Raw genomic sequence first — 57,003 nt, 5'->3', positions numbered from 1 at the left:
GGTGCGGATCTGGGACGGCGAGGACTGGGTGGCCGTTCGGGCGGCCCAGCCGCGTTCCGTGCTGGCGCTCCTGCTCGTCGAGGCGGGCCGCGTGGTCGCCACCGACCGGCTCGTCGACGAACTGTGGGGCGCCTGCCCGCCGAGGACCGCGTTGAACACGGTCCAGGTCTACGTGAACCGCCTGCGGCGGCTGCTCGGCGAGGACGGGCACGAGCTGCTGGCCACCACCGGCCGCGGGTACCGGCTCACGGTCGCCGACGGCGAACTGGACGCGGGAGTGTTCCAGCGCCTCGTCGAATCCGGGCAGCGTGAACTCGCCGAGGGACGTGCCGAGGCCGCGGCGGCGACGCTGGCCGCGGCGCTGGCACTGTGGCGTGGCCCGGCGTTTTCCGAGGTGCCTGCCGAAACCGCGGTGGCCGAAGCCACGCGGCTCGACCAGCTCAGGCTGACCGCGCTGGAGGCACGGCTCGACGCGGATCTGCGGCTGGGCAGGCATCTCGAGGTCGTGGACGAGGTGCAGGACTGGGTTGTCCGGCATCCGTTGCGGGAGCGGCTGCTCCAGCACCTCATGCTGGCGTTGTACCGGTGCGGCCGGCGGGCCGAAGCCCTGCAGGCCTACCGTCGCGGCCGCGCGCGGTTGGTCGCCGAGCTGGGGCTGGAGCCGGGGCCCGCCCTGCGCGAGCTGGAACGCGCCGTGCTGTCCGACGACCCGCGGCTCGCGCCCGAGCCGGCGCGGGTCCCGCTCGTCCGTCCGGTCCAGCTACCCGCCGACGTCGCGGGTTTCACCGGGCGCGAGCCCGCATTGGCCGAACTCGACCGGCTGCTGGCCGACACCGGTGAAGCGCCGACCGCGCTGCTCGTCTCGGTGATCACGGGCACGGCCGGCGTCGGCAAGACCGCGTTGGCGTTGCACTGGGCACACCGGGTACGTAAGCGGTTCGACGACGGACAACTCTTCGCGGATCTCCGCGGCTACTCCGCCGGAGTTCCGGCGCGGCCGATCACGGTGCTGACGCGCTTTCTGCGGGCGCTCGGCGTGCCCGTCGACGAGATCCCGACGAGCGTCGACGAGGCGGCCGCCCTCTACCGCAGCATTCTTGCCGACCGGCGCATGCTCGTCGTGCTGGACAACGCACGCGACGCGGAGCAGGCCCGCCCGTTGCTCCCCGGCTCGAACACGTGCGTCGTGCTGATCACCAGCCGTACACCGCTGTCCGGGCTGGTCGCCCGCGACGGCGCGCGAAGCCTGCCACTGGGCCTGCTCACCGCGTCCGAGGCCGAAGCCCTGCTGCGCCGGGTGCTCGGCCCTGCGCGTGCCGGGCCGGTCGGCGAACTGGCCGGTCTGTGCGCGGGGCTGCCGCTCGCACTGCGGATCGCCGCCGCGCATCTGCACACCCGGCCCGGTCTCTCGATCGGCCACTACGCGGAACAACTGCGCGATGACAGGCTCACGGCGCTGAGCGTTCCGGACGAGAAACAACTGGCCGTACGCACGGCGTTCGACCTGTCGTACCGGCGTCTCGGTGACGACGCGCAGCGGCTTTTCCGGCTTCTCGGCGCGGCGCCCGTCGCCGACTTCACCGTGGGCACGGCCGCCGCGCTCGCCGCGGTCAGCGAGGCCGACGCGGGCCGGTTCCTCGCCGAACTCACCATGACACGCCTGCTCGACGAACACCGGCCCGGCCGGTACCACAGCCACGACCTGCTGCGCCTGTACGCCCGTGAGCGGGCGGTTCGCGAGGACGACACGGACACCGCGACGGATCGGCTTCTCGCCTGGTACCTCGCCACCACCGATCAGGCGGCGAACGCGCTGTACCCGCAGATGCGGCGGCTCACCCTGCCCGCGGCCGACGCCGTCCGGTCGGCCTTCGCCGAGCACACCGAAGCGGCCGCGTGGCTGGACGCCGAGCGTCCCAACCTTCTCGCGGTGGTGACCGACGCCGCCCGGCACCGGCCCGTCGCCTCGGCCGGATTGCTCGCCGACGCGCTGCGTGGCTACTTCTGGCTTCGCATGCATACCGTGGACTGGCTGACCGCCGCCGAGGCCGCGCTGGACATCGCCAAGGCCGTCGACGACCCGCGGGGAACGGTCACGGCGCTGCTGAGCCTGGCGGACGTCCACTATCGCCAGGGCCACAGCGAACGCGCCGAGCAGTACTCCATCGAGGCGCTGACGATGGCCACGGACACCGGCTGGCCCGACGGGCAGGCCGCCGCGCACGGGAACCTCGGCAACCTCGCCGCCGAAGCGGGGCACCTGGCCGACGCCGCCGATCACCACCAGGCTTCGCTCACCCTCAACCGGCGGACCGGGCGGCGCACCAAGCAGGCCAACAACCTCTGCAGCCTCGGCAACGTGCACCTGTACCGAGGCGACCTCCGGGAGGCTTTCGGCTGGTACACCGACGCGCTGGCGCTCTACCGGGAGCTGCGATCCGCGTCGGGGCAGGCTCTCGCCATGACCGAACTCGGCGTCGTCCAGCACGATCTGGGCAACCTCGACGAGGCGGCCCGGTGCCTCACCGCCGCGCTGGCGGGGCACCAGGAGACCGGTGACCGCGGTACGGAAGCCGCTACGCGGGCCGAGATCGCCGCTGTGCGCGCCGACGCCGGTCACTACGACGAAGCATTCGACCAGGCCCACGCCGCCAGAGTCCTCGCCCGCGCCGCGCGCGACCGCGCCGCGGAGGCCGAAGCCCTCATCGCGGTCGGCGTCGCGCATCACCTCCTCGGGCACCGCGCCGAGGCGGCGTCCCATTACCGGGAAGCCCGGGAACTCGGTCGCGCCATCACTCATCGCTTCGCGGAGGCCAAGGCGCTCATCGGGCTCGCCGCGGTACGCAACGATCCCGGCGATGCGCGGGCCGCGCTCGCGCTCGCCCGGCGGCACGGTTACCGCCTGCTGGAGGGACAAGCGCTCCTCGTGCTGACGAGCGTCGATTCGGAACGTGCCCAGGCGATCGAAGAGGTCACCCGCGTGCATGCCCGGTTCGCCGAGATCGGCCATCGCCTCGGTGAGGCGAGGGCCCGGCTCGTCCTCGCCCGGTTGCACGGCCGCGACGGGCACCACAGCCAGTCCCGGGTCCAGCGCAGGAACGCCGTCGCGCTGTTCCATGGCATCGGCGCACCCTGGACCGACCACGCCAACGCCCTCCCCGCCGCTCCGTGATGCCTGGTCCACTGTGGACGGACAAGCGGTCAGGCGGTGGGCTGGTGGTTGGCGGCGACGAGGTCGGCGTAGCGGCCGTCGCGGGTGAGGAGTTCCTCATGGGTGCCTTGTTCCGCGATTTCCCCTCGGTCGAGCACGATGATCCGGTCGGCGTGGCGGACGGTCGAGAGGCGGTGGGCGATCGTGATGATCGTGCGGTCGGCCATCCGGGCGTCGAGCGCCGCGGTGATGGCGCGTTCGGTGCGCGTGTCGAGCGCGCTCGTGGCCTCGTCCAGCAGCAGGATCGGCGGGTCGGCGAGGAGGGTGCGGGCCAGTGCCAGCCGTTGTTTCTCACCGCCGGAGAACCGGTGGCCCCGTTCGCCGACCAGGGTGTCGTAACCCTCCGGCAGGGCGGCTATGACGTCGTGGATCTGCGCGACCTTCGCTGCCGCGACGAGTTCGGCGTCGGTCGCGTTCTCCTTGGTGAACCGGAGGTTGTCGGCGATGGAGGCGTGCAGCAGGTACGGCTCCTGCGTGACGACACCGAGCATTCCGGCCAGTGAGGTGAAGCCGAGGTCACGGACGTCGACGCCGTCGATGGTGACCGAGCCGGAGTCCACATCGTACAGTCGTGCGAGCAGGTAACCCAGCGTGCTCTTCCCGGAGCCGGTCGTACCGACGATGCCCACCCGCGAGCCGCCGGGGATGTCCAGATCGATCCGCCGCAGCACCGGCGGCAGATCCTCGGCATAGCGGAAGGTCACGTCCTTCAGCCGGATGTGCCCGCGGACGTCCGGCGGCGCCACGACGACCGGTTCCGCCGCCTCCACGATGTCGGGCTCCCGGTCCAGGTAGTCGAAGATCCGCGCGAACAACGCGGTCGCGGCCCGGTACTGGACGCCCAGCTGGAGCAGTTCCTCCAGCGGCCAGATCAGCGCCTCCTGCAACGCGATCATCGCCACCAGCGTGCCGATCGTGACCGGTGCGCCGGTGCCCATCAGGATCCCGCCCAGCAGGTAGGTCAGCGCGGGCATCGCCGAGACGAGCAGGATCACCAGTGAGTACTCCCACTGTCCTGCGGTGTGCGACCGGACCTCCAGCCGCGCGACGTCCCGCGACGTCCGGGTGAACCGCTCGACCAGCCGCGCCGACCGCGCCGTCGTCCGGCTCAGCACGACACCCTGGACCGACAACGACTCCTGGACGAGGGAGGACATGTCGGCGAGCCGTTCCTGCTGCCGCGTGGTGATCCGCTGGCGGGCGATCCCGATGCGCCGGTTGACCCAGATCGAGAACGGCAGGGCCAGAAAGGAGAACAACGCGAGTTTCCAGTCCAGCACGAGCATCGCGACCAGCGAGACGCAGACGGCGCCGGCGCTTCTGGTCAGCTCCACCGCGGAGTTCGTCACCAGCGACTGCATGCCGCCGATGTCGTTGGAGATCCGCGACTGCACCTCCCCGGTCCGCGACGAGGTGAAGAACCGCAGGGAAAGCCGGTGCAGATGGCGATAGACGCGCACGCGCAGGTCGTGCATCACCGCCTGGCCGACCCGCGACGCGATCAGGATCTCCCCGACCTGCACGACCGCCGCCACCGCCGCGAACCCGATCAGCGCGCCGACGAGGGCGAGCAGCAGGACGAGGTCCCGGTTCACCAGCGCGTCGTCCACGATGGCTCGCACGATGAACGGGGTGAAGATGCCGAGGATGGACGTGAACGCGATGAGTGCCAGCAGACCGCCGAGCCGCCACCGGTACGGCGCGAAGATCCGCCACACCCGCGCACGGTCGATCTTCACCCGCTCACCGGCTGGCTCGTCACCGCTCGCGTCCGCGAGGTCCTCCCACGAAGAACCCGCGCCCATCACGACCTTCCTTCCCCTACGAAGTCCTTTTCGGACAGTGTGAAATCTAGTTCCGGTAAGGTCTTCAGGCGTTCACGTTGATGTTGACGCCCGCACGGGACTCGTCCTCGTCCTTCCAGTGCACCTGGTCGCCGAGGCCTTCGATCCGGATGCCGTACCTGCCTTGGCCTGCCGGGACATCGGGCACCGAGAAGCGCGTCGAACACGCCTGCCGCTGGGCGGTGCCGACGCTCAGCAGCGTGCCGTCCGGGCCGACGACCTCCACCGGCACCTCGGGGGCCGGGCCGGCGGCGCACTGGGCGGCCTTGACCGTGCCCGCGATGGTGAACAGGGCGGGCGCACTCGTCCACAGCACGAGCCTGGCCACGATCGCGGCCGCGACGACCAGCACGGCGACCAGGCCGAGCACGGTCTGCCGGGAGATCACCACGGCAGCCTCCGGAAGCGGGCCGCTGCCCGGTCCGTCACGACGATCGTCCGCTTCACCACTACTCCGCTCGAGCCGAATTTCCCCACCGGAGGCCGACTCTAATGCCCGGCTACGATCACCTGCCCGTGATTTCCGCCGGTGCACGACGGATGCCGGGCCGGTTCCAGCCGGGTGGCGGGGCCGCGCCAGCCGGTCGGCTGGTGGTGTCGTACTTCCGGACACGCGATGAAGAGGAGGCGTGGTGCACACTCAGGAGAAGGCACCGGACCCGGTGCCCGGCGACGCCGGGTTCGACGACGTACTCGCCGAACTGGCCGAGCGGCGGCGCGAGTTCCACGAGCTGAGGTATGTCCCGAAGGACTTCGTCGCGCGGCTCGAACAGGTCGGCGTCTACCGCGCGGCCGCGCCCGCCAGGTTCGGCGGCAGCCCGCTCCCACCCGCCGAGTTCCTGGACCTGATCGAGCGGATCTCCGTCGTGGACGGCTCGACGGGCTGGGTCGCCAGCTTCGGCTCCGCGCTGATCTATCTGGCCGCGCTGCCGTTGGACACCCAGGCCGAGCTCTACCGCGACGGGCCGGACGTCGTATTCGCCGGTGCGCTCTTTCCGACGCAGCACGCCGAACCCACCGAGCGCGGGTTCCTGGTCGACGGGCACTGGAAGCTCGCCAGCGGCTGCATGGGCGCGGACCGGATCGGGGTCGGGCTGCCCGGCGACGCGGAGTCCGACGGCAAACCCCGCACTGCCGTGCTGCGGCCCGAACAGGTCGAGATCCTCCAGGACTGGGACGTGGTGGGCATGCGCGCCACCGGCTCGTTCGACATCGTGGTCCGCGGGGTGGAGGTGCCGCGCGAGTGGACGTTCATCCGCGGCGGGGAGCCCGCTGTCGACGAGCCGCTCTACCACTATCCGGCGATCGCCTACGCCTCGCAGGTGCTCGCCGTGGTCGGCGCCGGGGTCGCGCGGGCCGCACTGGACCACGCCGAACGGGTCGGCGGCGGGTACACCGGGATCACCGGCGCGCCGAAGCTCGCCGACCGGCCCTACTACCGCACCGGCGTCGCCCGCGCCGAGGCGGAGCTGCGTTCGGCTCGCGCCTGGTTCTACGATCTCAGCGAGGAGGTGTGGCAGCACGTGCTGGCAGGCAACACCGCGACCGACGAGCAGAACGCGTTGCTGCGGCTCGCTTCCGCGCATCTGGCCAAGGTCTCCTCCGACGTGGTGGGCGGCCTGGTCGAGATCTCCGGGACCGCGCCCATCCACACCGGGCACCCGCTGCAGGAGCTGGCAGGCGACGCACTGGTCCCCAAGCAGCACGCGTTCCTCGGCCCGGCCGTCTTCGACGCGGCGGGTGCCGTCCTCATGGGACTTCCGCCCACTTCGCGCGGTTTCCGCTGAGCCCCGACCGACCACCACGAGGAGAATCACCGTGAGCACACCGCCCCTGCGCGTGCTGTTCTGCATCGGCATCAACCAGAACTTCTTCGACCTGCCCGCCGACGGCATCACGGCGGGCCATGTCTGGCAGGCCTTCGTGTCCATGATGGACGGAATCAAGGCGTTGCCGGGCGTGGACTTCATCGGCGACATGGACGACGACGCGCACATGGTCGGCCCTTCCGAAGGCTGGCCGTGGACCTGCTACCTGCTGGCCGATGTCGACACACAGGAAACCGTGAAGGCCGCGTGCGACCTGTTCCGTACCACACCGGTCGGCGACGGCGAGGTCAAGCTCTGGCGGTTCGCGAAGGTCGAGGCCAGGATCGGCCGCGCGCTCACCGTGCGCGAAGACGTCGAACTTCCCGGCTGAGGAGGGAGAACGGGATGACCGAGGGCTACGCGGGTACCGCGCGGACCGCCGTGATCACCGGCGGCGGCAACGGGCTCGGCGAGGCGATCGTGCGCCGCCTGCACGCCGACGGATATCGCGTCGCCATCGCCGATCTCGACGGCGCCGCCGCCGACGCGCTGGCGGCGGAACTGGATGTCTCGGGCGCCACCGCCAGGGGATACGCGGTGGACGTCGCCGAACGCGTGGCGCTGGAGTCCTTGCTGGCCGGGGTGCTGGCGGACTTCGGCGCGGTGCACGTGCTGGTGAACAACGCGGCCCGCACCCAGGCCAAGGCGTTGCTGGAGATCACGCCGGAGGAACTGGACGCGGTCATGAAGGTCAACGTCGGCGGCACGTTCACCGCCTGCCAGGTCTTCGGCGCGCACCTGGCGGCACAGGGCTACGGCCGGATCGTGAACATGGCGTCGCTGGCAGGGCAGAACGGCGGCACCGGGACCGGCGGGCACTACGCCTCCTCCAAGGGCGCGATCATCGCCGCCACCAAGGTGTTCGCCCGCGAACTCGCGTCGCGCGGGGTCACGGTGAACGCCGTCTCGCCAGGGCCGCTGGACAGTCCGATGGTCCGCGCGATCATCGGGGAGGAAAACCTCGAGGGCTTCGTGCGGAACATCCCGGTCGGCAAGCTCGGTGATCCCGCGTTCATCGCGCGGATGGTCGCGCTGCTCGCCTCGCCCGATGCCGCCTCGGTCACCGGCGCCTGCTGGGACGCCAACGGCGGGCTTTACCTTCGATGACGAACACGGTGGCCCGCGTCGTGGCGCCCGTCACGGCCTGCTGTACCACGTCATGGTGGTTCCGTTCTCGAACGACTCGCGCCGGGCCGGCGTGAACCGGGCCGGGCTGAACTCGCCGCCGAACGCGGGGATCCCGGCGCCCGCCACCACGGGGTAGCTCTTGACGATCAGCTCGTCCAGTTCGGGGAGGAGCGCTCCGGCCAGCTTGCCGCCGCCGCACAGCCAGATGTCCAAACCGGACTCCTGCTTGAGCTCGCGCGCGAGCGCGATCGGATCGCCCTCGGCCAGTGTCACCGCCGGGTCGGCGATCTCGCCCAGGGAGCCGGACACCACGTACTGCCGGAGATGGGCGTACGGGCTGGTGAGGCCGTGGTCGAGCACCAGCTGGTAGGTGCCCCGTCCCATCAGGACGGTGTCGAACCGTTTGCCGGGCACGTTCTCGAGCCCGGCCGAGGACCGCATCGGCGTGGGGACGGTTTCGGGATAGCGCTCGTTGACCCATGCCGCGTACGAGGCATCGGCTTCGGTGCCCTGGGTGTAGAAGTCGACCTGTCCCTCGGGTCCGGCGATGACGCCGTCCAAGGACATCCCGATGTAGTAGACGAGCTTGCGCAAGCGGGCCCCCAGTAAAGTACTCTAAGTGAAGTGGTTCAACCGTAGTACTTCAACTGAAGTGGTGTCAATCTGATGCGCACGAACACCGAACGCCGGACCGCCCTGCTCGACGCCGCCATCGAGCTGCTGGCGGAACTGGGGGCACGCGGGCTGACCCTCCGAGCCGTCGATGCCAGGGCGGCGGTGCCCGTGGGGACGACATCGAACTATTTCGCCAATCGCGACGATCTGCTCGTGCAGGCGGGCACCCGGGTGTATCAGCGGTTGCGGCCCGAGGATCCCGCACTTGTCCGGCGGCTCGCGAACGCGCGGAGCCGCCACGCCTACACCGAAGTGATGCGGGACACCGTGGCCAGGATCGCCGAGTTCCGTGCCGGTTATCTCGCTCTGCTGGAACTGCGGCTGGAGGCGACCCGGCGCCCCGGACTGCGCGCGCTGCTGACCGAACGGGTTCGCGCCGACATCGACGCGAACATCGCCCATCACGAAGCGTCCGGTCTGCCCGGCGACGCTACCGCCGTTCGCCTGCTCTACCTGGCGCTGAACTGGCTGATCGTCGAACAGCTCACCCTGCCGGACGTCTTCTCCGCCGAGGACCGCGACGAACTGATCGCCAAGGCGGTCGCCCGGATCGTGGCCGGTTAGCGTGCCCCGCGACATTCGCCACGGTCCAGTGTGGACGCCCGGCGAAGGGGCCGAGTGACGGAAAAGGATCGAGAGAATTTGCTCGACGCGACAGCCGATACGGCATTCGGGTAATATGCCGCCGGATGGGGGAGGGCAATGTTCCGGGAACTGACCGGTACCCGGGTTGTTCCTGAATGACGACGAGAGAGAACAAGCGATGGCGCAGAAGGTGCTTGTCCAGCTTACGGACGACATCGACGGTAGCGAAGCACAGCAGACGGTGCCGTTCGGTTTGGACGGTGTGAGCTACGAGATCGACCTTTCCGACGAGAACGCGGACGATCTGAGGGACGCGTTGGCGCAGTACGTGTCCGCGGCCCGGCGGGTGGGCGGCCGCAAGGTGCGGCTGGCCGCCGGCCAGTCCGCCAGCGCCGCGGCCCCCTCGGCTCCGGTGGACCGGGAGCGGTCTCGCGCCATCCGGGCCTGGGCGGTGGAGAACGGCTACGCGGTGTCGGACCGCGGCCGGATTCCGACCGAGGTCGTGGAGGCGTTCGAGCAGGCCGAGGCGGCTCCGCAGGAAGCCGAGGCACCGCGGAAGCGCAAGTCCCGGAAGAAGAGCGCGGCCTGAGAAACGGGGATCGGTTCCGGCGGTGCGGGCCGCCGGAACCGACCTCCGCTCGCCCGGCGGCGAGTTCAGCTCCAGCGTCCGGCGCGTACGTGGGTGACCACGGTGCTGAGGACGCGGACACCTTGACGTGAACCGGGATCCAGCCCGACGAGTTCGCGGACCCGGTGGAAGCGGTAGTCCAGGGTTCTCGGGTGGATACGCAACGCGCCCGCGGTGTTCATCCGGTTCATGTCGTGCCGGTAGTAGGCGTCCAGCGTGGTCACCAGATCCGGCCCGCTGGTCAGTCGCCGCGCGAATTCCCGCAACCAGTCGTCGACCGGCGGCAGGTGTGCGACGCCGAGTTCGACGAAGACGTCGGCCAGGGAACACAGGTGACTTGGCACGGTTTCGAGCGGTGCCACCCGGCTGATCCGGCGCGCCAGCGCGAACGTGTCGCCCAGCGCCCGGACATTTCCCGAGGCCGCTCCCGTCGCGCACGGCCGCTCGATCAACCGCGCGAAGTCGCCGACGAGGCGGATCGCGCGTTCCTCCGCCGCTTCGGCGTTGTCGCCGGGGAGCAGGGCCACCAGCTCATCGGATTCGCGCCAGATCATCGGCACCCGGCAGTGCTTCAGCAACGCGCCGACGATCTCTTCCCGTCGCTGGGCGGCCGGTAGCGGGGAGCCGGAAACCCGCACGACGGTGATCAGATACTTCTCGGACGTCCTCATGCCGAGGCTTTCCGTGAGGCCGGGTGCCACGAATTCGTCTGCGAGCAGTGTCGCGGCAAGATCCCGAACACGTTCGACGAAGGGGATCAGCCGTTTCCGCCCGTTCAGGAAGCCCTGGGTGTAGGCACTTTTCCCGGCCAGGGCATTGGCGGGAAGCCAGCCGATCAGCCGCGTCACCTGGTCGGCCTGGTTCAAGCCCGCCGCTTCGTGGATTTCCCGGAGAGTGAGAACGTCGTGCAGATCGAGAACGCGTCGCCCCGAAGGCAGTGAGACTCCCTGCGCACCGCGCTCCTCGCCGAACGCGGCCAACATTCTCAAATCGTTGTCGGTGAATGGCGCACCATCACCCGCGAGCTCGGCTTCACGTCGTCTGAGCAGTACCGCGAATTCCAGCATCGAGGCTCGCGCATGCGGATTCTCCGCCGCCGAACGGAAATCGGGGAGCTGGTCGACGTAGATGTCGACCGCCCGGCGCGCGTTGCCGTCCGCGCTGTCCCACAACGACTTGAACAGGCCTTTCATCCCTCGGCCCCCTCGTCGCCACCTGCGTGTGCTGGTGTCCGCGGCGAGGGTACCCAGCCCGGCTTAACTCGCGCTGAACCCGGGAAAATGATGAATCGATCTTGGTCGTGACCGGCCGTTTTCACGCGGAATCACGTATATTTCCGCGCCGACCTCCTGAAACGATGTCGCCACGGCAAGAAAGCCCTTACTGAAATCCCCGAGGAGGATCATCATGCGTCGACCACTCAGCGGATCCGGTTCGCTCGCCGCGGCGGCGATGAAACCCGTGCTCCTGCTGGCCTTCGCGATCGCGGCGCTCTTCGTCGCACCCGCCGTGGCCTCCGCGGCGCCCGCGGGCGCCGGTACCGCGCAGGTCGTGAGCGAGCGGATCGCGAGCCCGCAGGGCGGGAACACGGCCGCCGCTGCCGTCTTCAGCTGCAACTTCGTCAGCGTGGCACCGTTCACCGTTGTCGACTTCAGCTGCCGGGTGACGTCCGGTGCCATCCAGGTGTACATCGACTGCTCGAACGGCCAGCGGGTCAAGAGCAGCACGCTGCGCGCGGTGGGCACGTACCCCGTCCGGCTCACGTGTACGGGTGGCCGCCTGGTCAATCTTGGCGCGCTCGACGTCTGACGCGCTCCGGACATGCCGGGGCGGCCGGTGCCCGAGCCCCCGCCTGCCGTCCCGGTGACCAGCGGAACCGCGGTCCATCATCGGTGGTGGACCGCGGTTCCTCTTCGTGCGGGCCTGGCCCGGGTGTGCCGCGGGCTCAGCGGAACAGCACGTCCGAGCAGGAGTAGAAGGCCTCGCCCGAGTCCGGCCAGTGCCGCTGCCAGATCGAGTAGATCAGGTGGCGGCCGGTGCGCCCGCCCGGCAGGTTCGCGCGGAGCTGATAGGCGTTTCCGGCGATGGGCGGGTTGTCCTGCTGGTAGAACGGCTTGTCTTCGAGGTCGGACCACTTCAGCGGTTTGGCCGGATCGTAGCCGGGTTTGGTGACATACAGCTCGAAGGTGCCCTCGTGCGCGGCGGTGAGCTGGTACTGGAAGGTGTACGGGCCGCTGCTCGGCAGCGTCGTCGCCGGCCAGTCGGCCCGCGCCAGATCCAGCCCCTTGTACTTGTCCCGGCCCGCGCTGCACAGCTTGCCGTCCGGGATGATCTCGCGGCTGTGTCCGCTGGCGTCGCCGATGTTGACCTCGTCCCAGTCGTAGATCGGCCAGCTGTCGCCGACCGCGATGGCGGCCTTGCACGCGGCGGACTGCGGGTTCTCCGGACCTTCCTGGAAACATTGCATGATCCGGCTGATCGGGTTGCCCATCGAGCCGTGTGCGAGGGCGGGGGTGGCGGTGAACACCGAGGCCGTGCCGAGCACGATGGTCAGGACCGCCAGTTTGAGGGCGGTGCGGGAAACTTTCATCGCAGGGTTCCTCTCTTGAGAGGTCTAGACCACATCACGGTAGTGGTCCGGACGCACCGGCCTGTAGGCCCGAAAGTCGTGCCGTCACCGGGGAGCACCGTGAGGTGGGGTGCGGAACGGCGCGGTCAGGTCGTCGATCGTGTAGGGCTTGCCGTTCTTCACCACCATCCGGACGTCGATGAGCCGGTTCACGTCGTGGGACGCGTCGCCGTCGGTGAACACGAGATCGGCGAGCTTGCCCTCCTCGACGCTGCCCAGATCGCGTTCGACCCCGAGCTGCCGGGCGGACAGCAGAGTCGCGCTCTGCAGCACCTGGAACGGATCGACGCCGTACTTGGCCATCGCCCGCACGTTCAGGTGCAGGCTCACGGCCGTGGTGTCGAGCGGCGCGTCGGTCCCGGTGAGCACGGTGCCGCCCGCCGCGAGCAGGCGCTTGATCAGGTCGACCTCCTTACGGGTCCGCGCCGCGTCGGCGTCGAGGAAACCGCACGGTCCCTTACCCTGCGCACACAGCAGCTTCGCGTGCAGGATCTCCTGCTGCGAGCGGGTGTAGAGCGCACTCAGCCGGGGGTCGGTGACCATGGCCGGGTCGTCGGCGAGCAGCGAGCTGGAGCTGAACAGTGTGGTGCTGAACGGCATCTTGCCCTGTGCCGCCAGCTGGATGACGTCGTCGTACGCCCCGCCGAGGGAACCTTCGTGTGAGAAGCCGAATCCCCAGCGCGACGGCCCCGCGAGGTGCTCCTTCATGTCGACGCCGTGGGCGATGGCGGGGTAGAGGTAGTGCGACGTGGTGGGAATGCCGATCTCGTGTGCCTGCTCGGTGACCTCGGTCTGCCAGTCGTTCCGGAAGCGCTGGTAGGTCTTCACCAGGTCGTAGCCGAGGGCGCGGACGCGGGACATCTCCAGCGCGAGCTGCCGTTCGTCGCGGACCGGCCTGGCGAACTCCCAGCTGACCCGGGACCCCTCCAGCATTTCGCCGGTCATGAAGAACCGCGGCCCGATCCGGTCGCCGGAGGTGAGTGCCTCGCGGTCCTCCAGCGCCCGGTAGACGGGGTCGCCGGTGGAGCGGGTGGTCGTGATCCCGTAGGACAGCAGCAGCCTGCCCTGCCGGTCGCCGAAGAACCTCGACCGCATCTCCTGGTGGTTGTGCATGTCCACGAGCCCGGGGGTGACCGTCTGCTCGCTCGCGTCGATGAACTGCCAGCCCGCGCGCTGCCGGTCCTCCCGATGCGGCTCGATCCGCCTGATGCGGTTGCCCACCACGATGATGTCGACGTCGGTGCGGGGTTCGCGATGACGGCCGTCCCACAGCCGCCCGGCGTGTATCACCAGGCGGGAGTCCGGCTTGTCCTGGGTGAAGGTGAGGTCGAGCGGGATGTCCCGGGTGGATTCTCCGTCCACTGTGGTCAGCCGGAGAGTGCCGTTGTGCAGGTACAGCACCGTCTTCGAGTCGCCGCTCCAGCTCGGCGCGTCGCTGGCCTCGTCGGTGATGCGCCGCGCGGGCCCGGTCGGGGTGCCCGTGGCGTCGACCGGAAGCAGGTGGATCGTGCTGTCCTGGGAGAACGCGAGCCAGTGCCCGTCCGGCGACCAGAGCGGGCCGTCGTCACCGCGGGTGGACACCGAGCCGTACGGCGAGGGCTCGATCGTCCTCGTCGTGCCCGCGGCCACGTCCACGAGCAGGATCTGGTTGCGCTGCCCGGCGGACACGGTCAGCGTGAGGAACCGGCCGTCCGGGGACCAGCTCGGCCTGCCGGGCGTGTTCAGCGGTCCCAGCACCTTGGTCACCGCGCCGCTCGCCAGGTCCACAGTGGACAGAAGGCCGTCCTGGTCCTCGAACGCCAGTTTCTTCCCGTCGGGGGACCAGGCGGGGGAAACCTCGGCGCCGGGCAGCGAGGTGACCCGCTTTTCGCCGCCCCCTGCCACGTCCAGCACGTACAGGTCTTCGGTGCCCGCTTTGTCGGAGGCGTACGCGATGCGCCCGCCGTCGGGCGACCAGACCGGATCCCATTCGGAGAACTGGTCGTGGGTCAGCCGCTGTGGCTTGCCGTCGATCGGCAGCAGCCACAGGTCGTTGAGCGCCTTGAAAGCCACCGACCGACCGTCCGGGGACAGCGCCGGACCCGCGATGCCGCGCACCGGCCGAGGATGCCGCGTGTCGAAGTCATGGGTCTTCCGGGCGTACTCGTCCCGGCTGACGGTGAAGGTGGCCGAGAACGGCACGGCCCGGCCGGCGCCGGTCGCGGTGTCGGAGACGGCGATCTTGCCGTTGGCGCCGTAGATCAGCTCGTGCGCGGAAAGCCAGCGCGCGGGAAACGGGAACACGTCGGTGTAAGTCCCCACCTGACGTACGGTGCCGGACTCGGAGACCATGAGCGTCCTGCCCTCCTTGCCGGTGCGCAGGAAGGCGAGCGTGCGTCCGTCCGGGGACCAGGACGGCGCCCCGAGGAACGATCTGCCCGGCGGGACCACGGCGCGCACGGCGCCGGTGGCCAGGTCGATGCTCTCGATGCCGGTGCCCTGGACGTAGGCGATGCTCTTGCCGTCCGGGGCCCAGGTCGGCTGGGACTTCTGCGTCGTGCTCTTGGTGATCTGCCGGGTTTCGCCGGTACGTACGTCGACGGTCCAGATGTCGGCCGCGCCCGCCCGGTCCGAGCTGAACGCGATCTTCGTGCCGTCGGGGGACCACGCGGGCTGGAGGTCGTCGTGCTCGCCGTACGTGAGCTGCCGCGACGTCCGGCCGTCCGGGGTGATCACGGTGATGTGGAACATGCCGTCGGCGTAGGACTGGAGGGCGATTTCCTTGCCGTCGGGGGAGAAAACCGGCCAGAACGGGTCGAGCAGGTCGTCGCCGACCGGGGTGGCGGTGCCTCCCTCGCGCGGCACGGAGAACAACTGTCCCTGGAGGTCGAACACGAGCGTGCCGTCCCGCGGGGACACCGTCACGGCGAGGTTGGTGCCTTCGGTGACGGTGACCGTCTTCTCGCCTGCTTGGGCCGAACCGGCCGCGGTGATCGGCGAGACGGCCAGGACGCACACCAGTGCGGCGCGGGTGAAGCGCCGGTGGGTCGGGGTTCTCATCGGAAGCTCCTTGGCGGAGGCCGGGCGTCAGAGCCCGAACGCGAGCAGGACGTTTCCGTGGTCACTCGGGTAGGCGGGCCAGTAGCCCGACTGGACGTAGAGCGTGCCGTGGCTGACCACCGCGCCACCGTTGCCGGAGATCGCGCTGCCGTGCCCGGTCAGGCCGTTGACCCCGGCGAAGTCGCGGATGGTGTCGAAGGTCCACAGCACGGCGCCGGTCCGCGAGTCGTAGACGCGCATCTTGCCGTCGACGCTGCCCTCGTACACCAGACCGGGACTGCTCGTCACGGCCGGGGTGTGCGCCCGTTTGCACACGGCAGGGAACTGGGCCGCGCCGCCGGTGGTGCAGCCGTCGGCGGGACTCGGGGTCTGCCACACGATGTCGCCGTCCTCGGGATCGAGCGCGAACAGGGTGCCCGGATTGGCCCAGTTCGTTGCCACGTAAAGGTTGTGGCCGTCGAAGCTGGTACCCCACTGGATGCCGGACAGGCCGCCGCCGGGCATCGGCTCGGACAGCTGGCGGCGCCACGAAACCTCGCCGGTGCGCGCGTCGAACACGTGGAAGACACCGCTCTTCTGGCCGACGCCGACCATCGTGCGCCCGCCCGACCGGAACAGCGTCGGCGTCGCGCCGATGTCGTAATCCAGTGCGGTGCCGTCCTTCTGGCCGGGGCAGTACCCCTCGTTGTCGGGTTTGCCGCACAGCAGCCGCCAGGTGTCGGCCTTGGTCACCTGCTGCTTCCAGCGCACCGCGCCGGTGCGCGAGTCGAGTGCCAGCAGGGTGTCGAAGTCCCCGGTGGTGCCGGAGTAGAGCTGTCCGGTGCCGACGTACAGGGTGCCGGTGCGCTCGTCGACCACCGGCGAGCTCCACACCCCGGCACCGGACGGCTCGTACCGGGTCGCCCCGCTGGGCCAGGTGCCGACGGCCTTCGGCTCGGGGACCGTGTAGTAGCGCCAGGTCAGATCCCCGGTCTCGGCGTCGAACGAGTCGATGTGGCCGCGGAACGTGCAGCACGGGTACTTGACGTCGGGGTTGAGCATCTCGCCGCTCGACGAGCCGACGTAGACGTGCCCGTCGTGGTAGAGCGGGGAGCTGGTGTGCATTCCGGCGGGGTGCGGTTCGGTCTGCTTGGCCCACACCAGCTTTCCGGTCCGTTGCTCCAGCGCGTACAGGTAGCCGCGGCTGTCGCCGAAGAACACCTTGCCCCGTGCCACGGACGGCCCGTCGATGACGACGCCGCCCTTGTCGACCGTGCCGAGGTCGAAACTCCACCGGGTGGCACCGGTTTCGGCGTCGACCGCGTAGAACTTGCCGTCGGGACCGCCGAAGTAGACGCCGTCGCCGACGACCGCGGGCTGGCTCTTGGCGGGGAAGAACGTCTTCGGATAGGCGAAGGCCCATTTGAGGCCGAGCCTGCCCGCGGTGTGCCGGGTGATGTGGTGTTCGGCCGCGTTGAACCGCGATCCCGAGGGATCGCCCTGCCAGCTTGGCCAGTCGCCGAACCGGTGACCGGGCGATTCCGCGGCGGCCCCGGTTGTGCCGCCGAGGACCAGCACCACGGCGCCGAGCAGGGCCGCGAAGCGGGTTTTTGCGCGAGACACAAGCATTTCCACCCCTCATGAGTCGATGCGGTCGAATGCGGGGATGGCTTTTCGTGCAGCCAGTCATTCATCGTACGTGCTGGTCACGGTGTTGCTTGTGCTCCGAAACGACCAATCACGAAATGATTTCATCCGCTGTGTCCCATGATGGACGGGAAAAACACCTTGACAGCCCGTGAAAAGTGCCACGCGGGATAACAGTGGCATTAAGAGACGGCTGCGCTGGTCGGCGGGGTCGTGAATGGCGATGTCCCGAACGACGCGTTGGAGACGTTGATCGTCCGCAACGCGTCGTTCGGGACGCGGGCTTCGGCGCGATGACCCGGTGTGTCCTTTGTGGACTATTTGGGTGCTCGCTACGGGGCGCTGAAGGCGGTGACGCGGGTTCCGCGCGGCTGGGGCTGGGAAGCGGCGGCGTGTCGGGAGCTGGCAAAGGCAGGCATACCATGGTAACTACCCGAAAGGAGACGACTTCAAGCGGTGACTACCCTTTTTGGAGTTCCTCCGGCGGCGGTGGGCGATCCGGGCGGGTTGCTGTGAGGGGGCTGTGCGATTCGTAACCGGGTGGTTAACGCCGGGGGCGGGTGGGCGGTATGCCGGATACGGTATGGATCATGACCGTGCCGTGCTACGAAACTTTGGCTGCCTACAACAGTGCCCACCCCGCCGCGCCGATGTCGGAGGACGCCACCGTGCGGGCGGGGCTGCGCCGCTACACCGCGGCGTCGGCCGGGCTGAAGGACGATCTTTCCGGGGCGGGGAGCGGGTTCACGATCGACTTCCTGCCGGGCGGCGCGCCCGCCGACGGGGAACCGGACCGGACCGGCGCGGTCGTCGCGACGCGCTGGGGTGCCGGGCCGTACCTGGTGCTCGCGACCGGGGTGTCGCTGCGGTGGGCGCGCAACCGCATCGTCGACTCCTGGCCCACCACGCTGGCCCACGCCGCCGGGGCCCTCACCGGCCGCGCGTAGCGGGGCTACCGGCGAACACGCGGGCCGATCACGGCACCCGCGACGGACAGCGCGGTCCCGGCCAGCAGCAGCCACGGACCGGGGCCGAGCTTGCCGAGGTACTCGCCGCCGTCGGTCAGGACGAGCAGGCTGATCACGTGGTAGAGCAGGCAGAGGCCGGCGAGGACGGAGATCACCGCCCGGGTCGGCCCGGTCCGGCCCTCCTGGAGGACCTTCCTCGTGAGCCCGCCGCGGCGCTGGACGCTTTTCGCCGAGCGGAGGGAGCCGAGTGACCACAGCGCCGGAGGAATCGCGGCCAGTGCCAGCGCGATGATGACACCCTGGGGAAAGTAGATCCTGATCCACCGGCCGTTGCCGGTGAGGTCGCTCGTGGCGCCCGTGGCGTGCCGGATCGATTCGTTGAGATCGGCGAAGGTCGCGTCCCCGGCCCATTTGAGCGCGAACAGGCCGACCGCGGCGAGCACCACGCCGAGCAGTGCCGGGACGGCACCCCAGCCGGGCAGCGTCAGCGGTGCCTGCTCGGGTGCGCGCTGGGGTGGATGCGGCTGCCAGTGCGGCCTTCCCCGCGGTGGCATGCCTTGTGGTGGCATGCCGTGCGGCTGCGGGCCCGGCTGCTGCTGCCAGGCGGGCTGCTGCGGATGGTTCGGTCCTGGACCCCCGTACGTCATGAGATGAACTTAGGCGTTGTCGCGCGGGACCGCTCGCTCATCCGCGATGTGGTGGGCGTCCTGAACGACGTGCAAGAGCCGCTCACCCTCGTCAACGGAGCATTCCGGACATCGTGCCGGAAAATCTACTGTGGACAGACATGTCGCGCGGCGCGGCTCGCGGGGTGGCAGGAATCGGCACCGGACAACTGTTGCATCAATCAATAGTTGTCTGCAACCCTGGTAGGGCGGTCGTACAGGACGACTGCCCTACCAGGAGGCGTGGCGGATGACGAACGCGGCGGCCGCTCGCGGCCGGGAAGTGCGGCAGCGGCTGATGCGGGCCGCGGTCGAGCTCATCCCGGAACGGGGCTGGTCCGCGGTCAGCACCCGGGTGCTGGCGGAACGCGCCGGGGTGACCCCGAGCGTGGTGCACTACCACTTCCCGTCGTTGCGGGCGTTGCTCGTCGAAGCCGTGGTGGCGGAGATGCGTGGACTGCTCGACGAAACGACGTCGTCGCTCGCGGCCGTGCGAAGCCCGGGCGACTTGCTGGAGGCCATGCTCGCCGCGCTCGAGCCTTACGACGGCAATGATCCGCTGTCGGTGCTGTTCATGGAGGCGTACCTGGCGGCCACCCGTGACGGGCAACTGCGGGACGCGATCAGCGAGGTCGTCGCCGGTTTCCGGGAGCGGCTCGCCGAGTGGCTGGGCGCGCGCGGGATCCCGGCGCCCGCGGAGACGGCCGCGGTACTGGCCGCCGCGATCGACGGCGTGCTGCTGCATCGGGCACTGAACCCCGGCATCACCGCCGCCGCGGTCGCGCCGGTGTTGCGCCGCCTCGTCGAGCGCGGCTGAGGCGGAGAGAGGCGACGGATGAAGGTGGTGATCTGCGGCGCGGGGATCGCGGGCCTCGCGTGCGCGAACCGGCTGGCCGCGCTCGGGGCCGAGGTCGTGGTGCTGGAGAAGGCGGCGGGGCCACGAGCGCAGGGCTACATGATCGACTTCTTCGGCCCGGGGTACGACGCGGCGGAGGAAATGGGGGTGCTGCCCGCGATCCAGGCCCGTGCCTACTACGTCGAGGAGGCGGCGTTCGTCGACGGATCAGGCCGCCGTCGCGCGGGGTTGCGGCTCACCCAGTTCGCCGGTCCGTTGGCGGGACGGCTTTTGAGCGTCATGCGGCCGGATCTCGAATGCGCGCTGCGGGATGCGCTTCCCGCGGGGGTCGAGCTGCGGTTCGGTACGTCCCTCACCGGGATCGACACGACTCGCGACGGAGTGCGGTGCACCCTCGACGGCGGCGAGGTGGTCGAGGCCGATCTGCTGGTGGGAGCCGACGGCGTCCACTCGGCCGTCCGGCGCCTGTGGTTCGGTCCCGAGCCGGAGTTCCTGCGCCACCTCGGCTTCCACACCGCCGCGTTCCGCTTCCGTGACCCGGAGATCCACGCCGCCGTCGGGGATCGCTTCTGCCTGACCGAAACGGTCGGCGCGCAGATGGGGTTCTACGGTCTGCGCGATGGCGAGGTCGCCGCGTTCGCCGTCCATCGCACCTGGGATGCCGCGCTTCCCGTGGACGCGCGCGCCGCGCTGCGGGCCGGGTACGGCTCGCTGGGCTGGGTCGTGCCGGGCGCACTCGACCGCTGCCCGCCCCCGGCCGAGGTGTACTACGACCAGGTCGCGCAGATCGTGCTGCCCCGGTGGAGCCGGGATCGCGTGGTGCTCCTCGGCGACGCGGCCTACGCGGTGTCCCTGCTTGCGGGGCAAGGGGCTTCGCTCGCGATCGCGGGTGCCTTCGTCCTGGCCGACCGGCTGGCCCGCGCCTCGTCCGTGGAAGCGGGGCTCGCCGGCTACGAGCGGATGTGGCGTCCGGTCGTGGAACGCACCCAGCGGGACGCCCGATCCACCGCGCGCTGGTTCGTCCCCGCCTCGCGGTTGTCCCTGCACGTCCGCAGGCTCGCGATGCGAGCCTCGCGGCTGCCGGGTCTCGACCGCCTGGTCACCGCCGCGGTGGCGGGCAAGCCGACGGAGCTGATCAACCGGTTGCGCGACAGCGGATCTCCCGGGCGGTGGACCACCTCGCCCGGCATCGACGGAAGGACACACCCGTGACGAAAACCCAGCCCGGCCCCGTCCTGCGGGCGGTCTTCCGGGCACCGCTGCGGCTTTACGACCGAGGGCTCGGCTGGCTGCTGGGGAGCCGGTTCCTGTGCCTGACCCACACCGGGCGCCGGTCCGGCCGCCGGTACCGCACCGTGCTGGAGGTGATCGGCTCGGCTCCGGCCTCCGGTGAGGTCATGGTCGTCGCCGGGCTCGGCCCCGGCGCCGACTGGTACCGCAACATCCGGGCGAGCCCGCCGCTCGAGGTCGTCGTCGGCAGGCGGCGGTTCACACCACGGCACCGTGTCCTCGACGAGGAGGAGGCGTTCGCCGTGATGACCGCCTACGAGCGGCGCAACCGGTGGATCCGGCCGATACTGCGTCCGCTGCTCGGCAAACTGGTGGGTCGTCCTTACGACGGTAGTGACGCCGCGCGGCGCGGCCTGGTTTCGCAGCTGCCGATCGTGGCCTTCGGGCCGCGTCAGGAAGCCTGATCAGCCGGTTTCCGTTACGCCGTCCGGGGAATCCGGGCGCGTGACGGTGCCGGGGCTCGGCGCCGCGGCCACTGTGGACGGTCCGGATCGGCGCAGCGCCCTGGTTTCGTTGAAGGCGAGGTTGAGCACGACGGCGACGACGCTGGCGGAGCTGATCCCGGAGTCCATGATGGTGGCGAACCAGCCGGGGAAATGGGACCAGAACCCGGGAACGGCGATCGGGATGATGCCGAAGCCGAGTGCCGCGGCGACGATGACGAGGTTGAGGTTGTTGTCGTAGTCGACCTTGGCGAGGGTGCGGATGCCGCTGGCGGCGACCATGCCGAACAGGACGATCCCGGCGCCGCCGAGGACGGGCTGGGGGATCGCGGCGGCCACGCGGCCGAGTACCGGCAGCAGGCCGAGGACGACGAGGATCAGCCCGCCGGTGGCGACGACGTAGCGGCTCTTGACGCGGGTGAGCGCGACCAGTCCGACGTTCTGCGCGAAGGCGGTGCACGGAAAACTGCCGAACAGCGGGGCGACCGCGGAGGAGAGCATGTCGGCGCGCAGGCCGTCACCGACCCGGCGCGGGCCGACCTCGGTTTCGACGATTTCGCCGAGCGCGACGATGTCGGCGGTCGTCTCGATCATGGTCACCAGGATGACGACGGTCATGGAGACGATCGCGGAAACCGAGAACGTGGGTGCGCCGAAGGGCAGCACCTGCGGCAGGGCGACGACGGGGCCGTGCCCGACGCCGGAGAAGTCGGTCTTGCCGATGGCGAAGGCGACCAGGGTGCCCGCCACGATGCCGAGCAGGATCGACAGCCGGGACAGCAGGCCCTGCAGGAGCCTGCTGACGAGCAGGACGATGAGGAACGTGGCGCCGGCGAGCGCGATGTTGCCGACCGATCCGTAGTCGGGGGCCGTGGCGGTGCCGCCCATCGCCCAGCGGAACGACACCGGCAGCAGGGAAACACCGATCACGGTGATGATCGAACCGGTGACCGCCGGCGGGAAGAACCGGATGAGCTGACTGAAGAACGGGCTCAGCACCAGCCCGATGAGACTGGCCACGATGATCGAGCCGAACACCGCGGACAGCCCGCCGCCGCGGGCCGCGATCGCCGTCATCGTGGCGACGCTGGCGAAGGAGATTCCTTGTACGAGCGGAAGTTGTGAGCCGAAGAACGGGATGCCCACCGTCTGCAGGATCGTCGCGGCACCGCTGACGAACAGCGCCGCGGTCACCAGCAGCGCGATCCGCTCGGGCGGCAGGCCGGTGGCGCCGCCGATGATCAGCGGGACCGCGATCACGCCGCCGTACATGGAAAGGATGTGCTGCAGGCCGTAGAGGATCTGCTGACGTACCGGTGGCCGCTCGTCCTCCGGGCGGAGCCGGCGTGCCGTCCTGCTCCGGGAATGGGGAATCCGCATGGGGCCTCGATCCTTCCGCGCGGGCGAGCCGGGACGCGGCCCGCCGGGCTGACGGTCCGACGTGGGCTAGCTGTTTCACTATGCGGAAGGCGCCTTCCGGAATGCAGATGTGACGATAGGCACAGGCGCCGCGGCACGTCAACAAGCCGTACCGGTACCGGATCTGGACGGCCGTGAGCGGGCCGGTCGGTGGCGGGTCTTATCGCCGCGGGTGCGTGGCGCTCAGGATCCGGTGACCGCGGATGCGGTCGCGGTTGCGCTGCCACAGCTCGCGCATCAGGTCCGCGGAGGTCATCGCTTCGGCCGAGAGGGGGCGTTCGCCGGCGTCGAGCAAGCGCTGCTGCCGGGCCTGATAGCGGATGAGCGGGTGCTCGTCGGCGAGTGCCTCCGTCAGCGTCATCGGCCGCGCTGGTGGTGCCACGGTCTCCTGGCGATTCTGGGGCCGACGTTGGTCACGGTCTGTCACGAGCCGAGATTCTCGCGTACGGAGAGTGCACGATCAAATCGTGTCGCACGCATGGGTTAGCCGATCGGTGGTGATTGGCCCGCTCCCGCCCAGCGAAGGGGTGGGGGAGACCCTGCGAGCAGGAGCGGGGGCTCGGGGCCGGTAGGGCGTCGCCTCGCGGCGGGTGGCGCGACACGGCTCCGCCCGGAGCGGTATTCCGTGAAGGCGAGGGGTGAGGCCCGGGGACTGGTTCCCTACCGGCACTCGGTACAACGTCCGGCGCGCCTCGTTGTTTCCCCGGCGGCGCTTTCCGGCACGTGATGTGCGTCGCTCCCCGTGTCCGGGAGGGGTCCTCGGCCGATCGGGGGACACTGCGGCCGTCACCGAGTTCCCGGAGGTGTCCCATGACGGCACGGAACATCGACGAAGTGGTGGCCGGGCTCGCCGGGATCGTGCGCGACGCGCACGCGGCGGCCGACCGCGCCGGCTACTTCGCGGCGTTGTACCGGCAAGTGACCGTCGAGGTGCGCACCGCCATCCACAGTGGACAGTTCGACGACGGCGCGCGGATGGATCGGTTCGACACGTTGTTCGGCAACCGCTACTTCGACGCCCACGACGCCTGGCTCCGTGACCGGGGCGGGCCTCGGTGCTGGCGGACGGCCTTCGAGACGCTGTCCGATCCGGACACCGTCATCGTCGGGCACCTGGTGCTCGGCGTGAACGCGCACATCAACCTCGATCTGGCGATCGCGGCGGCGGACACCTGCCCGGGCGCGGACATCCACGCACTGCGCCGCGATTTTCTCCTGATCAACGACATCCTGGCGCGCGTGGTACTGGCGGTGCAGAAGGCCGTCGACGACGTCTCGCCGTATCTGTGGCTGCTCGACCGGCTCGGTGGCCGCACCGACGAACGCGTTCTCGACTTCAGCATCCGCAGAGCCCGTCAAGAGGCCTGGCGCAACGCCGTCATCCTCGCCGGCCAGAGCGGTACCGAGCGCGAAACCACCATCGAACTGCTCGACGTCCGCGCCGCCGTGCTCGCCCGCCTGATCGCGCGGCCCGAGAGCCTTCTCCGCGCCGCCATCGAGCTGATCCGCAGCGCCGAGCGCACCGACGTCCCGGCGGTCATCACCCATCTCGACCACGCGCTCGAACGCCGCCCCACGCCGTGAAGGCCTCCTTACCGTCCATCCATGCCCCCGCCGCCCTCAACGGACGCGCTACGCGCGGCGGTATGGATTCAAGCGCCGGTAAGGAGGCCTTCACGGACCAACACGGTGTCAGCGCACGAAGGCCACGTCACTCGTCGCCGCCTTGAACTGGTCCGGCACGCCCGCGTAGTGCGCGCGCCACAGGCCCCACCCGGGCTGGGCGACGGTGGCACCGAAGACGAAGGCCGTCCCGTTCCGGGATCGAGGCGGGCTGCAGCACGGTGATCTGGGCCGTGGTCGCGGTCGCCTTGGCGAGGGTGCCGTCGGCGGGCAGGAAGTCGGCGCGGTAGCTGCCGGAGCGGACGGGGCTCACCGAGGCCTCGTAGTGCCCGGCGGCGTCGGTGACGGGCTTGGCGACGAATTCCCCGCAGAAGGACGGGGCCGGGCAGTAGGCGATGCCGATCGTGGCCGAGGCCACCGGCTGGGCGCCGTCGGCGGTGGCCCGGGTCAGCGTGCCTGAGACGGTGAGGGACTGGCCCGCGTCGATGCGGGTGCGGTCCGCCGACGCGGTGAGCGTGGTGATGGCCGCGTCGGCGTTCGCGGGCAGGGTACCGAGTGTGACGGCGGCGATCGTCGCGAGCAGGGCGACGACGAGTCTGGCGCTGGTGCGGTTCATGGGCTCCCCAAGGCGAGAAGTGTTTCTGGCCAAGGGATTCTCGCCTGTGAAGCGCCGGATTCGAGGCCTGGAACGGTTGTTCGTGCGGCGTTCAGGTCATCGCCGTCGGTGCTTCATGCCCGGAAGATCCTTGGGGTGCCGGTCAGGGGTGGCACAGCACCGGGTTCGCCAGTTCGGCGCAGGGCCGGTTGCCGAACGAGCGGATGACGTCCTTGCCGACCTGGTTGGTCAGGTACCGCAGGAAGCTGGCGGCGAGCGAGCCGGCCTTGGGTTCGCCGTAGGTGTAGGCGTATTCGGTCTCCCAGAACGGGTAGGCGGCGTGCACCGCACCGTCCAAAGTGGCCGGATGGCCGTCGATGCGGACCGGGACGAGGTCGTCGCGGCCGGTGATGCCGCCGAGTTCGGCGTACCCGAGGGCGCCGGGCGTATTGGCGACCGCGTTCAGCAGCTCGGCGGTGGTCGGCCGTTCGCACCGGACGGGACCGGGCTGCCCGCCGGGGCCCACCTTCAGGCAGTCGTCGGAGTTGGTGCCGGGTTCCCGCTTGCCGTCGAGGATGCGCGTCTGGAACGCGCGCCGCGTGCCGGAATCCGGGCTTCGGCTGATCAGGCGGACCGGGAGGTCGGCGCCGCCGAGCTCCCGCCAGTTGCCGACGCGGCCGTCGTAGAGCTGCCGGATCTGGTCCGCCCTGAGATCCTGGATCCCCGTCTGCTTGTTGGCGACGAGCGTGAACAGCGAGAAGGCGACGGGGCGGGGGAGCAGCTGCGGATAGCCGTCCTCCTTGGCGCCGTCGGTGAAGCTCAGCATGTCCGGCCCCGAGCCCGCTTTCCGGCCCGCCTCGTTCAGCGTGCGCAGTCCTTCGGTACTTCCGTGGAACGCCACCGTGAAGTTCGCCTCCCCGCAGCTGTTCCGGTACTGCCGGGTGGCTTCCTCCAGCACGGGCGCGAAGGCGGTGGAACCGGTGAGGGTGAGATTCCCCTTGGCACAGTCGAGCGGTGACGGGTCGTTGAACACGTAGACCCCGAACTGGGCGATGATGATCGCCACCAGGAAGACGAGCAGTGCCAGCGTCCGCCGGGAGAGCCCGGTCCCGCTCTCGGTCTTGACCACCCGGCCGCCGAGGAGGGCATTGCCCTCGAGATAGGGCTTCATCTCCTCCGGGGTCAGCGGGCCGTTGCCGGGCGCCGGCTCCAGGACGGCGAGGACCTTGTAGTGGTCGTCCCGGTTCAACCGCGCCTTGGGCAGCTCGATGACGCCGACCTTCGTGCCGCGCGCGTCGTCGATCGCCTTGCGGGTCAGCCCCGACTTCTCGCCGAAGTTGTTGACCAGCTGCGAGTCGCTGAGTTCGGTCACCACGAACCCGGCGACCGTCCGGCCGGGGAACCTGATCTGGACGCCGTGTGCCACCGCCTCCGGATTCCGGTAGTCGGCCTCCTTGATGGTGGCTGTGCCGTGGTTTTCGATGCGCAGCAGCACGAACGACGGATTGACCAGCGACCGGGCGGTTTCCCGGTGCACCAGCTCCAGTGCGCCGACGTGCTCGGCGGAGATCTCGCCGGTCACGGTGGTGTCCATCTGCACCCGGTACCCGAGCCGCTTGCGCCCCCGCAGCACGAACTCCCACAGGAACGCTACGACCGGAACCACCACGCCGATGATCGAAATCAAGGCACCGAACGGGAAATCTTCCACTGCCACCCCCCTGGAGGGAGACAATCTACTGCCCGCGCGCGGTGACCGGTCCCGCGCGTGACCGACCTTCAGCGGATGTTCACCGGGCCGTCAACTTCTCCATGAAACCGTTACAGGACAAGGATAATCGGAGTCCTGTCGCTCGTCCCGGATGCGGGAAAGGACCGCGGCGAGTTCGGCGGTGCCGTCGAGGAGGGCACGGGAGCGGGAGGTGATGTTCGCGGCCCGGGAGGCGAGCGCGGCAGTGAGGTCTTCGGCGCGTTTGCCGCGACGCAGTTGCGGCATGAGGGTGCGTAGCGCGGTGACGCCGTATCCGGCGCCGCGCAGCTGGTGGACGAGCCGGGCGTCGCGGACCTGGGCGGGGGAGTACCGCCGGGTTTCGCGGGGCGTGACCCGGTCCGGCACGACAAGGCCCTCAGCGTCCCAGTGGCGCAGGGTCGACGGGCGGATCGCGAGGGCGGTGGCGAGTTCGGACACGCTCATCGAGTCGGAGGGACGCACGTCGGCGATCGGCTCGGCGGAGATCGCCTTGGCCGCCGCTTCGGCTTCCCGGAGTTCCGCCCGTTCCCGATCGAGCCGCGCGTGCGCCGCGTCGAGCATTGCGAGCGCCTCCGAAACCGGGCGTTCGTGTACGGCGCGGACGATGCGTTTGGCTTCCACCGGACCCACACCCGCCGCGAGGGCCCGGTAGGCCAGCGCCGACCGCAGGTGGATCTCCCCGTAGGCGCGGTAGCCCGAGCCGGTCCGCTCGGCGGGTGGCAGCACCCCGGCGCGTTCGAGGTTGCGCACCTGCTGCACGGAGTACCCGGCGGCCCGTGCGACGGCTGCCGTGCGCAGAACCGGCGAGTTGAGAGTTGTCACCCCGATGTCCCTCGACTTCCTCGGCAAAGTCTCCACAAGCACTTTAATGTGACGCTGGAGCACATGACGACCGAAGAGATCATCCGTTTCCTCGACAGCCTCGACGGAGTGCTGACCCTCAGCCCGCTACCCGGTGACGGCTCGCCGGAGATCAGCTGGGGCGACACGTTCTTCTACTACGCGCCCGACGGCGTCGTGCCGAAGACGCAGCCCTTCGCCACGATCGTGACCAAGAACTACCCCGGCGACGAGCGGTCGCGGCTGGAGCGTCCGGACACCTTCCGTGTCAACATCGCCGCCGGGAAGGACGCCTTCCGCGAATGGACCCGGCACGCCCCGCGCGACACGGCCGACGACGCGGACGCGAGTGTCACCGACACCGTCATCGCCCACCCGGTCTACGGCACCGTCGGCTGGCTCGCGGTGGTGAATCCGGGGCCGCGGACCGGGACCGCGGTGCGTGAGCTGCTGCGCACGGCGTACGACCTCGCCCGCTCCCGCTATGAGCGTCGCTCCCAGACCGGATAACCCCAGGTCACAGCCATGGTTCAAGATATTCCTTGACAAGAATATTCTGCTCAGTGAATACTTTGCGCCATGGACGGGATCGCATCGGCACTGGGAGACGCCGCACGGTGGCGTCTCGTCGAGTTGCTCGCCGAGCGGCCCCGGTCTGTCGGCGAACTGGCCGAGCTGACCGGCCTGCGGCAGCCGCAGACCACGAAGCATCTCCAGACTCTCGCCCGGGTTGGCCTCGTGACGGTCTTCCCGCTCGGGCAACGCCGTGTCTACGCGGTGGAAACCGCGCCACTGAGGGCCCTCGCGCGCCGACTGCGGGAACTGGCCGAGACGGCCGGAGCGCACGAGGACGAGCGAGACGTCATCGCGCGCTATCGCGCCGCCATCGAAGCGGAGACCGCGATCGCGGACCGGGAGCGCTGGGCGGACGGGCGCGCCTTCTTGTTCGAACGCGTGCTGGCCGCGCCCCGCGACGTCGTCTGGCGGCATTGGACCGACCCGGACCTGCTGGCGTCCTGGTGGGTGCCGCCGTCGATGACCGTCACCGACTGCGTTCTCGAGCCCCGGGCGGGCGGTCGCGTCGTGCTGGAGTACGGCGACGCCGAGGGGCACCGGTACCCCTCCGAGGGCACCGTTCGCGCCGCGAAGGAACCGCGGCACCTCGTGTTCGACCTTTCGGTGCTCGACGCGGCCGGCGCGGTCGCGTTCACCGGCCACTACGACCTGGCGCTCGCCGCGGCCGAGGGCGGCACCCGGCTGCGGCTCGGCCTGCGCATCACCGAGACGACCGTCGGGGCCGTCCCCGCCATCGCGGGGATCGAAACCGGCTGGGCCCAGGTACTCGACAAGCTCGCCGGCGCCGTCGGTGCGTTCCCGCACACAACCCAAGCAGTACAAGCGAAAGAAAAGGAAGCACGATCATGACGAACCCGAACGCCCGCAAGGTGACCGCGAACCTCAGCCTCACCCTGGACGGACGCTACAACGGCCCCGGCGGGCCCGGCGATCTCAGCGCGATCATCCCGTACGCGACCACCGACATCGCACGCGACCACATGACCCGCATGCGCGAAAACGCGACGACGGCGTTGCTCGGCAGACTCAACGCCGAGGGCTTCCTGGGGTTCTGGCCGTCCGTCGCCGAGGACGAGAACGCCGACCCGCGTGACCGCGGATACGCGAAGTGGTTGGTGGAAACGGAAAAGGTGGTCCTGTCGACGACGCTGACCGAGGCCCCGTGGGAGCGCACCCGGATCGTGAACGCCCCGGTCGCGGACGTCGTCGCGGACCTCAGGGCCACCGGCACGGGGGACATTCTCGTCAACAGCAGCACGAGCGTCATCAAGGCGCTGCTCGCGGCGGATCTGCTCGACCGGCTGTACCTCCTGATCTGCCCGGAGATCGCCGGGGGCGGGCAGCGGCTGTTCGAGGACGGCCTGCCGGGTACGAAGTGGACACTCGAGTACCAGGAGACCGGAAAACTCGGCGAAACCGCCGTGGTCTACGACCGCGCACGCTGACCGCCAACCAGTGTCCTCTGTGGACACCGATCGGTCGAGGACCGAATTGCGTGGTGGTGCCCCAGCGCGTCCGACTGTCCTCTGAGGACGGACGCGGGGATCACGGCGGCGGATAGGGGTGCTCCCGCAGCAGCCGGGCGAGGTGGACGGCGTTGCGGGCCGCGGTGGAGTTGGCGGAGATGACGGCGTCCGGGGTTTCGTCGAGATCCTGGTAGTCACCGGGCTTCATGGCCTCGCCGTTCCAGTAGCTGGCGCCCTGCGCCGGGATGGTGAACCCGACGTCGTCGAGTGCCTGGAACAGGTCGGCGATGATCTTGTGCGCGCCGTCCTCGTTCCCGACGGCGGCGACGAGCGCGACCTTGCCGAACATCGCGGGCCTGCCTTCGTCGTCGGTCTCGGACAACTCGGCGTCGAGACGCTCCAGCACCCGCTGGGCGACGCTGGAGGCGTGCCCGAGCCAGGTCGGGGTGCACAGCACCAGGATGTCGGCGGCGGCGATCTCGCGGCGCAGCTCGGGCCAGGCGTCGCCCTCGCCCATGTCGGCCTCCACCCCGGGCCGGACGTTGTGGTCGACCACGCGAATGGACTCTCCCGGCGCGCCCTGCTCCGCGAGCCGGTCCAACAGCTGCTGGGCGATGAGCTGGCTGCTCGACGGCGCGGGTGAGGGCTTGAGGGTGCAGACCAGGGCGAGCGCGCGCAGCGGTGTCCTCATACCCTCGGTTATTGCCGTTTCCCCGAAGGTCAAACCTCGGGTACCTGGACGGCGAACTCGCGTCCCCGGAGCGTCGGCTCGCGTACCTGGAGGGCCGGTTGGTGAGCCACCCGCGCGGCTCAATCACCGGTTCGGGCGTGCCGAGGTTTCGAGGGGTCCTTCCGGGGGAACGCCGGTCGCGTGAGCAGTTTCGTGACGGGGTTGCGCCAAGGTGCTCGGCTCGGCATGGTCGCGGCGTTGACGGGACCCGTTCTCGCCACCCGCGTGGCCGCTGCCGCCGCGCCGGTCTTCGACGAACTAGCCGCCCGCTCGGCGAAAAAGGCGGGGGAGACCGTCCAGACGCTCGCGTACACCGTCGTGCGCGTGGGACGTGTCGCGCAGAACGCCAGTGGGGCCCGGTCACCCGTGTGGCAGGCGGGCCGCCGCGTTCATGTACCAGTACGTCCGGACGAGACCGAAGACGAGGTGACGCCGGGCGCGGGCCGGGTACTCGCGACGAAGGTCGCCGGACATCCCTCGGTGGCCGGTGCCTACTGGGACGCGGGCCTGGGCAGTGTGGTCGCGCATCTGGCCGAGGACGCCGTCGCCGACGAGGTCGTCGAGTGGATCACCGAACGGACCGGGCGGCACGGCCTGACGCCTGCCGAGCCGGTGGAAGCCGGGCCCGCGCATCCGGGGGACGTCTCCGGCGTGCGTAGCGCCGTGCTGGCGCTGGCCATGGACGGCGTCGGCCTCGGGATCGCGTTGAGCACCAGGGCGATGCGTGCCCGCCGAGCCCATGAATGGCTGCGCGCCGCGGTCAGCTCGGTCCGGGAACACCCCACGGCGCGAGCGCTGCTGAACGAGCGTTTCGGCTGGTACACGGCGGAACTGACACGCGCGGCCGCGAACGCCGCGGCCAGGGGCGTGAGCCAGGAGCCCGCCGAGCTGGCGCTGGACGTCGTGCTGCGCACCAGCCAGCTTGCGGAGGCGATCGCCAGGGCGATGGCCTTCGACGCCGCCCACGACGAGCTGTGCGCGCCGGATCGGCCGAGCATGGGCGTGACACCCGAGCCGCGAGGCGCGCAGATCCCGGTGGAGGACTACGCCGGTGGCGCGGTGAGCGGCGGGCTGCTCGGCACACTGGCCGAGCTGGTGCTGACCCGCGACCTCGGGAAGGCGGCCGACGCCGCGCTCGCGGTGTCGCCGATGCCCGCCAGGTACGCGCACACGGCGTTCCACTCGGCGATGGGCCTTGCCTTGGCACGAGAGGGAATCCTCGTCCGTGACCCGGATCGGATCAAGGCACTGGACGCCGTCGACACCGTGGTCCTGCATGTGAGCGCGCTCTTCGACGGGGACGGGCTGGATCCGTACGCCGAAGCGGTGCTCGAAGCCGCCCGCGCGGCCGACTCGCGCGTCGTGGTCGTCGGTACGACCGCCGACGACGAGCTCGGCGAGTTCGCCGCGCTCGCCGACGATGTTCTGTCCACAGAGGACGAAGAAACTTTCGCGGGGCTCGTGACCCGGTTGCACGGCGAAGGCCGTGTCGTGCTCACGATCGCCCGCCCGTCCCCGGATTCCCGGCCGGGCTCGGACGAGGTCGCGGGCCTGCTCGCCGGGGACGTCTGCGTCGCGCTCACCGATGGCCGGACGCCGGTGCTGTGGGGCGCGGACCTGATCGTCCGCCGTGGCCTCGTCGGCGCGTGGCGGATCCTGGTCGCGGCCGCCGCCGCCCGCGCGAACGGCAGGCGGGCGACCGAACTCGCGACGGCCAGCGCGGTGGTCGGCGGGCTCGCCCTGCTGACCGGCCGCGGCAGGCGAAGCCGCTCGCTGCTGCCGCTGCTGCCCCGGCTGGACCCGGTGGCACTCGGCGGGATCAGCGGTCTCGCGCTGGGCTGGGGCTCGGCGCTGCGGATGGCCACGACCCGGCCGCCCGCCGCGAGGCCCAGGATCGCGTGGCACGAACTGAGCGTCGAGGAGGTCACCGGCCGCCTGCGGGAAAACCTGCCCGCACCGACGCCGCTGGACACGGTGGCGCACCGCATCCGGACGGCGGCCACCGCGGTGGTGGAGCATCCCGCGGCCGCTCCGCTCCGGCTGGGCGCGGGCCTGGCCACCGATGTCGTGCGCGAACTGGACGACCCGCTGACACCGGTGCTCGCGCTGGGCGCCGTGGCCTCGGCGGTGGTCGGTTCGCCGGTCGACGCGGGGCTGGTCGCGGCGGCGATGGGGCTCAACGCGTTTGTCGGCGGCGCCCAGCAGTTCCGCGGCAGGCGCGCACTGGCCAAGTTGCGCGAGGACGAACGGCAGAAGGCACGCAAGGTGGTCTCGGAGTCCGCCACTGTCACCACGGACGCGCGGGCGCTGGAACCCGGCGACGTGATCGAGGTGCGGACCGGTGACGTGGTCCCCGCCGACGCGCGGCTGTGCGCTCTCACCGATCTGGAGGTCGACGAGTCCGCGCTGACCGGGGAATCCCTCCCGGTGGCGAAACAGCTGGAGCCGACGCCGGGCGCGTCGGTGGCCGAACGCGGCTGCCTGGTTTTCGCCGGTACCACGGTGGTCAGCGGTGAGGGGCGGGCCATCGTCGTGGCCACCGACGAGCAGACGGTGTCCGGGCGCGCGGTCAGCCTGGCCGCGCGAACCCCTGGGGCGGCCGGAATCCAGTCACGGCTGCATCGGCTCACTCGCCGGGCGCTGCCGCTGACCCTGCTCGGTGGCGCGCTGGTGACCGGGCTGTCCGCCGTCCGCGGACGGCCGCTGCGCCGCGCCGTCGCCGGGGGTGTGGCGATCGCGGTCGCCGCGGTGCCCGAGGGGCTGCCGCTGGTCGCCACCGTCGCGCAGCGTGCGGCGGCACGGCGGCTGTCCGCGTTCGGTGTGCTCGTGCGGACGCCGCGGGCGCTGGAAGCACTCGGCCGGTTGGACGTGGTCTGCTTCGACAAGACCGGAACCCTTACCCAGAACCGATTGCGCGTATCCGTGGTGACCACATCGGACGGTCAGCCGTCCGAAGCGGACGGTGACAAGACGGCGTTGTCGGCCGCCGCGCGAGCCTGCCCCGGTGCGGACGGCGGCCCCGCCGCGCATGCCCACGCGACCGACTGGGCCATTTTGGACGCGGCGGGCCGGGAAGCGGATTGGACCGAAGTGGACAGTCAGCCGTTCGAGGCCAGCCGGGGTTACTCGGCCGCCGTCGGCCGGGACGGGACCGGGCGGACAATGCTGGTGGTCAAGGGCGCGCCGGAGACCGTGCTGCGCGCCTGCGACGCGGACCGGCATGTCGTCGAGGCGGGGGAGTCGCTGGCGGACAACGGGTTGCGGGTCATCGCGGTCGCGGGCAGGGAGATCGCCGACGAGGCGGATCGGCCGGAGTTCGGCAATGGGAACGACGAGAAAGTGTTGGCAGGACTGAGTTTTCTCGGATTCGTCGGGTTGTCGGACACGCCGAGGGAAACCGCCGAGACGCTCGTCAGCGGACTGCGGGACGCGGAGATCGCGCCGGTGATGCTGACCGGTGATCACCCGCACACGGCGCTGGCGATCGCGAAGTCGCTGGGCTGGCCCGAGGACACCACGGTGCTGACCGGCGATCAGCTCGCCGGCCTCGACCGGACGCGGCGGGCCGAGGCGCTGGGCGGCGCCGGGGTGATCGCGCGCGTCGCACCGGAACAGAAGCTCCGGGTGGTCGAGGCGCTGCGGGAGGCGGGCCGGGTCACGGCGATGGTCGGGGACGGGACCAATGACGCCGCAGCGATCCGGGCCGCCGATGTCGGCGTCGGGGTGCGGGCGCGTTCCTCGACGGCCGCGCGCACCGCCGCGGATCTCGCCTTGGCGGAGGACGATCTGACGGTCCTGCTGGAGGCCGTGGCCGAGGGCAGGGCGCTGTGGCGGAGCGTCTCCGACGCGGTCGTCATCCTGGTGGGCGGCAACGCGGGGGAGGTCGGATTCTCGGTGCTGGGCACCCTGATCTCCGGCGATTCGCCGCTGGGGACCCGCCAGCTCCTGCTCGTCAACCTGCTCACCGATCTGTTCCCCGCCATGGCGGTCGCCGTGACCCGGCCGGACGACGGGGAAGGCGAGGCGGCCACCGGGCTCGGCAGCTCGCTGACCAGGGACATCACCAGCCGCGGCGTGACCACCGGCATTGGCGCGACCACGGCGTGGCTGATCGGCCGGTCGACCCCGGGCACCGCCCGCCGCACGAGCACGATGGCCCTGTGCGGCCTGGTCGGCACCCAGCTGGCGCAGACCCTGCGAGGGCGGTGGCACAGCCCGCTGGTTGTCGGCACCGCGGCGGGTTCGGCCCTCGTGCTGGCCGCGCTCGTGCAGACGCCGGGTGTCAGCCAGTTCTTCGGCTGTACCCCGCTCGGCCCGGTCGCCTGGGCGGGCGTGGGCTGCGGCGCCGGCGCGGGCGCGGTGGCCTCCCGGCTGCTCCCCGGCCTGAGCTGAAGGACGCTTTCAGTGCACTGGCGGTGCTGAAGGACGCTTTCAGTGCAGTCAACGCACTGAAGGCGTCCTTCAGCCTCGGCGCCCTGCCGGGTCGGACGGGAGTGTCACCACCAGGAGAGTGCGCCGAGTGCGGCGACGCCCGCCAGCAACCACGCCACGTAGTCGCCGATGTGCCCGGACTGCAGTTCGTGCAACGTGTGCAGGACATTCCTGGCGGCGCGCGGTCCGCGTGGCAGCCATCGCCACAGTGTCGCTGCGCAGGCGCCCAAAGCGGCGAGTGCCGCGACGGACGCGGTGAGAATTCCCGTCGCCGTCCAGTCCGCTGTGGACGGTGGCGCGGGCGCGGCGGGAAGCACCGGGAGGACGTCGTGGAGGTAGCCCAGGCGGTCTGCGGCCTGACTCCCCGCCCGGACGGCCCACTCCCGTACGACGGGAAGAACTCCGGCGAGCAGAGAACACAGCAGGAGACCGATCGCCGAGGCGAGCATGACCGCCGGAGTGCCCGTCATCCGCTGTCCGGTCTCGGGTTCTTCGGGCGAGCCCGTGCTGGTCTCCTCGGCGCTGTCGTGTGGTGGCTTGCCGAGTCCGAAGTAGACACGGGCGCCCGCGCACAGCACTGCGGCACCGGTGAGTGCCGAAACCCCGAGGAACAGCGGGGTCAGCCAGGAAGGCCCGGCATGTTCGCTGACGCCCTTTCCCAGCGCGACACCGAACGGCGGCAGCCCGGTGAGCGCCAGTGCGGCGAACAGGAACAACACCGCCTCGGTGCGGGCGGGCCGGGCAGTGCCGTACAGCTCGTCGATGTCGACGCTGCCGTATCTGTTGCGCAGCATGCCGGTGAGCAGGAACAACGCGCCCTTCGCGCCCGCGTGCCCGGCCACGGCCAGCGCGAAACCGCTCAGCGCCGGACCGTCGAGAATAGACAGTCCACAGAGGAACATGCCGACGTGCGCGACGGTGGAGTAGGCGAGCAGGCGTTTGAGATGCCGTTGGGTGCAGCTCAGTATCGCACCGGTCACGGCGGTGACGACGCCGAGGACGAGCGCAGTGCGGCTGAACGCCGCGTCGCCGAGCGCCGGTGCGAACACGATCCGGTACACCCGGATCAGGCCGTAGAGTCCCAGCTCGACCATGATGCCGGAGAACAGGACGCAGACCGGCGCCGGTGCGACGGCGTGCGCGTCGGCGAGCCAGAAGTGGAACGGCGCCGCGGCGGCCTTGACCAGGAGCCCGGTCGCGACCAGGACGAACGCGGCGACGACGAGCGTGTCGTGGTGTGCCGGTGACAGCGCCGCGGCGATCTGGGCCATGCCGAGTTGCCCCGTCCTGGCGTAGAGCAGGCCGATCCCGGTCAGGGTGAAATAAGCGCCGAGGGAGTTGAGTACCCCGAAGGTGAGCGCTCCCTGGACGGATTCCGCTTCGTCGGCCTGATAACCGGTGAGCGCGTAGGCGACCGCGCTCATCAGCTCGAAGAAGACGAACATGGTGAACAGGTCGCCGGTGAACAGGAAACCGAGCATGCCGGTCAGGAACAGGAGCATCATCGCGTGGAACCGCGCTTCGACGGCTTCGAAGTACCGCCAGCCGTAGAGCAGCGCGAACGTCAGCAGCGCCGCCGCGAGCAGGCCGAGCAGCGCGGAAAGCCCGTCGGCGACGAGGACGATCCCGACGGACCGGGTGTCCCGCGGTGGGTGGCCGCCCAGCCAGTTCACCACCCGGCCGTGGCGGCACGTGGTCACCAGCACGGCCAGCACCGCGACGACGCCGAGCGTGCACGTGATGGCCAGCGTGTCGACCACCGTCCGGGGCAGCAGCCGCCCGAGGCCCAGCAGCACGCAGGCGCCGAGCAACGGGAGCGCGATCGCGAGCGCGGGCAGGGCGGACACGGGTCAGCCCCGCAGCGCCCGGAGCTCGTCCGGGTCGATGGTGCCGTGCCGCCGGGAGACCTGGAGGGTGATGGCGAGCAGTAGCGCGGTGATGGTCGCCGACACGACGATGTCGGTCAGCGTCATGGCCTGCACCATCGGGTCCACGACGGGTGTGGCGGGCAGGATCGGCGGGCTCGCGCCCCGCTGGTAGCCGATGCCCAGCAGCAGCACGTAGGTACCCGCCTGGGCGACCGACAGCGAAACCACGGCGTGGATCAGGTTCCGGCTGCGGACGATGGCCAGGCAGCCGATCAGCAACAGCCAGGCGGCCACGCCGTAGCATCCGTAGGCCGCGATCACGACCGGCGCCGTTCGCGGATCAGGCCCTGTTCGAGGAACTGGGCGAGCATGACCAGCAGCCCGGCCGCGACCTCGGCGCCGATGAACAGGCTCAGCAGTGGCACCGTGCCCGTCGAGAGCAGGGAACCGAATGTGCCGACGGGCAGGAAGTTCGCCAGGAACGAACCGGCGAGGCCGAGCCCGAGCAGCCCGGTGAGCACGTAGAAACCGGTCCCCGCGGCCTCGGCGTACTCACACCAGCCGATCGGCCGGAGGCGGGACAACGCGGGGTAGTCCCCGGCGAGGTACAGCAGATGCCAGCCGGTCGCGAGCACGACCCCGCCCTGGAACCCGCCGCCCGGCGTCAAATGGCCGTGCAGCACCACGTCCAGGCCGAGCAACGTCGTCAGCGGCAGCAACAGGTAACCGGCCAGCTTGACGGCGGGCAGCACCGGACGGTGGTCCGTGCCGATGCGCCGCCGCTCGGCCGCCGACGGGGCGAGCAGGCACAGCGTGCCGACCACGGCCGCGGTCACGATCGTCTCCTCGCCGAGAGTGTCCAGCGCCCGCAGGTCGAAGTTGATCGAGGACACCAGGTTCGGGGTCGCGTGCTCCAGCGCGGGGCCGAGCACGAGATCGCGGTAGAGATGCCCGGACCCGCCCGGCACGGGCACGCGCGTGAACGCGGCCAGCAGCAGCGTCGCGATTCCCGCGACCCCGAGCAGCGCCAGCACCGTCCGGATCCGCCGCGTCATGGCTTGCCGCCCCGGACCTTGCGCAACGTCAGCAACACCAGCAGCGGCACGATCGCCGAGCCGACGACCAGCTCGGACAACGCGACGTCGGGGGCCTGCAGGACCACGAAAAGCACGGTGAGGAGCAGGCTGAACACCGACAACGTGATCGCCTGGCGAGCGGGGTCCTCGGTGTGTACCACGATCGTCCCCGCCACCGCGACGAACGCGAGCGCGATCAAGAGCAGGACGGCGTTCACCGCTCGTCCCGGTCCTCGGCCAGGCGCGCGGTCGCCGTCTGCTGCACGGGGCCGGTGAGGGCGAGGAGGACGACGGTCAGCGCCACCATGCCCGAGGTGAGGTTCCAGCCGATCTCGACGACGAGGCCGAGCCCGATCAGCGGGCCGCCCATCGTCGTCACCGGCGCCAGGAAGTGCAGGCGCGCCAAGGTGGTCCTGGCCCGCAGCATGCCGAACGCCGCGATCAGGACCACACCGACCCCGGCGAACGCCGGCACCGCCGCGAAGACGTTCATCGCTGCCCCAGCAGCCGGACGAACACGAGTGTCCCGGCGAAGGCCAGCAGCGCCAGGACAAGCGGCAGGATCAGCGCGCTCGAAGGTCCGTATCCCTGCGCGAGCACGAGCAGCGCGAGGACCGTGACCGCGCCGCCGAGTTCGAGTCCGGCCATCCGGCTCGACGGGGTGCCCCTGGCGGCGAGCCACAACGCCGGGCCGAGCCCGCCGACGAGGAGCAGGGCCGCCGCGATCAGCCAGCCGGTCATCGCCGGATCCTGTCCAGCACGGCCGATTCGCCGGACAGCAGCCGATGGACAACCACGGTCCGCCCGCCGGGCGGTACGTCGGCCACCATCGCGCCGGGGGAGAGCCCGATCGCGACGGTCGCGACCGCCTGCCGCGCGGCCACCCGGTCCGCGGGCAGCCGCAGCGTCTCGAAGTGGCCGGTTTCCCGCGTCCGCAGGGCGCGGACCGTCTCGGTCGTGACGGCCAGGGGGATGTGCGTGAACCACCGGAGCCAGCTCACTCGTGGTTTTTCGATCCCGCCCAGCGCGCGGCCCACGAAGGGCACTATCACCGCGCAGGGCACGGCGGCGATCGCGGCGGCGACGAACTCCGCGATGTCCACAGTGGACATCGTGAGCAGCCACGCCGCGGTCAGCGCCGCCCACCAGGCCAGAACCCGAAGCATGCCACGCGGGTTCCCCGGCTACCCGGGAATAAACGCCGAATCAGCTCCCGGACGGCGCCTTGCTCAGGTCGACCACGCAGAAGACGTTGTCGTCCGGGTCGGCCAGTACGACGAAGTCGGGATTCGGCGGATAGTGGTCCCAGTCCACCACGTGCGCGCCGAGTTCGACGAGCCGCACGACTTCGGCCTCCTGCTCGGCCGGGGTGTCGACCAGCAGGTCGAGGTGGATACGGGGGTGCTCCTCGGCGGGAGAGTCGCTGCGCATCAGCCCCAGCACCCTGCCGGACCCGTCCACGTGGGCCAGCGTCCGCCACGTGTCGCTCGCCCACTCCTCGGTGGGAACCAGGTGCAGCGCCGAAGACCAGAATGCCGCCGCGCGTTCGACGTCCTTCACCCCGATCACGGGGAACCCCAGACGCAGCACGGCTAGGCCTCTTCCCGGCGCGCTGCCAGAACGTCCTCTGTGGACTCCCTGGCGTCGAAGGTCCGCGGGCTCTGGTGCAGTCCGAGCATGTCCAGCAGCATGGCGCAGTCGTCGGCGTCGCGTGCTCCGGTCGCCACCACCGAGGCGGCCCGGCGCCGGACGTCCACCTGCTCGGGTGTGTCCTCGCCCTCCAGCGCGAGATCCGGCGAAGGACGTAGCCTGCTCGTCACGTCGTGCATGGTCGCACCCCTCTCGGTCTGACATGGGGGTACCCCGAGCGCGCCGGTTCACACCCCAGGCTGTGATCACGGCCTCCTCGACGCGTGGTGCTGCTGTGACAGCCGTTTGCCGGGGAAAGGACGGGGTAACCGGGGCCGATGAGACTCGCGGTTCTGGACATCGGCTCGAATTCGGCCCAGTTGCAGGTGGTGGAGGTGGTGGCCGGGGCGCCGCCGCTGCCGGTGCACGCGGTGAAGGCACCCACGTTGCTCTCCGAGGAGCTGCGCGCGGACGGGGCGCTGGGCGAGGCGGGGGTCGAGCGAGCCGCGGACGCCGTGGGCAAGGCCGTCGAGGCGGCGGCCCGGCTCGACGTGGACCAGCTCTACCCGTTCGTGACGGCGGCGGTGCGGGACGCGGTCAACCGCGCGGAGATCATCGACCGGATCGAGCAGCGGTCCGGGGTCCGGCCGCAGTTCCTCTCGGGAGAAGAGGAAGGAAGACTGACCTACTTCGCGGCACGAAGATGGTACGGCTGGTCAGCGGGCCGGTTGCTGCTCGCGGACATCGGCGGCGGCTCGATGGAGCTGGTGCTGGGCCGCGATGTGGAGCCGGAACTGGCGACCTCTCTCCCGTTGGGGGCGGGCAGGCTGACCCGCGAGTTTCTCACCTCGGACCCACCGACGCGCCGGGAGCTCACGACGTTGCGCGGGCACGTCCGCACGACACTGGGCGAGGTACTCGACCGGCTTCGCTGGGAAGGGGACGCCCGGCGGATGGTGGTGACGTCGAAGACGTTCAAGCAGCTCGCGCGGTTGGCGGGCGCGCCGGCCCGGCGGAAGGGGCCGTTCGTGCGGCGTGAGCTCCGCCGGTCCGATCTGCGGAAGTGGATTCCCCGGCTCGCCCAGGTCCCCGCCGTCGAACGCGCCCGGTTCCGGGGCGTTTCGAAGCCACGGGCGCGGCAGATCGTCGCGGGGGCGGTGGTGGCGGAGGCGACGTTGGCGGCGCTGGACGTGGACGTCGTCGAGGTCTGCCCGTGGGCATTGCGCGAAGGCATCCTGTTGCGCCATCTGGAGGCGGTCACGGATCTGCCCCTGCTGGACCTGCAACCGCTGACCGCGATGCACGAGGAACGGGAAGTCCCCCGTATCCGCCGGGAGGAGAGCCCGCTGCATCTCGCGGCCGAGCCTCCTGCCGAGAAAACCCCGGTCTGAGCCCCTGAATCCGGTGTGTGCGGCCGGGTGCCCGCGGTGTCGGACGCGGACACCCGGCCGAAATCCACGTTCGCTTCGTGAATTCTCCGCGCGGTGCGCTATTCGTAAGAATAGGTAACCCCAGAGGTCGTGCGGCGGCGAAACACGCTTCCTCGCGGATGCGAAGCGTTCGTGGTCAGTAGCACTGGAGGGTGGGGCTCGGCCTCGGCAGGCCGGGTTGTTCGGACGGCTGACCGTCGGCGTCGAGGACCTGGTCGCCGTAGATGTCGTGGAGCCAGTTGGTGTGGTAGATCGTGTCGAGATAGCGTTCGCCGAGATCCGGGGCGATGGCCACCGCGGTGAGGTCGCGCGCGTCGTGCTGGTCGAGCCACGCGGTGGCGCCGCTGACGACCGTGCCGGTCGAGCCGCCGAAGAGGAAACCGCTGCGCGCCAGCCGGTGACAGGCGCGGACGGTGTCGGCCTCCTCGACGAGCACGACTTCGTCCACATAGGACACGTCGAGCAGCGGCGGGCGGACGCTCGTGCCCAGCCCCGGCAGCATCCGCCGTCCCGGCGGGCCGCCGAAGGTCACCGATCCGACGCTGTCCACCGCGATGACCCGGACCGGCCGGTGCCACTCCCGGAAGTACTGCGCGCACCCCATCAGCGTGCCGGTGGTGCCCGCCCCGACGAACAGGACGTCCAGCTTCGGAAATGCCTCGGCGATCGCGGGCGCGGTGCGGCGGTAGTGCGACCGCCAGTTGTTGGGGTTGCGGTACTGGTCGAGCCAGACGTAGCGGCTGTCGGCGGCGCACAGTGCGCGGACGTAGTCGATCCGCGCCCCCAGGAAACCGCCGGCGGCACTGGGCTCGGTGACCACGTGCACCTCGTTGCCCAGCGCCTCGATCGCGCGCCGGGTGGAGAGATTGCACCGGGAATCGGTGACACACACGAAGTGGTAACCACGGCTGGCGGCGAGCATGCTCAGCGCCACGCCGAGGTTGCCGGACGACGATTCGATCAGCACCGATCCGGCGGTGAGCGTTCCGTCCCGCTCGGCGGCGTCGACCATTTCCGTCGCGGCCTTCAGTTTGATCGATCCGGCGAAGTTGAAGCCTTCGCATTTCAAGTAGATCGGATGCCCGAAGCTCCATTGGAGGTCGATGTAGAGCTCTTCCTCGTTGAAGGCTTCGGGAACGGTTATGACGGGCACTGTGCTCTCCTCGTGTCCGGGCTGTGCGTTCGGTCAGCCATAGCGGCGCAGCTCCCGGAAGAAGTCGTCGATGATGTGGAGTTCGCCGGCGCGCGAGATCTCGTCGTAGACGTACTTGCCGACGGCGAGATCGAGCACGCCGAGGCCGAAGGGCGAAAAGATCAGCGGCCGGTCCGTGGGCGGGACCACCCGCCCGGCGATGACGTCGTCGAGCGTGCCGAGCAGGAAGTCCCGCGTCCCGGTGCGCTGCTCGGCCAGATGCGGCGAGGTGTCGGCCTTGAGGCAGTGCTCGACGTCGTCGACGACGTTGGCCGAGGCGAGCAGGATCTCGGGCGCGAGATCCCGCAGCGACACGTGCAGGACCAGCGGATGATGGTCGAACCACGTGACGTCCTCGACGTGCGGCCGTCCGGCGACGGTGGCGAACACCACCAGATCACTGGACCGGATCAGCTGTTCGGCCGTCTCGTGGACGGTCACCCGGCCGGGATCCGCCTGGTCCAGATAGCCGCGGAAACCCGCAGCGTTGTCCGAGGAAAGGTCGTGCACCCCGATCTCGTCGAACGACCAGCCGGTGGCCGCCAGGAAGGTGTGGATGTAGCGGGCGATCAGGCCTGCCCCGAAGAACCCGACGCGGGCGGGACGCTCCCGGCCGCGGCTGAGCACGTCCGCGGCCAGTGCCGCCGACGCCGCCGTCCTGGTGGCGCTGATGATCGAACTTTCCAGGCAGGCGAAGGGATATCCGGTGTCGCGGTCGTTGAGGATCAGCACCGCGGAGGCCCGCGGGATGCCGGCCGCCACGTTGTCCGGATAACTGGAGATCCACTTCAGGCCGTCGACCCCGACGGACCCGCCGATCGACGCGGGCAGCGCGATGATCCGGGCGGTGGGGCGATCGGGGAACCGCAGGAAATAGGAGGGCGGGTTGACCGAGTCCCCGGCGCCGTGCAGCCGGTAGGTCTCCTCGACCAGCCCCACGATCCGGCTCTCGCGGCCCTGCAGCGCGTCGTGCACCTGGGCCCCGGAGATCACCGCGAACGGCGGCGCGGTGGCGGGGGCGCCCGTGGCGGTCATCGGGTCCTCACCTCCACGGTGGGCGCGCAGTCGGCAAGGCGGATCGGGTCGCCCATGCCGACGACCACCTCGCGCGGCCCGTCGAAGGCTTCCCTGCTGTGCGCGGTGCGGATGTTGTCGACGAGCAGCAGATCGCCCGCCTGCCAGGGTTCTCGCGCGGTCTGGGCCTCGTAGACGTCGTTGAGCAGCTGCACGACGTCCTCGCCGATGGGGTCGCCGTTGCCGAAGCGCGTGGTGAACGGCAGTCCGTCGGCGCCGTAGAGGTCCACGAGGTATTCCCGGATCTCGGGCTCGATCGTCCACTCGTTCAGGAACGCGATCTGGTTGAACCAGCAGCGCAGTCCGGTGAGCGGATGGCGGATCACGGCGCTGCGCCGTTGCCGGGTGCGCAGTCCGCCGTCGGGCTGCCAGGCGTACTCGATGGCGTTGTCCCGGCAGTACCGTTCGATGGCCCGGCGGTCGTCGGTGCCGAACGTTTCGCCGACCGACGCCCCGATTTCCTCGTTGTAGCAGCGGACGAGCTGCCAGCCGTCCCGTTCGAACCGGTCGACAAGGTCGGGCGGCAGCGCCGCGAGCACGGCCGCCGCGTCGGCGACGCCGGTCACGCCGCCACCGGCGGGCGGGGTGAGGCACGCGAACAGCATGAGGCCGGGGAATTCGAGGGTGTAGCTGAGTTCGTGGTGCATGCACATCGGCTGATACGGCGGCCACGGTGTGGAGGAATAGACGCCGGGGGAGTAGGCCGGGCGCGGGGCGAAGGGTTCCTTCTCCGCCATCAGTTCGCCGGTCAGTTCCCGGAAGACGGCGGCGGTTCCGGCCGGGTCGGCGAGGCCGAGACCACGGATCAGGAGCGAGCCGTGTTCCATGACGAGGGCGCGCAGGGCGTCCCGGTGCCCGGCGGCCCAGCTCGGCGGGGCGTCGATGTGCTCGACGTCCAGCGTCGGGGGCGCGCCGGGGCGCAGGGCCACGTCGAGCAGCGACGCCGCGGACGAGGATGACATTTCCGTGTTCCTTTCGGTTGTGCCGGTCGTGCTCAGGACAGGGAACTCAGCCGGGCAGTTTTCGGCCGGCGTCGAGTAATTCGGCGAGATCGGCGAGGACGGGGTGCCGGGTGATGTCCTTCAAGGACACCGTGCGGTCGAGCGCGATCGCCAGTTTCACCGCCGACAGCGACGATCCGCCCCGGTCGAAGAAGTGGTCTCGCCGCCCGAGCTGGTCCGCGCGGACGCCGAGCACGCCGGCCCAGGCTTCCGCCAGCCGCTTTTCGGTCGGCGTGCGGGGCGCGTGGTGCTGCCCGCCGCTCTCGTCGCCGCGGTGGAGTTCGGCGGCCCGTACCGTGAGTGTCTTCTTGTCGATCTTTCCGTTGGCGTTCACCGGAAGGCGGTCCTGCCACTGGAAGGCCGACGGCACCATGTACTCGGGCAGCGACGCGCCCAGCCGCGTCCGCAGGGTGTCGAGTTCCAGCGGTCGCCCGGCCGAGTAGAAGGCCACCAGATGTTTGCTCCGGTCCGCTCGCTCGACGACCACCACCGCCGCGTCGCGGACGCCGGGGACACACAGCAGGGTGTTCTCGATCTCGCCGATCTCGATCCGGAAACCGCGGATCTTGACCTGGGTGTCGCGGCGGCCGAGGAACTCGAGCTTCCCTTCGGGCAGCCACCGGCCGTGGTCGCCGCTGCGGTAGAGCCGCTGTCCGGGGTGATACGGATCGGTGCGGAAGGCGGCCCGCGTGCGTTCCGGATCGTTGACGTAGCCACGTCCGACGCACACGCCCGAGAAGACGATCTCACCGGGGGCTCCCAGTGGCACCAGGGACAAGTGCTCGTCGACGACGTAGACGCGCACGTTGTTCACGGCGGGGCCGAGCGGAACCCGGTCCCGGTCCGGCGGCCGGGTCAGCACCTCGTGGTTGGTGTCGTCCGAGGTCTCGGTCAGCCCGTAGGCGTTGACGAGCTTGATGTCCGGTTCGGCCGCGAACCAGCGTTCGGTGAGTTCCTTCTTCAGCGCCTCACCGGTGACCGACACGCAGTGCAGGTCCGGCAGCGGCCGGGGGTTTTGCTCCACAAAGGACAGAACGACTTCGAGATAGGACGGGACGAGCTGGAGCACGTTGACCCGGCCCTCGACGACGGTGTCGACGAACCGCCGCACGTCGAGGATGATCTCCTGCCCGATCACCAGCGTCCGGCCGCCGACCAGGAGCCCGGCGACGAGCTGCCACAGTGAGATGTCGAAACACTGCGGGGCGGTCTGGGCGACGATCTGGCCTTCGGCGATCCCCAGATCGTCGATCTTGGCGTAGAGGTGGTTGAGCATGCCGGCGTGTTCGAGCATCGCCCCCTTCGGTTCCCCGGTCGAGCCGGAGGTGAAGTAGATATAAGCGAGCTGATCCGCGGTGACCTCGACGCCGAGATCCGTCTCGTCGTGCTGTTCGGCGCAGGCCGTGTCGATGAGGAGGGACCGGGTGCCGGGCAGGGTGTCGAGCGCTTTGCCGAGCGTGGTGGTGCTGCCCGGCTCGGTCAGCACCAGCCCGCATTCCGCGCGCGAGAGGGTCTTCGCGATGCGGTCGGCCGGGAAATGCGGCTCGATGGGCAGATAGACGCCCCCTGCCTTGAAGATCGCGAGGACGGCGGCCAGCCAGTCCAGACCGCGCTCGGTCACCACCGCGACGACGTCCTCGCGGTGCAGGCCCCGCGCCAGCAGGGCTCGCGCCAGCCGGTTGGCACGGGCGTTGAGCTGCCGGTAGGTCCACCGCCGGTGCCCGTGCACCGCCGCGACCGCGTCCGGGTGGACGCGCACCCGCTGCTCGATCAGCTCGTGGACCCGGAGATCCGGCAGCTCCCGGCGGGGCCCGGCGAGATCTTCCAGCTGCCGGGCGAGTTCCTCCTCGGAAAGCAGGGATTGCCCGCTGTGCCCGGCATCCGGGTCCGCGCCGAGCGAGGCCAGTGCGGTGTGGTGGTAGCCGCCGATCCTGGCCGCGAAGTCCGCGTCGAGGACGTCGGTGCGGTACCGGATCCGCAAGTTCAGCCCGCCCGCGTCGTCCACCAGGCCGACCGACAGCACGGCGTCACCGGCGAGATCCCCGCCGTGGCCGCCCGGATCGAGGACGGTCTCGAACACCGGCCCGGCCAGGCTCAGCTCCCGCCGGAGGCCGTCGAGCGGAAAGTCCTTGTGTGCCAGCAACTGTGACTCGGCCTTGGCGGCGTCGTGGAGCAGCGCTCGCCAGGACCCCGGTTCGATCGTCAGCCCGCACGGCAGCGGCTGCCCGCCGGGTGCGGCGCGGTACCCCAAGGTGACTTCGCGTTCGCCGGACAGCGCGGCGAGTACCTTCGCGTGCACCGCGAGCAGCACGGAACTCAAGGGGATGGACAGGCCTTCTGTCATTCGGCGCAGCGTCTTCACGAGGTCGCCGGGTATCGGGGTTTCGTGCTCGGCGGCACCGGCCACCGGGCGCAGTGTCCATTGTGGAATTCTCGTGGCCCCGCCTGCGGCGAGCACGGCAGCCCAGTACTCCCGGCCACCTCCGGCCGGTGTCCTCGCGCCTTCCGCTCTGCTCACGGTTTCCTCTCCATTCGCTGGTGTTCGGGCGTCGTCGACCACGGCGGCGTCGAAAGCGCTCGAGCCGGCCTGGGTCCAGGGGTGAGTTGTCGTCGGTTCCGGTCAGTGGACGCGTGCGGGCCGCACTGCGGCGTCCCGGATCTCGCCGGCCGGGTTTCCGCCCCAGTGCGTGTGTTTCGGGACCTCTTCGCCCTTCATGAGGAAGGAATCGGGCGCGAGCACGGCACCCTCGCCCATCCGCACGCCGTAGTGGACCCACGCGCCGGTCCCGATGGTGCAGTCGTCCCCGATGGTGATGCCGTCGAGCTTGAAGCCGCCGTCCTCCTGGGAATGACACTGGATGATCGAGCCGGCGTTGAGCGTGACGTCGTCGCCGATGGTCACCAGCGTCTTCTCCGGCATCCCGCAGCCGTCGTCGAAGAGCCTGCGGCCCACCCGTACCCCCAGCAGCCGCCACGCGAGGCCCTTGAAGGGCGTGCCGTTCAGCAGCTGGAGGTGCAGTGTCGTCGAGGCGGCCTTCCAGAACCGTTCGTGCCGCCAGAAGCGGCGGTCGTAGATCGAACAGGACAAGGGTTTCAGCGGCCGGATCAGGGTGACCACTCGCTCGACGAAGACGAAGTAGCCGATGCTGTACAGGACCATGACGATCGAGTCGAACGCGATCACCGGCGCGCCGATGCGGCTGTAGAGGACATCCGTGCCCCAGCTGAGCAGGACCACGCCGAAGAAGTAGAGCCACTGCGACAGCACGTACAACGCCATGGTGACGGCGTTGTGCCTGTTCTTGGCGGCGAGCCTGCGGCGAAGCTCGTCCGCGGTCTCCGGATGGTCGAACTGGCTGTCCCGTTCGACCGAACGCGGGATCTCGAAACTGGGCGAGCCCAGCAGCCCGACGCCCTCGCGGACCTCCCCGTCGATGGGGACCAGGACCTTGGTCGCGAGCAGGCAGTTGTCACCCGTCTTCGCCGCGGCGGGGAAGACGACGTTGTTCCCCAGGAAGTTGTGTGCCCCGATCGACGCACGGGACACGCGGAAGGACGTGTTCGAGTAGTCCGCGTTGACGACCGACAGCCCGTCCGCGATCATCGTCCCCCTGCCGACCGCGCTCAGGTAGGGCGATTCGAACCTCTCCTGCAGCCCGAAGTTCGAGCCGGTCTGCTCGACCTTCGCCAGGTCGCAGCCGAGGACACGCAGGTAGTGCACGATGGCGGAGCTGTCCCCGAAGAGCGTCTTGAAGAACTTCGCGTTGGTGACGAGCCGGATGGCGCGGTGCAGCGAGTAGTGGACGCCGTACAGCGGATATACCTTGCCCGGTTCGAGCGCGAGGTCGAGCAGCCGGGGAACCGTGGTGCTGAACAGGAATCCGGCGAGCCGGAGGCCGAAGAAGAGCACGAGCGAAGCGATCAGGGCGTCGCGGTAGAACGTCCAGCTCGTGAAGTCCAGCAGCACCGAGCCGCCCAGCAGGGCGGCCAGCCGCGGGACCTGGTTCAGCACGAGGTCGATGCCGCCGAGCATCAGCGGTGCGAACAGCCCCACGAGCACCAGCAGCTGGCGGACGACGTAGAAGCCTCTCCGGAAGTTCCCGTTGCCGGTCGAGCCGATCGCCCGGTAGTCCAGATCGGCCCGCTGCGCGGGGGAGCCGTGCCAGCATTCCCCGTCCGGTACCGCCTGCCCGGTGTGCAGGGAGGAGGTGTGGCCGAGCTGGGACCCTTCGCCGAGTGTGGTCCCGAGATCGATGGTGGACATCTCCCCGACGAACGCGTTCTTCCCGAGCGAGATCGTGCCCGTCTGGATCATTCCGGCGTGTGCCCGGTATCCGGTGAAGAACGAGTCCCGCCGGACGACCGCGCCGTCGCCGATGGTCAGCAGGTCGGTGCAGACGGGCACATGCTGGGAGAAGATCGTGACGCCTCTCCCGACACGTGCCCCGAGCGCTCTCAAGTAGATCGAATACAGCGGGGAACCGGCGAAGAACAACACCAGCACGTTCCGCTGCACCAACGTCTTGACGAGCCAGAAGCGGAAGTACGTCAGGCTCCAGACCGGGATCTCGCGTGGCCGCCACCGGCCGATGACCATCCATTTCACCGCGATCGGCACCGTGCACAGCACCGCCAGCAGCGCGCCCCCGAACGCCACCGAGCGCAGGTAGTACCCGAAGAAACCGGCCCCGCCCGAGATCCACTCCGCGCCCAGCGACATGGCCACCGCGAGGAAGCACGAATACGCCAGGAAGAACAGCACTTGCAGCGCCCCGCAGAGGCTGTACCGCAGCGTTCCGGCCCGCTGCTTCGGCTCCATCGCCTCCTTCGCCGGGGCCTCTTGCTCGACCGGGGCCTGCTCGGCGTCCGTCAGCGCCGTCGCCAGGCTGCTGACGGTCGGGTAGCGGTAGATCTCCCGCATCGACACCGGCGGGAGGTCCGGTCTCTTCCTGACGCGTGCGCAGAACTTGGCCATCAGCAACGAGTTGGCGCCCAGATCGTCGAAGAAGTGACTGTCCGGACCTACCTGCTCACCCCCCACTATGTCGGCCAGAACCTGAGCGAACTCGCGCTCGACACCGGCGGTCGAACCAGCCTCGGTCATAGAAGACTCAGTTAGCCCCACGCCGTCGATAATCAACGTCTTTAACCGTGAAGTAACCCCCGGCGTCCGAATTCTTCTGTTCCGTAACCCGTTTGAAATAAAAGTCGCCCGCGAACTTCGCAAAATCACGAATACCGCTCAGATCACGTGAAATGGCACCGTGTTGCCGGAAACAAGATCCATGCTACACGAGAATTTCGACAGGCCGTTTCTTGTCGAAATTAACCAGTGGTAAAAGTGGTGCTCATGGTGGTGGAGTTACCATCCTGTGCGTGTTCACGATACTCCGATCGGCAGTAATATGATAGCCCCATAAGGGAAACTGATGGCCCAGGAGAGTGTTCTTCGCTCATGATACGGGCGGCTGGGTAACAAAACTCTGTCGCTGCACGAGACGTGACCGAAGATAACGGTTGGTTCACGCGCGCCGCGGTGAATTGCACGAGGCATGCGGTGAAGGCCGGGCTGTCGTCGGCTGACCTGAGCCGCCGTTATCGCGGTCGCGCGGGTTCGGCTTTTGCCCGGCGTCGCACGGTTTGGGCGCGCGGTTCACCCCGTGGGAATCTCGCAGTGTCTCGCAGAGTGCCTGAGTGCTCGCTGAGAGTGGGATCGGTTTCTCGCGGAGTCCGCAAAGGACGGTGGTGCTCACCGGCGCCCGCGTGGCCCGGCGGTGTGGTGGTCCCGGTGCGGCTCCCAGCCGCGTTCGGGGGTGCGGGTGCCGATCCGGCCGGGGCGGCGGCCGCGGTAGACGAGGTAGGGCCGGAACAGGTACTGCAGCGGAGCGCTGAACGCGTGGACGAGCCGGGAAAACGGCCACAGCGTGAACAGCACCATGCCGATCCCGGTGTGCAGCTGGTAGTCCAGCGGTGCGTGCGCGAGCAGTTCCGGCCGCGGGTGCAGGAGGAAGATCCCGCGCATCCACGGGCCGATGGTCTCCCGGTAGTCGTAGCCGCCGCGGGCGCCGTTGTCGACGATCGTGGTCGCGAGCCCGGCCAGCAGGACGAGCACGAGCACCACGTACATGGTTTTGTCGCTGCGCGTCGTCGCGTCCCGGACGGCGGGGGTGCGCAACCGCCGCCAGAGCAGCAGGGCCAGCCCGGCGATGGCGGCGAGCCCGGCGACCGTGCCGAGCAGCAGGGAGACGACGTGGTAGTCGTCCTCGGTGATGCCGACCAGTTCCGTGAGGTTCTTCGGCACGAACAGGCCGAGCACGTGCCCGCCGACGACCATCAACAGTCCGAAGTGGAACAACGGGCTGGCGACCTTGAGGATCCGTGACTCGTGCAGCTGCGAGGACCGGCTCGTCCAGCCGAACCTGTCGTAGCGGTACCGCCAGACGGTCCCCGCGATCAGCAGCGCGAGCGTGGCGTAGGGCGCGGCGCCCCACAACAGGATGTCGATCGTCGAGATCATGGGAATTCCTTGCGCCCGGTGGGATAGGGGCCGAGTCCGACCAGTTCGGCGGGCGGGCCCGTCTCGGACAGAGCCGCGGCGGCGCGTTCGTCCGGCGGTGGCGCCGTCGCCAGCACCGCGGCGACGGTGTCCCGATACGGCGTGTCGAGCGTCCCGAGGTGACGGTGCAGCAACCGCAGCGCCGGGGTGAACCGCGCCAGCAGCCCGTCGGCCGCCGTGGGCACCGCGTTCGCGGCGAATTCGAGCAGGACCGGGAGGAAGTCGGGCAGCTCGTTCTCCGCCGGGACGAAGCCGTGGTCGCGGTAGAACGCCTTGAGCGCGGCCAAGGTCTGTCCACGGCGCCGGGTGTCGCCGTCGGTGAACCAGCTCAGGTGCAGGGTCCGGCGGGGTTTGCGCTCGAAGACCTCGACGTAGTGCGCGGCCAGGGAAAGCGGCTCGCCGCCGGACAGGTATCGGATCGTCCGCGTCAGTTCCGCGTGCCCTGGCGAAGCCGGGTCGAGTTCGGTGAGGCAGGCGCGGAACAGCGGGAGCTTGCCCAGAACGGATTCGTCGGGGTACTGCAGGCACCAGCCGCACAGCTGACGCAGGACGGCCAGGGTCCGCTGATCCGCGCCCCGGGCCTTCCGGACAGAGAGCCTCACCGGGACTCACCGCCGTGGAGGGTGGGGAAGAGCCCGGCGGGCCGGTCGTCGGGCTTCCAGCTCACCAGGTCCACCCGGCCCGGCCCGGCAGGGGTTCCGCCCATGCCGGGGCCGCCGTCGACGTCGAGACTGCACTGGGTCGCGATGCCTTCGAGGTCGTGTGCCTGGCCCGTCCCGGCCGTCGGGATGACGTAGCGTTCGTCGTACTTCGCCAGCGCGAGCAGCCGGTACATCGCGAACATCTGCTCGCCGGTGAGGCCGACCGCGTGGAGCAGCGCGTCGTCGGGTTCCCGGCCGAGGTTCACCGCGCGCATGTACGAGCGCATCGCGGCGAGCCGGCGCAGCGACGCCCGGACCGGCGCGACGTCTCCGGCGGTGAACAGTTCGGCGAGGTATTCGAGCGGGATGCGCAGCGAGTCGATGGCCCCGAAGAGGTTGTCGCCGTCTTCGCCGTCGAACCCGCTGCCGGACACGGCCTCGGCCACCGGGGACAGCGGCGGGACGTACCAGACCATCGGCAGGGTGCGGTATTCCGGGTGCAGCGGCAGCGCGAGCCGGTAGTCGTGGATGAGCTGGTACACCGGGGAGCGCTGCGCGGCGAGGATCCAGTCGTGCCCGATACCCGCTCGCTCCGCGGCGGCCACGACGTCCGGATCGTGCGGGTCGAGCATGATGTCCAGCTGCGCGGGGTAGAGGTCGTGCTCGTCGGCGACACTCGCGGCCTCGGTGACGCGGTCCGCGTCGTAGAGCACGACACCGATGTAGCGCAGGCGCCCGACGCAGGTTTCCGAGCAGATGGTGGGCTCCCCGGCTTCGACCCTCGGATAGCAGAACGTGCACTTCTCGGCTTTGCCGGTCTTGTGGTTGAAGTAGACCTTCTTGTACGGGCAGCCGGTGACGCACATCCGCCAGCCCCGGCAGCGATCCTGGTCGACGAGCACGATGCCGTCCTCGGTGCGCTTGTACAGCGCGCCGGACGGGCAGCTGGCCACGCAGGCGGGGTTGAGGCAGTGCTCGCAGATCCGGGGGAGGTAGAACATGAAGCTCTGCTCGTACTCGAGCTTGATCGTCATGCCCACTTTTTCCCGCAGTGCCGCCAATACCGGGTCGTCGTCGCCGTGGTCGGCCGAACCGCCGAGGTCGTCGTCCCAGTTGGGGCCCCATTCCGGTTGCATCGGCTTCCCGGTGATCGCCGATTTCGGCGCGGCGGCCGGGACGTCGTCGCCGAGCGGGGCGTCGATCAGGGTGCTGTAGTCGTAGGTCCACGGCTCGTAGTAGTCGCCGATCCCGGGCAGATCGGGGTTCGCGAAGAGCGAGCCGAGCTTGCGCAGCCGTCCGCCGCCCTTGAGTTTCAGGCGACCGCGGTTGTTCAGCGTCCAGCCGCCGCGCCAGCGGTCCTGATCCTCGTAGCGGCGCGGATATCCTTGTCCCGGACGGGTTTCCACGTTGTTGAACCAGACGTACTCGGTCCCGGTGCGGTTGGTCCACGTCTGTTTGCACGTCACCGAACACGTGTGGCAGCCGATGCACTTGTCCAGGTTCATCACCATCGCGAGCTGCGCCATCGGTTTCATCGGCTCACTCGCAAGCTTCGTTTCGGCAGCATCAGTAGGTCACCTCCTGCGCGCGGCGGCGGATGACCGTGACCTCGTCGCGCTGGTTGCCGGTCGGGCCGAGATAGTTGAAGCCGAAGGACAGCTGGGCGTAGCCGCCGATGAGGTGGGTGGGTTTCATCAGCAGCCGGGTGAGCGAGTTGTGTGTCCCGCCGCGTTTTCCGGTGGCCTCGCTGCGCGGGACGTTCACCGCGCGATCCTGTGCGTGGTAAAGGAAAACGGTGCCGGTGGGCATCCGGTGCGAGACGATCGCGCGGGCGACGACGACGCCGTTGCGGTTGACCGCCTCGATCCAGTCGTTGTCGTGGACGTCGATGGCGGCGGCGTCGGCGGGGCTCATCCAGATCGCCTGCCCGCCACGGGAGAGGGTCAGCATGTGCAGGTTGTCCTGGTAGGTGGAGTGGATGGACCATTTGCTGTGCGGGGTGAGGTAGCGGACCGTCACCTCCTTGCCGTGCGGGCCGATCCGCGGCTCGCCGAACAGCCGGTTCATGTCCAGCGGCGGCCGGTACACCGGGAGCGCCTCGCCGAGTTCGTGCATCCAGTCGTGGTCGAGGAAGAAGTGCTGACGCCCGGTGAGGGTGTGCCAGGGTTTGCGGTGCTCGACGTTGATCACGAACGCGGAGTAGCGACGCCCGCCGCTCTCGCTGCCGGACCATTCCGGGCTGGTGATCACCGCCGCTGGCCTGCTCCTGGTGTCGGCGAAGGAGATCCGCTTGCCCTCGTGCTCGGCGGCCAGATGCGCCAATTCGGTGCCCACCCGCTGTTCGAGCGTGCGGAAGCCCTGCGTGGCCAGCCGCCCGTTCGTCGTACCGGACAGCGCGAGGACGGCGTCGGCGGCGCGGATGTCGGTGTCGATCAGCGGCCTGCCCGCCGCGGGACCGGCCGCGGCGACGCCGTTCTTCGTGCCGAGCCACGAGATTTCCTCGGTGACGTCGTAGGTGAGGCCCTTGGTCGCCGTGCCCGACTTCTCCAGCAGCGGGCCCAAGGCCGCCAGTTTCGCCGCCACCGCGGGATAGTCGCGTTCCACGACGGTCAGCTTCGGCATGGTGCGGCCGGGGACGGGTTCGGTCTCGCCCGCGCGCCAGTCACGGACGACACCGCCCGGCTGGGCCAGCTCGGACGGCGTGTCGTGCGTCATCGGCGTCGCGATCAGATCCCGCCGGACCCCGAGGTGTGTTTCGGCGAGTTCGCTGAAGTGACGGGCGATCGTGTGGAAGGCGTCGAAGTCGGTGCGGGTCTGCCAGGGCGGATCGACCGCGGCGTTGAACGAGTGCACGAACGGGTGCATGTCGGTGGAGGACAGGTCGTGCTTCTCGTACCAGGTGGCCGCGGGCAGCACTACGTCGGCGAACAGCGTCGTACTGGTCATCCGGTAGTCCAAGGCCAGCAACAGATCGAGCTTGCCCTCGGGGGCTTCGTCGTGCCACACCAGGCTTCGCGGTCGCCGATCCGGCGGGGCCTCGGCCGCGCGCAGGTTCGCGTCGGTGCCCAGCAGGTGACGCAGGAAGTATTCGTGGCCCTTCGCCGAGGAGCCGAGCAGGTTCGACCGCCAGACGGTCAGCACCCGGGGCCAGTTCCGTGGTGCGTCGGGGTCTTCGCAGGCGAACCGGAGTTCGCCCGCGCGCAGCTGGTCGACGACGTAGCCGTCGGGGTCGTTCCCGGCCTCGTCGGCCAGGTCCAGGGGATTGCGGTCGAACGTCGGATAGGAGGGCATCCAGCCGAGCCGTGCCGACAGCGCCATCGCGTCGGCGGCCGTGGTGCCGGCGAGCTTTCCCTTGGCCAGCGGGGAAAGCAGGACGTCGTTGCGCAGCCCGTCGTACCGCCACTGCCCGGTGTGCAGGTACCAGTAGGCGGTGCCGATCATCTGGCGGGGCGGGCGCGTCCAGTCCAGCGCACCGGCCAGCGTGGCGTGCCCGGTCAGCGGCCGGACCTTCTCCTGGCCGACGTAGTGTGCCCAGCCGCCGCCGTTGCGGCCCTGGCAGCCGGTGAGCGTCAGCAGGGCGAGGAACGCCCGGTAGACGGTGTCGGAATGGAACCAGTGGTTCGTGCCCGCGCCCATCAGGATCATGCAGCGGCCACGGGATTCCGCCGCGGTTTCGCCGAACTCGCGGGCGATCCTGGCCACCCGTCCGGCCGGGACGGAGGTGATCTCCTCCTGCCACGCCGGGGTGTACGGCTGCGAGGCGTCGTCGTAGTCCGACGGCCAGTCGCCCGGCAGGTTTTCCCGGCGCACCCCGTACTGCGCGAGCAGCAGGTCGAACACGGTCGTCACGAGCCTGCCCCCGACCGTCGCGGCGGGCACGCCCCGGCGCAGCACGGCGCCGGTGCCCTCGGGGCCGTCGAACCTCGGCAACAGGACCTCGACGTCCCGGTGTCCGGCCGCGTCCAGCATGCTCAGCCGTGGGACGACGTCGCCGAGTTCGAGGTTCCAGCGTCCGGCGTCCTCGTCGTTCCAGCGGAAGCCCGCGGATCCGTTGGGCACCACTGGTTCGCCGGTCCGCTCGTCGACCAGGACGGTCTTCCACGCCGCGTCCGCGCCGGTGCCGCCGAGGTCCGCCTCGGTGAGGAACTTCGACGGCACGTGGGCGCCGTCGCGTTCTTCGAGGGTGACCAGGAACGGCAGGTCGGTGTTCTCGCGGGTGTAGCGGGCGAAGTATTCGATTTCCCGCTCGACGAAGAACTCCTTGAGCAGCACGTGTCCCATGGCCATCGCGAGCGCCGCGTCCGTGCCGGGGTGCGGCGCGAGCCATTCGTCGGCGAACTTGGTGTTGTCGGCGTAGTCGGGGGAGACCACCACGACCTTCTGACCCCGGTAGCGCGCTTCGGTCATCCAATGGGCGTCCGGGGTGCGGGTGACCGGGACGTTGGAGCCCCACATCAGCAGATACGCCGCGTCCCACCAGTCCGCGGACTCCGGCACGTCGGTCTGGTCGCCGAAGACCTGCGGGGAGGCGATCGGGAGGTCCGCGTACCAGTCGTAGAACGACAGCATCGGCGCCCCGATCAGCGCCATGAACCGGGAGCCGACCGCGTGCGAGACCATCGACATCGCCGGGATCGGCGAAAACCCGGCGACGCGGTCCGGGCCGTGGGTGGCGATGGTGTGGACGTGCGCCGCCGCCGCGATCTCGGCGGCTTCGTCCCAGCTCACCCGGACGAGACCGCCCTTGCCGCGCGCTTTCTGGTAGACCCGCCGCTTCCACGGATCGTCCACGATCGATTTCCAGGCGAGTACCGGGTCTCCGTGTACGTGGCGCGCGGAACGGTACATTTCCACTAGGACGCCTCGAGCGTACGGAAAACGGACACGAGTGGGAGAATAGGAATACCAGGAAAAGGACGCGCCGCGCGGGCAGCCGCGGGGTTCGTATTCCGGTTTGTCCGGGCCTACGGACGGGTAGTCGGGATCCTGGGTTTCCCAGGTGATGATCCCGTCCGACACGTAGACCTTCCAGCGGCACGAACCGGTGCAGTTCACCCCGTGCGTCGAGGGCACCACCTTGTCGTGGCTCCACCGGTTGCGGTAGAAGGAATCCCCTTCGCGGCCGCCGACGTGGTACACCGTGCGCAGGTCGTCCGACGTCGCGGACCGGGTGAGATATCTGCCGAGCCGCAGCAGGGTTTCGGCGGCGGAGCCCGACGCCGTCGTCGCGCTCTTCCGGCCACGATGACCCATATCTCGGGCACCTCCGTAAAAATGGCGTGAGAATCGACGGCCGGCATTGGGTGTGGCAGGCCGATCACGTCGGCGAGTGAGGATGGCGCCAGCGTAGCGCCATCATGATCTTCGCGCCGCTACTCGATCGTTTCTGTCGTGCGATTCACTCTAAGCGGCTAAGCGAAAAGCGATCAAGGTAAAGGAAAGTAAATCGTTTGTCAATTTTCGGTCGCGCGCTCTGTCCTGTCGACTGTGGACTGTTGTTCTAGACAACAGTAGCTCTCGGTAACGCTCGGCCCAGGTGGTCGCGGGGCTGGTGGACCATCCCGCACAAATACGACATAACGGACCCACTCTCGACGCATGTGTCATGCCGGTAAGGCCACCTTGCGGGCGTCAGACGCCCGCATGGTGGC

The 57,003-nt window shown here is 69.9% G+C and carries 49 protein-coding genes (1 of these 49 only partly in view); 17 read left to right on the top strand and 32 right to left on the bottom strand.

All coding sequences use genetic code 11. The annotated features are described in order from the left end of the window. Positions 1 to 3,172 carry the 3' portion of a BTAD domain-containing putative transcriptional regulator gene (locus ACFW0G_RS32505; protein ID WP_378329274.1) on the top strand. It extends 23 nt beyond the left edge of the window, so the window shows 3,172 of its 3,195 coding nt (coding positions 24-3,195); its start codon lies off the left edge, out of view; the stop codon is at positions 3,170 to 3,172. A 29-nt stretch (positions 3,173 to 3,201) separates the two neighbouring features. Here the strand turns inward: ACFW0G_RS32505 and ACFW0G_RS32500 are convergent, their stop codons facing one another. Together ACFW0G_RS32500 and ACFW0G_RS32495 are read right to left on the bottom strand one after the other, a co-directional pair. Then, the gene (locus ACFW0G_RS32500) at positions 3,202 to 5,016 is read right to left on the bottom strand and encodes an ABC transporter ATP-binding protein (RefSeq protein WP_378329273.1); all 1,815 of its coding nucleotides are present in this window, start codon (positions 5,014 to 5,016) and stop codon (positions 3,202 to 3,204) included. Between the two features lie 64 nt (positions 5,017 to 5,080). After that, positions 5,081 to 5,446: a hypothetical protein gene (locus ACFW0G_RS32495; protein ID WP_378329272.1), complete on the bottom strand. Its 366-nt coding sequence runs from the start codon at positions 5,444 to 5,446 to the stop codon at positions 5,081 to 5,083. Positions 5,447 to 5,687: 241 nt separating this feature from the next. On the opposite strand from ACFW0G_RS32495, the gene ACFW0G_RS32490 reads away from it, so the two are divergent. The 3 genes from ACFW0G_RS32490 to ACFW0G_RS32480 are packed head-to-tail and all read left to right on the top strand — an operon-like array spanning position 5,688 to position 8,030. Next, positions 5,688 to 6,842 (top strand): flavin-dependent monooxygenase, encoded by a 1,155-nt coding sequence (locus ACFW0G_RS32490; RefSeq protein WP_378329271.1) that lies wholly within the window; start codon positions 5,688 to 5,690, stop codon positions 6,840 to 6,842. Positions 6,843 to 6,873: 31 nt separating this feature from the next. Then, positions 6,874 to 7,254: a hypothetical protein gene (locus ACFW0G_RS32485; RefSeq protein ID WP_378329270.1), complete on the top strand. Its 381-nt coding sequence runs from the start codon at positions 6,874 to 6,876 to the stop codon at positions 7,252 to 7,254. Positions 7,255 to 7,268: 14 nt separating this feature from the next. Continuing rightward, positions 7,269 to 8,030: an SDR family NAD(P)-dependent oxidoreductase gene (locus tag ACFW0G_RS32480; protein ID WP_378329269.1), complete on the top strand. Its 762-nt coding sequence runs from the start codon at positions 7,269 to 7,271 to the stop codon at positions 8,028 to 8,030. Positions 8,031 to 8,060: 30 nt separating this feature from the next. Here the strand turns inward: ACFW0G_RS32480 and ACFW0G_RS32475 are convergent, their stop codons facing one another. Beyond that, the gene (locus ACFW0G_RS32475; RefSeq protein ID WP_378329268.1) at positions 8,061 to 8,645 is read right to left on the bottom strand and encodes a dihydrofolate reductase family protein; all 585 of its coding nucleotides are present in this window, start codon (positions 8,643 to 8,645) and stop codon (positions 8,061 to 8,063) included. Positions 8,646 to 8,717: 72 nt separating this feature from the next. Between ACFW0G_RS32475 and ACFW0G_RS32470 the strand changes: the two genes are divergently transcribed. Continuing rightward, entirely contained in the window at positions 8,718 to 9,290 is a 573-nt protein-coding gene (locus ACFW0G_RS32470) for a TetR/AcrR family transcriptional regulator (protein ID WP_378329267.1), read from the top strand. 199 nt (positions 9,291 to 9,489) lie between these two features. Beyond that, positions 9,490 to 9,900 (top strand): Lsr2 family protein, encoded by a 411-nt coding sequence (locus tag ACFW0G_RS32465; protein ID WP_378329266.1) that lies wholly within the window; start codon positions 9,490 to 9,492, stop codon positions 9,898 to 9,900. Between the two features lie 65 nt (positions 9,901 to 9,965). Here the strand turns inward: ACFW0G_RS32465 and ACFW0G_RS32460 are convergent, their stop codons facing one another. Next, on the bottom strand, positions 9,966 to 11,132 hold the full coding sequence (locus ACFW0G_RS32460; RefSeq protein WP_378329265.1) for a PucR family transcriptional regulator: 1,167 nt from the start codon (positions 11,130 to 11,132) through the stop codon (positions 9,966 to 9,968). Positions 11,133 to 11,346: 214 nt separating this feature from the next. Here ACFW0G_RS32460 and ACFW0G_RS32455 point away from each other — a divergent pair, with 214 nt between their 5' ends. Beyond that, positions 11,347 to 11,748 carry a hypothetical protein gene (locus ACFW0G_RS32455; protein ID WP_378329264.1) on the top strand — a complete coding sequence of 134 codons (402 nt, stop codon included), beginning with the start codon at positions 11,347 to 11,349 and terminating at the stop codon, positions 11,746 to 11,748. A 136-nt stretch (positions 11,749 to 11,884) separates the two neighbouring features. Here ACFW0G_RS32455 and ACFW0G_RS32450 read toward each other — a convergent pair whose 3' ends face one another. The 3 genes from ACFW0G_RS32450 to ACFW0G_RS32440 all read right to left on the bottom strand — a co-directional run bounded on the left by ACFW0G_RS32450 (position 11,885) and on the right by ACFW0G_RS32440 (position 17,215). Further along, positions 11,885 to 12,529 carry a lytic polysaccharide monooxygenase gene (locus tag ACFW0G_RS32450; protein WP_378329263.1) on the bottom strand — a complete coding sequence of 215 codons (645 nt, stop codon included), beginning with the start codon at positions 12,527 to 12,529 and terminating at the stop codon, positions 11,885 to 11,887. A gap of 84 nt (positions 12,530 to 12,613) precedes the next feature. Next, a complete protein-coding gene (locus ACFW0G_RS32445) occupies positions 12,614 to 15,607 on the bottom strand; it encodes an amidohydrolase family protein (RefSeq protein ID WP_378329262.1) in 2,994 nt (997 codons plus the stop codon). 27 nt (positions 15,608 to 15,634) lie between these two features. Beyond that, positions 15,635 to 17,215, bottom strand: a complete 1,581-nt coding sequence (locus tag ACFW0G_RS32440) for a PQQ-binding-like beta-propeller repeat protein (protein ID WP_378329261.1) — start codon at positions 17,213 to 17,215, stop codon at positions 15,635 to 15,637. Positions 17,216 to 17,823: 608 nt separating this feature from the next. Between ACFW0G_RS32440 and ACFW0G_RS32435 the strand changes: the two genes are divergently transcribed. After that, positions 17,824 to 18,180, top strand: a complete 357-nt coding sequence (locus ACFW0G_RS32435) for a hypothetical protein (RefSeq protein WP_378329260.1) — start codon at positions 17,824 to 17,826, stop codon at positions 18,178 to 18,180. Positions 18,181 to 18,185: 5 nt separating this feature from the next. Here ACFW0G_RS32435 and ACFW0G_RS32430 read toward each other — a convergent pair whose 3' ends face one another. Beyond that, positions 18,186 to 18,848: a hypothetical protein gene (locus tag ACFW0G_RS32430; protein WP_378329259.1), complete on the bottom strand. Its 663-nt coding sequence runs from the start codon at positions 18,846 to 18,848 to the stop codon at positions 18,186 to 18,188. A 268-nt stretch (positions 18,849 to 19,116) separates the two neighbouring features. Here ACFW0G_RS32430 and ACFW0G_RS32425 point away from each other — a divergent pair, with 268 nt between their 5' ends. Genes ACFW0G_RS32425 through ACFW0G_RS32415 form a run of 3 tightly spaced genes read left to right on the top strand, consistent with a single transcriptional unit; the run spans position 19,117 to position 21,416 of the window. Continuing rightward, entirely contained in the window at positions 19,117 to 19,683 is a 567-nt protein-coding gene (locus ACFW0G_RS32425; protein ID WP_378329258.1) for a TetR/AcrR family transcriptional regulator, read from the top strand. Positions 19,684 to 19,701: 18 nt separating this feature from the next. Further along, positions 19,702 to 20,934: an FAD-dependent oxidoreductase gene (locus tag ACFW0G_RS32420; protein ID WP_378329257.1), complete on the top strand. Its 1,233-nt coding sequence runs from the start codon at positions 19,702 to 19,704 to the stop codon at positions 20,932 to 20,934. Then, positions 20,931 to 21,416 (top strand): nitroreductase family deazaflavin-dependent oxidoreductase, encoded by a 486-nt coding sequence (locus ACFW0G_RS32415; RefSeq protein ID WP_378329256.1) that lies wholly within the window; start codon positions 20,931 to 20,933, stop codon positions 21,414 to 21,416. The genes ACFW0G_RS32420 and ACFW0G_RS32415 overlap by 4 nt, the downstream gene beginning before the upstream one ends. Here the strand turns inward: ACFW0G_RS32415 and ACFW0G_RS32410 are convergent, their stop codons facing one another. After that, a complete protein-coding gene (locus tag ACFW0G_RS32410) occupies positions 21,417 to 22,835 on the bottom strand; it encodes a nucleobase:cation symporter-2 family protein (protein WP_378329255.1) in 1,419 nt (472 codons plus the stop codon). Positions 22,836 to 23,034: 199 nt separating this feature from the next. Beyond that, positions 23,035 to 23,256 carry a hypothetical protein gene (locus tag ACFW0G_RS32405; RefSeq protein ID WP_378329254.1) on the bottom strand — a complete coding sequence of 74 codons (222 nt, stop codon included), beginning with the start codon at positions 23,254 to 23,256 and terminating at the stop codon, positions 23,035 to 23,037. A 428-nt stretch (positions 23,257 to 23,684) separates the two neighbouring features. Here ACFW0G_RS32405 and ACFW0G_RS32400 point away from each other — a divergent pair, with 428 nt between their 5' ends. Next, on the top strand, positions 23,685 to 24,458 hold the full coding sequence (locus ACFW0G_RS32400; RefSeq protein ID WP_378329253.1) for a DUF5995 family protein: 774 nt from the start codon (positions 23,685 to 23,687) through the stop codon (positions 24,456 to 24,458). Between the two features lie 127 nt (positions 24,459 to 24,585). Here ACFW0G_RS32400 and ACFW0G_RS32395 read toward each other — a convergent pair whose 3' ends face one another. The 3 genes from ACFW0G_RS32395 to ACFW0G_RS32385 form a co-directional block, all read right to left on the bottom strand. Next, on the bottom strand, positions 24,586 to 25,113 hold the full coding sequence (locus ACFW0G_RS32395) for a hypothetical protein (RefSeq protein WP_378329252.1): 528 nt from the start codon (positions 25,111 to 25,113) through the stop codon (positions 24,586 to 24,588). Between the two features lie 142 nt (positions 25,114 to 25,255). Further along, positions 25,256 to 26,758, bottom strand: coding sequence for a PstS family phosphate ABC transporter substrate-binding protein (locus tag ACFW0G_RS32390; protein WP_378329251.1), 1,503 nt, complete (start codon positions 26,756 to 26,758; stop codon positions 25,256 to 25,258). A 135-nt stretch (positions 26,759 to 26,893) separates the two neighbouring features. Further along, on the bottom strand, positions 26,894 to 27,664 hold the full coding sequence (locus ACFW0G_RS32385) for a MerR family transcriptional regulator (protein WP_378329250.1): 771 nt from the start codon (positions 27,662 to 27,664) through the stop codon (positions 26,894 to 26,896). 63 nt (positions 27,665 to 27,727) lie between these two features. Here ACFW0G_RS32385 and ACFW0G_RS32380 point away from each other — a divergent pair, with 63 nt between their 5' ends. The 3 genes from ACFW0G_RS32380 (at position 27,728) to ACFW0G_RS32370 (ending at position 29,703) form a co-directional block, all read left to right on the top strand. Beyond that, entirely contained in the window at positions 27,728 to 28,192 is a 465-nt protein-coding gene (locus ACFW0G_RS32380; RefSeq protein WP_378329249.1) for a DUF6194 family protein, read from the top strand. Positions 28,193 to 28,261: 69 nt separating this feature from the next. Beyond that, positions 28,262 to 29,107: a metalloregulator ArsR/SmtB family transcription factor gene (locus ACFW0G_RS32375; RefSeq protein ID WP_378329248.1), complete on the top strand. Its 846-nt coding sequence runs from the start codon at positions 28,262 to 28,264 to the stop codon at positions 29,105 to 29,107. Beyond that, complete coding sequence (locus tag ACFW0G_RS32370; RefSeq protein WP_378329247.1) at positions 29,104 to 29,703, top strand: dihydrofolate reductase family protein; 600 nt, start codon at positions 29,104 to 29,106, stop codon at positions 29,701 to 29,703. Before ACFW0G_RS32375 ends, ACFW0G_RS32370 begins: the two co-directional genes overlap by 4 nt. Before the next feature lie 100 nt (positions 29,704 to 29,803). On the opposite strand, the gene ACFW0G_RS32365 is transcribed toward ACFW0G_RS32370, so the two are convergent. Further along, complete coding sequence (locus ACFW0G_RS32365) at positions 29,804 to 30,415, bottom strand: flavodoxin family protein (RefSeq protein WP_378329246.1); 612 nt, start codon at positions 30,413 to 30,415, stop codon at positions 29,804 to 29,806. Positions 30,416 to 30,595: 180 nt separating this feature from the next. On the opposite strand from ACFW0G_RS32365, the gene ACFW0G_RS32360 reads away from it, so the two are divergent. Continuing rightward, on the top strand, positions 30,596 to 34,846 hold the full coding sequence (locus tag ACFW0G_RS32360; RefSeq protein ID WP_378329245.1) for a cation-translocating P-type ATPase: 4,251 nt from the start codon (positions 30,596 to 30,598) through the stop codon (positions 34,844 to 34,846). Positions 34,847 to 34,950: 104 nt separating this feature from the next. Here ACFW0G_RS32360 and ACFW0G_RS32355 read toward each other — a convergent pair whose 3' ends face one another. Genes ACFW0G_RS32355 through ACFW0G_RS32315 form a run of 9 tightly spaced genes read right to left on the bottom strand, consistent with a single transcriptional unit; the run spans position 34,951 to position 39,658 of the window. Continuing rightward, positions 34,951 to 36,732, bottom strand: coding sequence for a complex I subunit 5 family protein (locus tag ACFW0G_RS32355; protein WP_378329244.1), 1,782 nt, complete (start codon positions 36,730 to 36,732; stop codon positions 34,951 to 34,953). A gap of 3 nt (positions 36,733 to 36,735) precedes the next feature. Then, positions 36,736 to 37,074, bottom strand: a complete 339-nt coding sequence (locus ACFW0G_RS32350; RefSeq protein WP_378329243.1) for a sodium:proton antiporter — start codon at positions 37,072 to 37,074, stop codon at positions 36,736 to 36,738. Further along, positions 37,071 to 37,808 carry an MnhB domain-containing protein gene (locus ACFW0G_RS32345; protein ID WP_378329242.1) on the bottom strand — a complete coding sequence of 246 codons (738 nt, stop codon included), beginning with the start codon at positions 37,806 to 37,808 and terminating at the stop codon, positions 37,071 to 37,073. Before ACFW0G_RS32345 ends, ACFW0G_RS32350 begins: the two co-directional genes overlap by 4 nt. Then, positions 37,805 to 38,047, bottom strand: coding sequence for a Na(+)/H(+) antiporter subunit B (locus ACFW0G_RS32340; RefSeq protein WP_378329241.1), 243 nt, complete (start codon positions 38,045 to 38,047; stop codon positions 37,805 to 37,807). The genes ACFW0G_RS32345 and ACFW0G_RS32340 overlap by 4 nt, the downstream gene beginning before the upstream one ends. Beyond that, complete coding sequence (locus tag ACFW0G_RS32335; protein ID WP_378329240.1) at positions 38,044 to 38,322, bottom strand: cation:proton antiporter; 279 nt, start codon at positions 38,320 to 38,322, stop codon at positions 38,044 to 38,046. The genes ACFW0G_RS32340 and ACFW0G_RS32335 overlap by 4 nt, the downstream gene beginning before the upstream one ends. After that, positions 38,319 to 38,570 (bottom strand): monovalent cation/H+ antiporter complex subunit F, encoded by a 252-nt coding sequence (locus tag ACFW0G_RS32330; protein ID WP_378329239.1) that lies wholly within the window; start codon positions 38,568 to 38,570, stop codon positions 38,319 to 38,321. The genes ACFW0G_RS32335 and ACFW0G_RS32330 overlap by 4 nt, the downstream gene beginning before the upstream one ends. Next, entirely contained in the window at positions 38,567 to 38,995 is a 429-nt protein-coding gene (locus tag ACFW0G_RS32325; protein WP_378329238.1) for a hypothetical protein, read from the bottom strand. The genes ACFW0G_RS32330 and ACFW0G_RS32325 overlap by 4 nt, the downstream gene beginning before the upstream one ends. A 40-nt stretch (positions 38,996 to 39,035) precedes the next feature. After that, positions 39,036 to 39,419: a VOC family protein gene (locus ACFW0G_RS32320; protein ID WP_378329237.1), complete on the bottom strand. Its 384-nt coding sequence runs from the start codon at positions 39,417 to 39,419 to the stop codon at positions 39,036 to 39,038. Positions 39,420 to 39,421: 2 nt separating this feature from the next. Then, entirely contained in the window at positions 39,422 to 39,658 is a 237-nt protein-coding gene (locus ACFW0G_RS32315; protein WP_378329236.1) for a hypothetical protein, read from the bottom strand. A 138-nt stretch (positions 39,659 to 39,796) separates the two neighbouring features. Between ACFW0G_RS32315 and ACFW0G_RS32310 the strand changes: the two genes are divergently transcribed. Continuing rightward, positions 39,797 to 40,849, top strand: a complete 1,053-nt coding sequence (locus ACFW0G_RS32310; protein ID WP_378329235.1) for a hypothetical protein — start codon at positions 39,797 to 39,799, stop codon at positions 40,847 to 40,849. A gap of 175 nt (positions 40,850 to 41,024) precedes the next feature. Here ACFW0G_RS32310 and sbnA read toward each other — a convergent pair whose 3' ends face one another. The 9 genes from sbnA to ACFW0G_RS32265 all read right to left on the bottom strand — a co-directional run bounded on the left by sbnA (position 41,025) and on the right by ACFW0G_RS32265 (position 56,605). After that, positions 41,025 to 42,041 (bottom strand): 2,3-diaminopropionate biosynthesis protein SbnA, encoded by a 1,017-nt coding sequence (sbnA, locus tag ACFW0G_RS32305; RefSeq protein WP_378329234.1) that lies wholly within the window; start codon positions 42,039 to 42,041, stop codon positions 41,025 to 41,027. A gap of 33 nt (positions 42,042 to 42,074) precedes the next feature. Next, on the bottom strand, positions 42,075 to 43,115 hold the full coding sequence (gene sbnB / locus ACFW0G_RS32300; RefSeq protein WP_378329233.1) for a 2,3-diaminopropionate biosynthesis protein SbnB: 1,041 nt from the start codon (positions 43,113 to 43,115) through the stop codon (positions 42,075 to 42,077). Continuing rightward, a complete protein-coding gene (locus tag ACFW0G_RS32295) occupies positions 43,112 to 44,116 on the bottom strand; it encodes a TauD/TfdA family dioxygenase (RefSeq protein WP_378329232.1) in 1,005 nt (334 codons plus the stop codon). The genes sbnB and ACFW0G_RS32295 overlap by 4 nt, the downstream gene beginning before the upstream one ends. Positions 44,117 to 44,162: 46 nt before the next feature. Further along, positions 44,163 to 46,673, bottom strand: a complete 2,511-nt coding sequence (locus ACFW0G_RS32290; protein WP_378329231.1) for an amino acid adenylation domain-containing protein — start codon at positions 46,671 to 46,673, stop codon at positions 44,163 to 44,165. 102 nt (positions 46,674 to 46,775) lie between these two features. Further along, positions 46,776 to 49,259, bottom strand: a complete 2,484-nt coding sequence (locus tag ACFW0G_RS32285) for a Pls/PosA family non-ribosomal peptide synthetase (protein ID WP_378329230.1) — start codon at positions 49,257 to 49,259, stop codon at positions 46,776 to 46,778. Between the two features lie 645 nt (positions 49,260 to 49,904). Then, a complete protein-coding gene (gene narI, locus ACFW0G_RS32280; protein WP_378329229.1) occupies positions 49,905 to 50,672 on the bottom strand; it encodes a respiratory nitrate reductase subunit gamma in 768 nt (255 codons plus the stop codon). Next, positions 50,669 to 51,313, bottom strand: coding sequence for a nitrate reductase molybdenum cofactor assembly chaperone (gene narJ, locus ACFW0G_RS32275; RefSeq protein ID WP_378329228.1), 645 nt, complete (start codon positions 51,311 to 51,313; stop codon positions 50,669 to 50,671). Before narJ ends, narI begins: the two co-directional genes overlap by 4 nt. Beyond that, positions 51,310 to 52,887 (bottom strand): nitrate reductase subunit beta, encoded by a 1,578-nt coding sequence (narH, locus tag ACFW0G_RS32270; protein WP_378329227.1) that lies wholly within the window; start codon positions 52,885 to 52,887, stop codon positions 51,310 to 51,312. The genes narJ and narH overlap by 4 nt, the downstream gene beginning before the upstream one ends. A gap of 31 nt (positions 52,888 to 52,918) precedes the next feature. Continuing rightward, a complete protein-coding gene (locus ACFW0G_RS32265; protein ID WP_378329226.1) occupies positions 52,919 to 56,605 on the bottom strand; it encodes a nitrate reductase subunit alpha in 3,687 nt (1,228 codons plus the stop codon). Positions 56,606 to 57,003 lie beyond the last annotated feature (398 nt).

Origin of the sequence: Amycolatopsis sp. NPDC058986, from assembly GCF_042741125.1 — a bacterium.
Taxonomy (GTDB): Bacteria; Actinomycetota; Actinomycetes; order Mycobacteriales; family Pseudonocardiaceae; genus Amycolatopsis.
The sequence above is the reverse complement of the archived record's forward strand: the minus strand, read 5'-3'. Positions and strand labels throughout refer to the sequence as shown.

Coding starts and splice junctions, on each gene's coding strand:
- ACFW0G_RS32500 (WP_378329273.1), bottom strand. CDS start 5,016: ATGGGCGCGGGTTCTTCGTGGGAGGACCTCGCGGACGCGAGCGGTGAC.
- ACFW0G_RS32480 (WP_378329269.1), top strand. CDS start 7,269: ATGACCGAGGGCTACGCGGGTACCGCGCGGACCGCCGTGATCACCGGC.
- ACFW0G_RS32470 (WP_378329267.1), top strand. CDS start 8,718: ATGCGCACGAACACCGAACGCCGGACCGCCCTGCTCGACGCCGCCATC.
- ACFW0G_RS32465 (WP_378329266.1), top strand. CDS start 9,490: ATGGCGCAGAAGGTGCTTGTCCAGCTTACGGACGACATCGACGGTAGC.
- ACFW0G_RS32460 (WP_378329265.1), bottom strand. CDS start 11,132: ATGAAAGGCCTGTTCAAGTCGTTGTGGGACAGCGCGGACGGCAACGCG.
- ACFW0G_RS32455 (WP_378329264.1), top strand. CDS start 11,347: ATGCGTCGACCACTCAGCGGATCCGGTTCGCTCGCCGCGGCGGCGATG.
- ACFW0G_RS32450 (WP_378329263.1), bottom strand. CDS start 12,529: ATGAAAGTTTCCCGCACCGCCCTCAAACTGGCGGTCCTGACCATCGTG.
- ACFW0G_RS32445 (WP_378329262.1), bottom strand. CDS start 15,607: ATGAGAACCCCGACCCACCGGCGCTTCACCCGCGCCGCACTGGTGTGC.
- ACFW0G_RS32440 (WP_378329261.1), bottom strand. CDS start 17,215: ATGCTTGTGTCTCGCGCAAAAACCCGCTTCGCGGCCCTGCTCGGCGCC.
- ACFW0G_RS32435 (WP_378329260.1), top strand. CDS start 17,824: ATGACCGTGCCGTGCTACGAAACTTTGGCTGCCTACAACAGTGCCCAC.
- ACFW0G_RS32430 (WP_378329259.1), bottom strand. CDS start 18,848: ATGACGTACGGGGGTCCAGGACCGAACCATCCGCAGCAGCCCGCCTGG.
- ACFW0G_RS32425 (WP_378329258.1), top strand. CDS start 19,117: ATGACGAACGCGGCGGCCGCTCGCGGCCGGGAAGTGCGGCAGCGGCTG.
- ACFW0G_RS32420 (WP_378329257.1), top strand. CDS start 19,702: ATGAAGGTGGTGATCTGCGGCGCGGGGATCGCGGGCCTCGCGTGCGCG.
- ACFW0G_RS32410 (WP_378329255.1), bottom strand. CDS start 22,835: ATGCGGATTCCCCATTCCCGGAGCAGGACGGCACGCCGGCTCCGCCCG.
- ACFW0G_RS32400 (WP_378329253.1), top strand. CDS start 23,685: ATGACGGCACGGAACATCGACGAAGTGGTGGCCGGGCTCGCCGGGATC.
- ACFW0G_RS32395 (WP_378329252.1), bottom strand. CDS start 25,113: ATGAACCGCACCAGCGCCAGACTCGTCGTCGCCCTGCTCGCGACGATC.
- ACFW0G_RS32380 (WP_378329249.1), top strand. CDS start 27,728: ATGACGACCGAAGAGATCATCCGTTTCCTCGACAGCCTCGACGGAGTG.
- ACFW0G_RS32375 (WP_378329248.1), top strand. CDS start 28,262: ATGGACGGGATCGCATCGGCACTGGGAGACGCCGCACGGTGGCGTCTC.
- ACFW0G_RS32370 (WP_378329247.1), top strand. CDS start 29,104: ATGACGAACCCGAACGCCCGCAAGGTGACCGCGAACCTCAGCCTCACC.
- ACFW0G_RS32365 (WP_378329246.1), bottom strand. CDS start 30,415: ATGAGGACACCGCTGCGCGCGCTCGCCCTGGTCTGCACCCTCAAGCCC.
- ACFW0G_RS32345 (WP_378329242.1), bottom strand. CDS start 37,808: ATGACGCGGCGGATCCGGACGGTGCTGGCGCTGCTCGGGGTCGCGGGA.
- ACFW0G_RS32335 (WP_378329240.1), bottom strand. CDS start 38,322: ATGAACGTCTTCGCGGCGGTGCCGGCGTTCGCCGGGGTCGGTGTGGTC.
- ACFW0G_RS32330 (WP_378329239.1), bottom strand. CDS start 38,570: ATGACCGGCTGGCTGATCGCGGCGGCCCTGCTCCTCGTCGGCGGGCTC.
- ACFW0G_RS32325 (WP_378329238.1), bottom strand. CDS start 38,995: ATGCTTCGGGTTCTGGCCTGGTGGGCGGCGCTGACCGCGGCGTGGCTG.
- ACFW0G_RS32315 (WP_378329236.1), bottom strand. CDS start 39,658: ATGCACGACGTGACGAGCAGGCTACGTCCTTCGCCGGATCTCGCGCTG.
- ACFW0G_RS32310 (WP_378329235.1), top strand. CDS start 39,797: ATGAGACTCGCGGTTCTGGACATCGGCTCGAATTCGGCCCAGTTGCAG.
- sbnB (WP_378329233.1), bottom strand. CDS start 43,115: ATGACCGCCACGGGCGCCCCCGCCACCGCGCCGCCGTTCGCGGTGATC.
- ACFW0G_RS32295 (WP_378329232.1), bottom strand. CDS start 44,116: ATGTCATCCTCGTCCGCGGCGTCGCTGCTCGACGTGGCCCTGCGCCCC.
- ACFW0G_RS32285 (WP_378329230.1), bottom strand. CDS start 49,259: ATGACCGAGGCTGGTTCGACCGCCGGTGTCGAGCGCGAGTTCGCTCAG.
- narI (WP_378329229.1), bottom strand. CDS start 50,672: ATGATCTCGACGATCGACATCCTGTTGTGGGGCGCCGCGCCCTACGCC.
- narH (WP_378329227.1), bottom strand. CDS start 52,887: ATGAAACCGATGGCGCAGCTCGCGATGGTGATGAACCTGGACAAGTGC.
- ACFW0G_RS32265 (WP_378329226.1), bottom strand. CDS start 56,605: ATGGGTCATCGTGGCCGGAAGAGCGCGACGACGGCGTCGGGCTCCGCC.